The organism is Pseudomonas sp. PGPPP4 (genome assembly GCF_002256045.1).
GTDB classification, from domain to species: Bacteria; Pseudomonadota; Gammaproteobacteria; order Pseudomonadales; family Pseudomonadaceae; genus Chryseomonas; species Chryseomonas oryzihabitans.
In genome coordinates this window covers 278,904-334,842 of sequence record NZ_NKID01000005.1, presented here as the reverse complement: position 1 = coordinate 334,842, position 55,939 = coordinate 278,904, and the positions used below count along the sequence as shown (strand labels likewise).

The 55,939-nt window shown below is 66.1% G+C and carries 51 protein-coding genes, 1 tRNA gene and 4 pseudogenes (2 of these 56 only partly in view); 20 read left to right on the top strand and 36 right to left on the bottom strand.

What is annotated here, in order from left to right; translation table 11 throughout:
- The 14 genes and pseudogenes from CFE50_RS12290 to CFE50_RS12230 form a co-directional block, all read right to left on the bottom strand.
- Positions 1-518, bottom strand: the start of a protein-coding gene (locus CFE50_RS12290; protein WP_286733860.1) for a protein-glutamate methylesterase/protein-glutamine glutaminase. 553 nt of this gene lie to the left of the window's left edge; only the first 518 of its 1,071 coding nucleotides appear in the window; the start codon lies at positions 516-518; its stop codon lies off the left edge, out of view.
- Complete coding sequence (locus CFE50_RS12285; RefSeq protein ID WP_286733858.1) at positions 515-1,024, bottom strand: chemotaxis protein CheD; 510 nt, start codon at positions 1,022-1,024, stop codon at positions 515-517. The genes CFE50_RS12290 and CFE50_RS12285 overlap by 4 nt, the downstream gene beginning before the upstream one ends.
- Before the next feature lie 2 nt (positions 1,025-1,026).
- Positions 1,027-1,830: a CheR family methyltransferase gene (locus CFE50_RS12280; RefSeq protein WP_286733855.1), complete on the bottom strand. Its 804-nt coding sequence runs from the start codon at positions 1,828-1,830 to the stop codon at positions 1,027-1,029.
- A 10-nt stretch (positions 1,831-1,840) separates the two neighbouring features.
- Positions 1,841-2,311: a chemotaxis protein CheW gene (locus CFE50_RS12275; protein ID WP_286733853.1), complete on the bottom strand. Its 471-nt coding sequence runs from the start codon at positions 2,309-2,311 to the stop codon at positions 1,841-1,843.
- A complete protein-coding gene (locus tag CFE50_RS12270) occupies positions 2,311-3,966 on the bottom strand; it encodes a methyl-accepting chemotaxis protein (RefSeq protein ID WP_286733850.1) in 1,656 nt (551 codons plus the stop codon). The genes CFE50_RS12275 and CFE50_RS12270 overlap by 1 nt, the downstream gene beginning before the upstream one ends.
- A gap of 82 nt (positions 3,967-4,048) precedes the next feature.
- Entirely contained in the window at positions 4,049-4,552 is a 504-nt protein-coding gene (locus tag CFE50_RS12265) for a chemotaxis protein CheW (protein WP_286733848.1), read from the bottom strand.
- A 7-nt stretch (positions 4,553-4,559) separates the two neighbouring features.
- Positions 4,560-6,734, bottom strand: a complete 2,175-nt coding sequence (locus tag CFE50_RS12260) for a HAMP domain-containing methyl-accepting chemotaxis protein (protein ID WP_286733844.1) — start codon at positions 6,732-6,734, stop codon at positions 4,560-4,562.
- Between the two features lie 184 nt (positions 6,735-6,918).
- Positions 6,919-7,636: pseudogene (locus CFE50_RS22835) on the bottom strand (methyl-accepting chemotaxis protein); the annotation flags it as partial.
- A gap of 54 nt (positions 7,637-7,690) precedes the next feature.
- Positions 7,691-9,214: pseudogene (locus CFE50_RS22830) on the bottom strand (MCP four helix bundle domain-containing protein); the annotation flags it as partial.
- A 20-nt stretch (positions 9,215-9,234) separates the two neighbouring features.
- Entirely contained in the window at positions 9,235-11,406 is a 2,172-nt protein-coding gene (locus CFE50_RS12250) for a chemotaxis protein CheA (protein WP_286733840.1), read from the bottom strand.
- Positions 11,403-11,708 (bottom strand): STAS domain-containing protein, encoded by a 306-nt coding sequence (locus tag CFE50_RS12245; RefSeq protein ID WP_286733837.1) that lies wholly within the window; start codon positions 11,706-11,708, stop codon positions 11,403-11,405. The genes CFE50_RS12250 and CFE50_RS12245 overlap by 4 nt, the downstream gene beginning before the upstream one ends.
- Before the next feature lie 20 nt (positions 11,709-11,728).
- On the bottom strand, positions 11,729-12,100 hold the full coding sequence (locus CFE50_RS12240; RefSeq protein WP_007162125.1) for a response regulator: 372 nt from the start codon (positions 12,098-12,100) through the stop codon (positions 11,729-11,731).
- 11 nt (positions 12,101-12,111) lie between these two features.
- A complete protein-coding gene (locus CFE50_RS12235; protein WP_241809660.1) occupies positions 12,112-12,861 on the bottom strand; it encodes a methyl-accepting chemotaxis protein in 750 nt (249 codons plus the stop codon).
- A gap of 565 nt (positions 12,862-13,426) precedes the next feature.
- Positions 13,427-14,194: an FCD domain-containing protein gene (locus CFE50_RS12230; protein ID WP_286733829.1), complete on the bottom strand. Its 768-nt coding sequence runs from the start codon at positions 14,192-14,194 to the stop codon at positions 13,427-13,429.
- A gap of 221 nt (positions 14,195-14,415) precedes the next feature.
- Between CFE50_RS12230 and CFE50_RS12225 the strand changes: the two genes are divergently transcribed.
- From CFE50_RS12225 to CFE50_RS12210, 4 genes are all read left to right on the top strand, one after another.
- Positions 14,416-16,113: a lactate permease LctP family transporter gene (locus tag CFE50_RS12225; protein ID WP_286733826.1), complete on the top strand. Its 1,698-nt coding sequence runs from the start codon at positions 14,416-14,418 to the stop codon at positions 16,111-16,113.
- A gap of 71 nt (positions 16,114-16,184) precedes the next feature.
- Positions 16,185-17,009 (top strand): (Fe-S)-binding protein, encoded by an 825-nt coding sequence (locus CFE50_RS12220; RefSeq protein WP_286733824.1) that lies wholly within the window; start codon positions 16,185-16,187, stop codon positions 17,007-17,009.
- Positions 17,006-18,460: a LutB/LldF family L-lactate oxidation iron-sulfur protein gene (locus tag CFE50_RS12215; protein WP_286733823.1), complete on the top strand. Its 1,455-nt coding sequence runs from the start codon at positions 17,006-17,008 to the stop codon at positions 18,458-18,460. Before CFE50_RS12220 ends, CFE50_RS12215 begins: the two co-directional genes overlap by 4 nt.
- Complete coding sequence (locus CFE50_RS12210; protein WP_286733822.1) at positions 18,457-19,125, top strand: LutC/YkgG family protein; 669 nt, start codon at positions 18,457-18,459, stop codon at positions 19,123-19,125. The genes CFE50_RS12215 and CFE50_RS12210 overlap by 4 nt, the downstream gene beginning before the upstream one ends.
- Before the next feature lie 278 nt (positions 19,126-19,403).
- Here the strand turns inward: CFE50_RS12210 and CFE50_RS12205 are convergent, their stop codons facing one another.
- From CFE50_RS12205 to CFE50_RS12195, 3 genes are all read right to left on the bottom strand, one after another.
- The gene (locus tag CFE50_RS12205; protein ID WP_286733820.1) at positions 19,404-19,874 is read right to left on the bottom strand and encodes an MEKHLA domain-containing protein; all 471 of its coding nucleotides are present in this window, start codon (positions 19,872-19,874) and stop codon (positions 19,404-19,406) included.
- A 107-nt stretch (positions 19,875-19,981) separates the two neighbouring features.
- Positions 19,982-21,103, bottom strand: coding sequence for a YncE family protein (locus CFE50_RS12200; RefSeq protein WP_241810060.1), 1,122 nt, complete (start codon positions 21,101-21,103; stop codon positions 19,982-19,984).
- Between the two features lie 102 nt (positions 21,104-21,205).
- A complete protein-coding gene (locus tag CFE50_RS12195; protein WP_286733817.1) occupies positions 21,206-22,210 on the bottom strand; it encodes a ribonuclease Z in 1,005 nt (334 codons plus the stop codon).
- 186 nt (positions 22,211-22,396) lie between these two features.
- Between CFE50_RS12195 and CFE50_RS12190 the strand changes: the two genes are divergently transcribed.
- Positions 22,397-23,641 carry an acyl-CoA dehydrogenase family protein gene (locus CFE50_RS12190; protein ID WP_286733815.1) on the top strand — a complete coding sequence of 415 codons (1,245 nt, stop codon included), beginning with the start codon at positions 22,397-22,399 and terminating at the stop codon, positions 23,639-23,641.
- A 57-nt stretch (positions 23,642-23,698) separates the two neighbouring features.
- Here CFE50_RS12190 and CFE50_RS22825 read toward each other — a convergent pair.
- Positions 23,699-24,094: pseudogene (locus tag CFE50_RS22825) on the bottom strand (methyl-accepting chemotaxis protein); the annotation flags it as partial.
- Between the two features lie 144 nt (positions 24,095-24,238).
- Positions 24,239-24,925: pseudogene (locus CFE50_RS22820) on the bottom strand (PAS domain-containing protein); the annotation flags it as partial.
- Between the two features lie 301 nt (positions 24,926-25,226).
- On the opposite strand from CFE50_RS22820, the gene CFE50_RS12180 reads away from it, so the two are divergent.
- The 4 genes from CFE50_RS12180 to CFE50_RS12165 all read left to right on the top strand — a co-directional run bounded on the left by CFE50_RS12180 (position 25,227) and on the right by CFE50_RS12165 (position 28,828).
- Positions 25,227-26,393: an acyl-CoA dehydrogenase family protein gene (locus tag CFE50_RS12180; protein WP_241810056.1), complete on the top strand. Its 1,167-nt coding sequence runs from the start codon at positions 25,227-25,229 to the stop codon at positions 26,391-26,393.
- A gap of 10 nt (positions 26,394-26,403) precedes the next feature.
- On the top strand, positions 26,404-27,489 hold the full coding sequence (locus CFE50_RS12175; protein WP_286733810.1) for a sigma-54 interaction domain-containing protein: 1,086 nt from the start codon (positions 26,404-26,406) through the stop codon (positions 27,487-27,489).
- A gap of 77 nt (positions 27,490-27,566) precedes the next feature.
- A complete protein-coding gene (locus CFE50_RS12170; RefSeq protein ID WP_286733808.1) occupies positions 27,567-28,427 on the top strand; it encodes a pirin family protein in 861 nt (286 codons plus the stop codon).
- 59 nt (positions 28,428-28,486) lie between these two features.
- The gene (locus tag CFE50_RS12165; RefSeq protein WP_027597627.1) at positions 28,487-28,828 is read left to right on the top strand and encodes an FKBP-type peptidyl-prolyl cis-trans isomerase; all 342 of its coding nucleotides are present in this window, start codon (positions 28,487-28,489) and stop codon (positions 28,826-28,828) included.
- A 13-nt stretch (positions 28,829-28,841) separates the two neighbouring features.
- On the opposite strand, the gene CFE50_RS12160 is transcribed toward CFE50_RS12165, so the two are convergent.
- Complete coding sequence (locus CFE50_RS12160) at positions 28,842-29,030, bottom strand: hypothetical protein (RefSeq protein WP_007162785.1); 189 nt, start codon at positions 29,028-29,030, stop codon at positions 28,842-28,844.
- Positions 29,031-29,254: 224 nt separating this feature from the next.
- A complete protein-coding gene (locus tag CFE50_RS12155) occupies positions 29,255-31,939 on the bottom strand; it encodes a glycoside hydrolase family 5 protein (RefSeq protein ID WP_286733804.1) in 2,685 nt (894 codons plus the stop codon).
- 442 nt (positions 31,940-32,381) lie between these two features.
- Between CFE50_RS12155 and xth the strand changes: the two genes are divergently transcribed.
- Complete coding sequence (gene xth / locus CFE50_RS12150; protein WP_286733802.1) at positions 32,382-33,170, top strand: exodeoxyribonuclease III; 789 nt, start codon at positions 32,382-32,384, stop codon at positions 33,168-33,170.
- 6 nt (positions 33,171-33,176) lie between these two features.
- Here the strand turns inward: xth and CFE50_RS12145 are convergent, their stop codons facing one another.
- The gene (locus tag CFE50_RS12145) at positions 33,177-33,569 is read right to left on the bottom strand and encodes a hypothetical protein (RefSeq protein WP_286733799.1); all 393 of its coding nucleotides are present in this window, start codon (positions 33,567-33,569) and stop codon (positions 33,177-33,179) included.
- A gap of 258 nt (positions 33,570-33,827) precedes the next feature.
- Between CFE50_RS12145 and CFE50_RS12140 the strand changes: the two genes are divergently transcribed.
- Both CFE50_RS12140 and rfbD read left to right on the top strand, forming a co-directional pair.
- Positions 33,828-34,673, top strand: coding sequence for a sigma-54-dependent transcriptional regulator (locus CFE50_RS12140; protein ID WP_286733797.1), 846 nt, complete (start codon positions 33,828-33,830; stop codon positions 34,671-34,673).
- A gap of 249 nt (positions 34,674-34,922) precedes the next feature.
- Positions 34,923-35,807 (top strand): dTDP-4-dehydrorhamnose reductase, encoded by an 885-nt coding sequence (gene rfbD / locus CFE50_RS12135; RefSeq protein ID WP_286733795.1) that lies wholly within the window; start codon positions 34,923-34,925, stop codon positions 35,805-35,807.
- A 71-nt stretch (positions 35,808-35,878) separates the two neighbouring features.
- Here the strand turns inward: rfbD and CFE50_RS12130 are convergent, their stop codons facing one another.
- The gene (locus tag CFE50_RS12130; protein WP_286733794.1) at positions 35,879-37,447 is read right to left on the bottom strand and encodes a catalase; all 1,569 of its coding nucleotides are present in this window, start codon (positions 37,445-37,447) and stop codon (positions 35,879-35,881) included.
- A gap of 260 nt (positions 37,448-37,707) precedes the next feature.
- Between CFE50_RS12130 and CFE50_RS12125 the strand changes: the two genes are divergently transcribed.
- On the top strand, positions 37,708-37,968 hold the full coding sequence (locus CFE50_RS12125) for a hypothetical protein (RefSeq protein WP_286733792.1): 261 nt from the start codon (positions 37,708-37,710) through the stop codon (positions 37,966-37,968).
- An 88-nt stretch (positions 37,969-38,056) separates the two neighbouring features.
- Complete coding sequence (locus tag CFE50_RS12120; protein WP_017640335.1) at positions 38,057-38,263, top strand: carbon storage regulator; 207 nt, start codon at positions 38,057-38,059, stop codon at positions 38,261-38,263.
- 21 nt (positions 38,264-38,284) lie between these two features.
- Here CFE50_RS12120 and CFE50_RS12115 read toward each other — a convergent pair whose 3' ends face one another.
- From CFE50_RS12115 to dapA, 6 genes are all read right to left on the bottom strand, one after another.
- A complete protein-coding gene (locus tag CFE50_RS12115) occupies positions 38,285-38,755 on the bottom strand; it encodes a hypothetical protein (protein ID WP_064307200.1) in 471 nt (156 codons plus the stop codon).
- 870 nt (positions 38,756-39,625) lie between these two features.
- Positions 39,626-39,715: transfer RNA gene (locus tag CFE50_RS12110), tRNA-Ser, on the bottom strand.
- 80 nt (positions 39,716-39,795) lie between these two features.
- Entirely contained in the window at positions 39,796-40,506 is a 711-nt protein-coding gene (purC, locus tag CFE50_RS12105) for a phosphoribosylaminoimidazolesuccinocarboxamide synthase (RefSeq protein ID WP_007162774.1), read from the bottom strand.
- 157 nt (positions 40,507-40,663) lie between these two features.
- Positions 40,664-41,422, bottom strand: coding sequence for an MBL fold metallo-hydrolase (locus tag CFE50_RS12100; RefSeq protein ID WP_017640332.1), 759 nt, complete (start codon positions 41,420-41,422; stop codon positions 40,664-40,666).
- Entirely contained in the window at positions 41,361-42,545 is a 1,185-nt protein-coding gene (gene bamC, locus CFE50_RS12095; RefSeq protein ID WP_286733784.1) for an NlpB/DapX family lipoprotein, read from the bottom strand. The genes CFE50_RS12100 and bamC overlap by 62 nt, the downstream gene beginning before the upstream one ends.
- A gap of 14 nt (positions 42,546-42,559) precedes the next feature.
- Complete coding sequence (dapA, locus tag CFE50_RS12090; protein WP_286733782.1) at positions 42,560-43,438, bottom strand: 4-hydroxy-tetrahydrodipicolinate synthase; 879 nt, start codon at positions 43,436-43,438, stop codon at positions 42,560-42,562.
- A gap of 154 nt (positions 43,439-43,592) precedes the next feature.
- On the opposite strand from dapA, the gene CFE50_RS12085 reads away from it, so the two are divergent.
- Both CFE50_RS12085 and CFE50_RS12080 read left to right on the top strand, forming a co-directional pair.
- Entirely contained in the window at positions 43,593-44,153 is a 561-nt protein-coding gene (locus CFE50_RS12085) for a glycine cleavage system transcriptional repressor (protein WP_007162770.1), read from the top strand.
- Positions 44,154-44,175: 22 nt separating this feature from the next.
- Entirely contained in the window at positions 44,176-44,649 is a 474-nt protein-coding gene (locus tag CFE50_RS12080; RefSeq protein ID WP_286733781.1) for a peroxiredoxin, read from the top strand.
- Here the strand turns inward: CFE50_RS12080 and CFE50_RS12075 are convergent, their stop codons facing one another.
- On the bottom strand, positions 44,650-44,904 hold the full coding sequence (locus CFE50_RS12075; RefSeq protein ID WP_007162768.1) for a sulfurtransferase TusA family protein: 255 nt from the start codon (positions 44,902-44,904) through the stop codon (positions 44,650-44,652).
- Between the two features lie 95 nt (positions 44,905-44,999).
- On the opposite strand from CFE50_RS12075, the gene CFE50_RS12070 reads away from it, so the two are divergent.
- Positions 45,000-46,439 (top strand): M48 family metalloprotease, encoded by a 1,440-nt coding sequence (locus CFE50_RS12070; RefSeq protein ID WP_267407482.1) that lies wholly within the window; start codon positions 45,000-45,002, stop codon positions 46,437-46,439.
- 17 nt (positions 46,440-46,456) lie between these two features.
- Here CFE50_RS12070 and nadA read toward each other — a convergent pair whose 3' ends face one another.
- The gene (gene nadA, locus CFE50_RS12065; RefSeq protein WP_286733883.1) at positions 46,457-47,515 is read right to left on the bottom strand and encodes a quinolinate synthase NadA; all 1,059 of its coding nucleotides are present in this window, start codon (positions 47,513-47,515) and stop codon (positions 46,457-46,459) included.
- 212 nt (positions 47,516-47,727) lie between these two features.
- Between nadA and CFE50_RS12060 the strand changes: the two genes are divergently transcribed.
- Positions 47,728-49,581, top strand: a complete 1,854-nt coding sequence (locus CFE50_RS12060; protein WP_286733776.1) for a pyruvate kinase — start codon at positions 47,728-47,730, stop codon at positions 49,579-49,581.
- Between the two features lie 21 nt (positions 49,582-49,602).
- Here CFE50_RS12060 and CFE50_RS12055 read toward each other — a convergent pair whose 3' ends face one another.
- The 5 genes from CFE50_RS12055 to apbC all read right to left on the bottom strand — a co-directional run bounded on the left by CFE50_RS12055 (position 49,603) and on the right by apbC (position 54,317).
- The gene (locus CFE50_RS12055; protein WP_286733775.1) at positions 49,603-50,493 is read right to left on the bottom strand and encodes a S66 peptidase family protein; all 891 of its coding nucleotides are present in this window, start codon (positions 50,491-50,493) and stop codon (positions 49,603-49,605) included.
- Entirely contained in the window at positions 50,490-51,293 is an 804-nt protein-coding gene (locus CFE50_RS12050) for an MOSC domain-containing protein (protein WP_286733773.1), read from the bottom strand. Before CFE50_RS12050 ends, CFE50_RS12055 begins: the two co-directional genes overlap by 4 nt.
- A gap of 72 nt (positions 51,294-51,365) precedes the next feature.
- Positions 51,366-52,295 (bottom strand): chemotaxis protein CheV, encoded by a 930-nt coding sequence (locus tag CFE50_RS12045; RefSeq protein WP_007162762.1) that lies wholly within the window; start codon positions 52,293-52,295, stop codon positions 51,366-51,368.
- A 116-nt stretch (positions 52,296-52,411) separates the two neighbouring features.
- Positions 52,412-52,978: a dCTP deaminase gene (gene dcd / locus CFE50_RS12040; RefSeq protein WP_007162761.1), complete on the bottom strand. Its 567-nt coding sequence runs from the start codon at positions 52,976-52,978 to the stop codon at positions 52,412-52,414.
- A gap of 244 nt (positions 52,979-53,222) precedes the next feature.
- On the bottom strand, positions 53,223-54,317 hold the full coding sequence (apbC, locus tag CFE50_RS12035) for an iron-sulfur cluster carrier protein ApbC (RefSeq protein ID WP_241809598.1): 1,095 nt from the start codon (positions 54,315-54,317) through the stop codon (positions 53,223-53,225).
- A 121-nt stretch (positions 54,318-54,438) separates the two neighbouring features.
- Between apbC and CFE50_RS12030 the strand changes: the two genes are divergently transcribed.
- Positions 54,439-55,590 carry a M14 family metallopeptidase gene (locus tag CFE50_RS12030; protein ID WP_241809599.1) on the top strand — a complete coding sequence of 384 codons (1,152 nt, stop codon included), beginning with the start codon at positions 54,439-54,441 and terminating at the stop codon, positions 55,588-55,590.
- A 220-nt stretch (positions 55,591-55,810) separates the two neighbouring features.
- Positions 55,811-55,939, top strand: the 5' end (the start) of a protein-coding gene (gene metG / locus CFE50_RS12025; RefSeq protein WP_286733769.1) for a methionine--tRNA ligase. 1,911 nt of this gene lie beyond the right edge of the window; only the first 129 of its 2,040 coding nucleotides appear in the window; its start codon is at positions 55,811-55,813; its stop codon lies beyond the right edge, outside the window.

The following is a 55,939-nucleotide window of genomic DNA, read 5'->3' as shown; positions in this document are numbered from 1 at the left end:
ACGATGCGTTCGGTGGTGCGCGCCATGGCCGGGCTGCCGCCGGCTGGCAGGATGGCGTCGGCGCTGAGCTTGGGCGTCGGCACCACAGGCACACCACGCGGCGCCAGGCGCTTGAGATTGGCCCGGGCGGCGGCCTTGATCGCGCTGGTGAGGTCATCCGAGGCGTCCTTGAGGAATTGCTTGAGGTTGGCCTGGGGCTTGGTGACGATGCTGACCGCCCCGGCGGCCATGGCCTGCAGGGTGGTGGCGGCGCCCTTCTCGGTCAGGGTCGAGCAGATCACCACCGGGGTCGGGCGCTCGGCCATGATCTTCTTGAGAAAGGTGATGCCGTCCATGCGCGGCATCTCCACGTCCAGCACGATGACGTCGGGCCACTGCTTGCGCATCTTGTCCTGGGCGAACACCGGGTCGGCGGCGACCCCCAGCACCTCGATGGCCGGATCCTCCGCGAGACTCTGGGCGAGCACCTGCCGCACCACGGCGGAGTCGTCGACGATAAGGACCTTGATCTTGTTCATGGAGTAAGTCTCGTAAGCGGCGGAACATAGGGTAGCTCCACCTGTTGCATGAGCACCCGGCCGTCGACGAGGTCCAGGGACAGTTTGCGATGGCCGGCGCCGCGGACATGGGTCCGCACCGAGTGGATACCGGCCTGGGCCAGCTGCGCCAGCGCCGCGTCGACATTGACGTCGCCAATGTTGCGGACGCGATCGCGCAGGAGCTGGGGAAACATGTTGCCACCGCCGTAGAGGTGCACCTGGTAGCCAGGCAGATCGCCGCCGTGGCGGGCAATGGCCCCCAGCATCAGCTGCAGGGATTCGTCGACATAGTGGCCATCGGCGGGCGCACCGGGGGCGGGGCGCTGACGCGTGGGCAACAGCGCATGGGTCATGCCGCCGAGGCGCCGCCGCGGGTGCCAGAAGACGAAGGACACGCAGGAGCCCAGGATGGTCCGGATCCGCAACTCGCCCTGGCCGAAATACCATTCGCCAGGACGCAGGAACAGTTCCGGCGCGGCTGCCATGGCTAGAGCGGACGTTGATAGATGGAAGGACTGACCATTTTCAGGGCGTCGGTCACCCCGTTGAGGCTCTCGGAATGGCTGACGAAGAAATAGCCACCGGGCCGCAGATGGCGGATCAGCCGGGCCACCACCTGGCGCTTGGTGGGTACGTCGAAGTAGATCATCACGTTGCGCAGGAAGATGATGTCGAAGGTGCCCAGCTCCGGCAGCGAGTTATTGAGATTGATCTGGCGAAAGGCGATCCGCGCGGTCAGCCGCGGATCCACCAGAAAGGTGCCGTCGTTGTCGCCCACGCCCTTGAAGCAATAGCGTCGCAACAGCGCCGGCGGGATGTTCTCGGCTTCGGCGAGCGGATACTGGGCGTTGCGTGCCTTGGCCAGCACCCGGGTGCTGAGGTCGGAGGCGACGATTTCCCAGGGGCGCTCGCCCAGCCCTTCGGCCAGGGTCATGGCCAGGGTATAGGGCTCTTCCCCCGAGGAGCAGGCGCCGCTCCACAGCCGCAGCGGCTGGCGTCTGTCCCAGTTCGGCAGCACCTGCTCGCGCAGGAAGTCGAAGTGCTTGGGCTCGCGAAAGAAGTAGGTCTCGTTGGTGGTCAAGAGATCGACCGCCATCTGGCATTCCGCCTGGTCGCGCTGGATCAGCTGGAAATAGGCGTCGTAGCTGGGCGTGCCGCGCTGGCGCACGCGCTTGGCCAGGCGCCCGCTCACCAGCGGGCGCTTGGCATCGGACATGCTGATGCCAGCGACCCGGAAGATGAAGCTGCGAAACTGGCGGAATTCGCTGTCGGTCAGCGCGGGAAGTTCCATGGTTCGCGACTCAGGCAGCCGTCATGGCGGCGAGCTGGGCGAGATCGTCTGCGCCCAGGACCCGATCCATGTCGAGCAGGATGACGAAACCGGCGCCCTGCTTGGCCATGCCGAGGATAAAGTCGGTCCGGATCGTGGCGCCGAAGCGCGGCGCCGGCTCGATGCCATCGGCGGCGATCTCCAGCACCTCGCAGACCGCGTCCACCACGATGCCGAACACCTGGGGGCCGCCGTCGACCTGAATCTCCAGCACCACGATGCAGCTGCGGCGGGAGGTCTCGGTCACCTCGTTGCGAAAGCGCACGCCGAGATCCATGACCGGTACGGCGGCGCCGCGCAGGTTGATGACGCCACGGATCGCCGGCGGCAGCATGGGCACCGAGGTGACCGCGCCGTACTCGATGATTTCCCGCACGCAACCGGTGTTCACGCCGTAGAGATCACCGGCGAGCTGAAAGGTCAGAAACTGGCGCAATAGCATCAGGCTTGCTCCTCGAAACGGGCGAAACCGGCCGGCACGCTGCCACGGGCCGCGCGACGGGGTGAGTCGATCAGCGCCGAGGTGCGCTCGGCCAGGCTCGGACCCGAGCGGTTGGCGCCGGGACGAGCGACCTGCTGGGCCACCGGCGAGCCGCTCAGGGTGAAGTACTCCATCAGTTGCTGAAGCTGCTCGGCCTGGCCGCTCATTTCTTCCGCGGTGGCAGCCAGCTCTTCGGATGCCGAAGCGTTCTGCTGGGTAATCTGGCTCAGTTGCAGCATGGCGCCGTTGATCTGCTCGACCCCGGCGCTCTGCTCTTCGGAGGCCGCGGTGATCTCCTGCACCAGGTCGGAGGTCTTGTTGATGGAAGGCACCATCTCGCTCAGGAGGGACCCGGCGCGCTCGGCCAGGGCCACGCTGCTCTTGGCCACGGTGCCGATTTCCTGGGCGGCGACCTGGCTGCGTTCGGCCAGCTTGCGCACCTCGGCGGCCACCACGGCGAAACCCTTGCCGTGCTCGCCGGCGCGGGCCGCTTCGATGGCGGCATTGAGCGCCAGCAGATTGGTCTGGTAGGCGATGTCGTCGACGATACCGATCTTGTCGGCGATGGTCTTCATGGCCACCAGGGTCTCGCGCACGGCCTGGCCGCCCTCGTCCGCTTCCCGCGCGGCCTTGCCGGCCATGCCGTCGGTGACCTTGGCGTTCTCGGTGTTCTGGGCGATGGAGGCCGACATCTCCTCGATGCTGGCGCTGGTTTCCTCGACGGAGGCCGCCTGCTCGGTACTGGCCTGGCTCATGCTCTGGGCGGTGGCCGAGACCTCTTCCGAGGCGCTGGCCAGGCCGTCGGCCGAGCTGCGCACGTCACTGATGATCTGCGCCAGGGTGGTGGTCATGGTGCGCACCGAGGCCAGCATGCTGGTGGTGTCGCCCTCGCGGGTCGTCACCTCGACGCTCAGGTCGCCGCGGGCGACACGCTGCACCACCTCGGCGGCATAGGCCGGTTCGCCACCCAGCTGCCGGGTCAGGCTGCGGGTGATCAGGTAGCCGAGCAGGATGGCGATCAGGGCCGCCACGGCGCCGATCACCAGCATCAGGTTGCGGGCATCCAGATAGGCGTCGGTCGCCGCTTCGCCGGCTTCCTGCATGCGCTGGGCCTGCAGGTCGTTCAGGACGCCAAGGGCGGTGACCAGGTCGGTGTTGTTGGGGGCAAAGACGTTCAGCAGGTAATCCCGGGCCTGGCTGCGGTCAGTATCCAGCAGGCGGAAATACTCGACGTACTTGTCCTGCAAGCGCTGACGTGCGTCCAGGACTGCGGCCAGCTTCTGCTTGCCTTCATCGCTGACGATCTTCTTCTGCAGATCGGCCAGAATTTCGCTATTACTCGCGCGCAGCTTGGCGATGTCTTCCCTGGTCTTGGCCACGGCGCGCTCGTCGTCCAGCAGCAGGAGGTTGCGCAGCAGCCGCCCGTTGTCCAGGGTGTTGCGCACCAGGGTATTGGCCTGGACGGTCATGGGGAAACGGAATTTCGACATGTTGTCGGCCGAGTCCTTCATGGTGCCCATGTTCAGCAGGGCGACGCCCATGACCAGCAAGAGCATCAGGATGGCAGTCCCGAAACCGATCGCCAGCTTGGTAGAGACGCGAAGTGTATTCAGCATGATGAAAGCGCCTCCGGCGCCGGTTACGACTGTATGGTTAAGAAGGCGCCGGTACCAGACGCCCGTGGCAACGCAGGGTCTCTCAGCCGGCGGCCTGAGCCAGGCTCGCCAGCTCCTGTACGTCCAGCACCTGGGCCACGTCGAGCAGGGTCACGAAGCCCTCTTCGGACTTGACCATGCCGGCGATGAAGTGCGGTGCCAGGCGACTGCCAAAGGCCGGCGCCGGACGGATGTCCGCCGCGGCGATTTCCAGCACCTCGCTCACTGCATCCACCACCACGCCCAGCACCTGGGTGTCTTCGTCGGCGCACACTTCCAGGATCACGATGCAGGTCCGCGGGCCGACCCGGGTCGGTCGCCCGCCGAAGCGGGCTTCCAGATCGACCACCGGAACCACGGCGCCGCGCAGATTGATCACCCCGCGAATGCAGGCCGGCATCAGCGGGACCTGGGTCAGTTGGCCGAACTCGATGATCTCGCGCACCGCGAGGGTATCCACCGCATAGGTTTCCCCATCGACCACGAAGGTCAGGTGCTGATGGCCGAGGTGTTCGTGGGCGATGTCGCCAAGGGTCAGGGCAGTCATGAAGCCATTACTCCGGGAAGCGGACGTAACCGTCCGGCAGGCCGCCCGCGGCCATCTGCGGACGACGTGGGGCTGGCTGGGCCGTGCGGCTGGCGGCCGGGCGCGTCTGCTCGATGGCACGTTCCAGGTCCTGGACCGCACGACCGTCGCCGGTGTGGAAGAAGCCCATCAGGCGCTGCAGCTGTTCGGCCTGACCGCTCATTTCTTCGGCGGTCGCGGCCAGCTCTTCCGAGGCCGAGGCGTTCTGTTGCGTGATCTGGTTGAGTTGCAGCATGGCGCTATTGATCTGAGTGACTCCGCTACTCTGTTCTTCGGACGCAGCGGCGATTTCCTGTACCAGATCGGAGGTCTTGCTGATGGACGGTACCATTTCGTCGAGCAGTGACCCGGCGCGCTCGGCCAGGGCCACGCTGCTCTTGGCCACGGTGCCGATTTCCTGGGCGGCGATCTGGCTGCGTTCGGCCAGCTTGCGCACCTCGGCGGCCACCACGGCGAAGCCCTTGCCATGCTCGCCGGCGCGGGCCGCCTCGATGGCCGCGTTGAGCGCCAGCAGGTTGGTCTGGTAGGCGATGTCGTCGACGATGCCAATCTTCTCGGCAATGGTCTTCATGGCCACCAGGGTCTCACCCACCGCTTCGCCGCCTTCGTTGGCCTCACGCGCGGCCTTGCCGGCCATGCCATCGGTGACCTTGGCGTTCTCGGTGTTCTGGGCGATGGAAGCCGACATCTGCTCGACGCTGGCGCTGGTCTCCTCGACCGAAGCCGCCTGTTCGGTACTGGCCTGGCTCATGCTCTGGGCGGTGGCGGAGATCTCTTCCGAGGCGCTGGCCAGGGCATCGGCGGACAGGCGCACGTCGCCGATGATCTGGTTCAGCTTGCCGACGGTGCCGTTGATCGACTCCTTGAGCTCCAGCAACTGGCCCTGGTAGTCACCGCGCACGGTGCGGCTCAGGTCGCCCTGGGCCAGCCCGGCCATAACGCCCATGGCTTCGTTGACCGGGGCGACGATGGCGTCCAGGGTACCGTTGATGCCGGCGACGATGCGGCGGAAGTCGCCCTGGTGGGCACTGGCATCGGCGCGGGTGTCGAGACGACCGGCCATGGCCGCCTGGCTGAGCTGGTTGGCGTCTTCGACCAGGCGCTGGATGTTGCTGCGGACCTGTTCGAGGTTGTCGTTGATCACCGCCTTCTGGCCGGGGAAGCGCTCCAGCGCCACCGACAGATCGCCTTCGCCAAAGCTCTTGACGCAGGCCATGGCCTTGGCGGAATCGCTCAGGTGGCCGGCGACCATGCCGTTGACGCCTTCGGCCATGTTGCGATAGGCGCCCTGGAAACGTTCGGCCGGGATGCGCACCACGGTCTCGCCGCGGTCGTGGGCCGCCGACATGCTGCTCATTTCGCTGATCAGGCCGCGCAGGGTGGTGACCATGTTCTGCATGGCCGCCATCAGGCTGGTCTTGTCGTCGCCGCGCAGCCGGATGTCGTCGGGCAGATCCCCAGCAGCCACGCGGCCAGCCAGGGCCGCCACGGCGGCGGGTTCACCGCCCAGCTGACGCAGCAGATTGCGGGTGATAAAGAAGCCCAGCAGGGCCACCGCCAGCAGGGTCGCTAGGGCGATGGACAGGGCCAGCCAGGTGGCCTCGACCTTGGTCTTCTCAGCGACCTTCACGCCTTGCAGCGCGAGGGTCTGGTTGTAGCTGACGTGCTCGTCGAGGGCCTTGTTGATGGTGGCCATCACCTCGCCACGACTGCGCATCAGGGTCTGGGCCTCGTCGTTGCGATTCTGCCGCGACAGGGCGACGACCTGCTCGCCCAGCGCGAACAGGGCATTGAAGGCGGCCCGATCGGTTGTCAGCAGCGCGCGATCCCGATCATCCGAGACCAGCGCCTCGTACTTGTCGAGGCTTTGACCGATACGCTCTTTGGCGGCAGCGATGTCCTGCTCCACCGTGGTCATGGCTTCGGGACTGGTCGATAGCACATGGCGATAGATGTTCACCACGTAGTCGGAGCGGCTGTCATTGACATCCCCGAGCGCCTTGAGGCTAGGAACGGTGTTGTCGTTGCCGTAGTTGGCCGCCTGGAACACCTGGTCGATCTCGTATTGCCCGGTGCCGGCCAGCACCAGGATGCCCAACAGCGCGGACAGCACCAGCAGCAACATTTTCTTGATGACGGTCATGTCGATGGTCTCAAAAAGGCCACCTGCAGGTGGCCGTTGGATAAGGGTCAGGATTCAAAGGGGACGTAGCCGTCAGGCACGCCCGAGGTACCCGTACGCAGAGCCTTGCCCGGGACCCGCATGGCCCTGGGCGAGGCCTCCAGCGCGCGCTCCAGGTCCTGTACCACCCGGCTTTCGCCGGTATTGAAGAAGCCCATCAGGCGCTGCAGCTGCTCCGCCTGGGTACTCATTTCCTCGGCGGTGCCGGCCAGCTCCTCGGACGCCGAAGCGTTCTGCTGGGTGATCTGGCTCAGTTGCAGCATGGCGCCGTTGATCTGGCTCACCCCGCTGCTCTGCTCTTCGCTGGCCGAGGCGATTTCCTGGACCAGGTCGGAGGTCTTGCTGATGGACGGCACCATCTGCTCCAGCAGGGTGCCGGCGCGCTCGGCCAGGGCCACACTGCTCTTGGCCACGGTGCCGATTTCCTGGGCGGCGACCTGGCTGCGTTCGGCCAACTTGCGCACCTCGGCGGCCACCACGGCGAAACCCTTGCCGTGCTCACCGGCGCGGGCCGCTTCGATGGCCGCGTTGAGCGCCAGCAGGTTGGTCTGGTAAGCAATGTCGTCGACGATGCCGATCTTGTCGGCGATGGTCTTCATGGCCACCAGGGTCTCGCCGACCGCCTGACCGCCCTCCCCGGCTTCCCGCGCGGCCTTGCCGGCCATGCCATCGGTGATCTTGGCGTTCTCGGTGTTCTGGGCGATGGAAGCCGACATCTGTTCCACGCTGGCGCTGGTCTCCTCGACCGAAGCCGCCTGTTCGGTGCTGGCCTGGCTCATGCTCTGGGCGGTGGCGGAGATCTCTTCCGAGGCGCTGGCCAGGGAGTCGGCCGACTGGCGCACGTCGCCGATGATCTGGTTCAGCTTGCCCACGGTGCCGTTGATCGACTCCTTGAGCTCCAGCAGCTGGCCCTGGTAGTCACCACGCACGGTGCGGCTCAGATCGCCCTGGGCCAGCCCGGCCATGACGCCCATGGCTTCGTTGACCGGGGCGACGATGGCGTCCAGGGTGCCATTGATACCGGCGACGATGCGGCGGAAGTCGCCCTGGTGGGCGCTGGCATCGGCGCGGGTGTCGAGACGCCCGGCCATGGCCGCCTGGCTGAGCTGATTGGCGTCTTCGACCAGGCGCTGGATGTTGCCGCGGACCTGTTCGAGGTTGTCGTTGATCACCGCCTTCTGGCCAGGGAAGCGCTCCAGCGCCACCGACAGATCGCCTTCGCCAAAGCGCTTGACGCAGGCCATGGCCTTGGCGGAATCGCTGAGGTGGCCGGCGACCATGGCGTTGACGCCTTCGGCCATGCCACGGAAGGTGCCCTGGAAGCGCTCGACGGGGATGCGGGCATCGGTATCGCCGCGATCATGGGCGGCGGATAGCTGCACCATCTCCGCCACCAGCAGCTGGATGTTGTCGCGAACCTGTTCCAGGTTGTCGTTGATCACCGCCTTCTTGCCGGGGAAACGCTCCAGCGGCGCGGCCAGATCGCCCTCGCCAAAACGCTTGACGCAGGCCATGGCCTTGGCCGAATCGCTGAGGTGGCCGGCGACCATGGCGTTGACGCCTTCGGCGACGTTGCGGAAGGTGCCCTGGAAGCGCTCCAGCGGAATGCGGGCCTCGGTCTCGCCGCGATCGTGCTCGCGGGCCATGGTGCTCATCTCCTGCACCAGGCCGCGCAGGGTCACCACCATGCGCTGCATGGCGGCCATCAGGCTGGAGTCGTCTCCGGCGCGCAGTTGCAGATCGTCAGGCAGGTCGCCTGCGGCGGTGCGGTTGGCGACCTTAGCCACCTCGGCCGGCTCGCCGCCGAGCTGGCGCAGCAGGTTGCGGGTGATGAAGAAGCCGAGCAGGCCGATCAGCAGCAGGGTGGCCAGGGAGATGCCGACCGACAGCAGCGTGGCCTGAGTGAGGGTGCCCTCCGCCAGGTTGGACTGCTCGGCTCCCAGCTTCTGGTTGTAGAGACGATGGGCGTCGAGGACATCCCCGACATGGGTGATGGTCTCCTGGTTTTCGCCCAGCAGCCGCTTGACCTCGTCATCCAGGCTGGCGCGCGACAGCGGGATCACCTTGGCGGCGAGCTGGTTGAGCGCGGCGATCGCCTGCTTGTCGTCTTCCCACAGACGCTTGTCGGTGTCGTCGGAGATCTGCCCCTCGTAGGCCTTGAGCGCCTCGTCGGTCAGCCGCTGGGATTCAGTGAGTTCCTTTTCGGCCTGCCGGGTGGCGGCTTCGCCGTCGGCGGCGAGGTGGCGATAGATATTGGTGATGACGTCGGCGGAATGGGCGTCGATGGCGTCGATGCCCAAAATAGCCGGCACGGTATCGTTGTTGCCGAAATTGGCTCGCTCGAAGACCTGGTGCAATTGATAGTAGGCCAGCCCTGCCAGGAGAATGATCCCCAGCAGCGCGGAGAGGACCAGCAGGGACATGCGTTTGGTAACGGTCATGGATTCTAAATCCTTGTCGGTCAGGTCAGCGCGGGAATGTGAGCCGGCGCAGCGGCGCCGGTGGACGCGGCCTCGCCAACCAGGCCGGGCACGTTGAGGATCAGCGCCACGGCGCCGGTACCCAGGATGGTGAAACCGCCAAGGCTGCGGTTGTGGCCGAACAGCGGACCGAGCGGCTTGATCACGGTCTGGAATTCGCCGAGCAGCTGATCGACCACCAGACCGGCGCGCTGGCCGGCATAGCGCACCACCACCACGTTCTGCCGCCGCGGCGGCGCTTCCTCGATGGCGAAGAGCTGGCGCAGGCGCAGCACCGGCAGCACCTCACCGCGCAGGTCGAGGTAGTCGTTGCCGTTGGCCTGGACACTGGCCGCCTCGGTCAACTCGATGCACTCCTCCACCGCCTCCAGGGGCACCACATAGGTGGCCTTGCCGACGCCGATGAGGAAGCCGTCGATGATCGCCAGGGTCAGCGGCAGGCGGATGGTCACGGTGGTGCCGCGGCCCTCCTCGCTGGTCAGGTCGACGCTGCCGCGCAGGGCGGTGATGTTCTTTTTCACCACGTCCATGCCGACGCCGCGACCGGACAGGTTGCTGATCTGCTCGGCGGTGGAGAAACCCGGTTCGAAGATCAGGTTGAACACGTCCTTGTCGGCCAGCACCTGGCCTTCGGTGATCAGGCCGCGCTCGGTCGCCTTGCGCAGGATGCGCTCGCGCGACAGACCGCCGCCGTCGTCGGTGACCTCGATCACGATGCTGCTCGCCTCGTGGTAGGCGTTCAGCCCCACGGTGCCCTGGGCCGGCTTGCCACGCGCCAGGCGCAACTCGGCGGACTCGATGCCGTGGTCCATGGCGTTGCGGATCAGGTGGGTCAGCGGATCGCCGATCTTTTCCACCACGGTCTTGTCCAGCTCGGTCTCGCCGCCGCTGATGCGCAGGGCGATGTCCTTGCCGATCTCCTTGGAGACGTCGCGGACCACGCGCTGGAAGCGGTTGAAGGTGGTACCGATCTGCACCATGCGCAGGGTCAGGGCGGTGTCGCGCACCTCTTCCACCAGGCGCGACAGCACCCCGGTGGATTCCACCAGAGCCGCCAGGCCACTCTGCTGGGCGATCAGCTGGGTCCCGGCCCCGGCGATGATCAACTCGCCAATGAGGTCGATCAACTGGTCGAGCTTGGTCGCATCGATGCGGATCAGTTGGCCTTCGCCCGCCGGCGCGCGCTGCTCCTTGATCTTGCGCTGCTTGTTCAAGGCCGCATCCACCACCGGCGGATTGACCAGCTGGGCTTCCACCAGGGCTTCGCCGATGGGCTGGCGCGGCGTCGCCGGATCGGCCTGGCGGCGCAGCACCTCTTCCAGTTCGGTAGCGGTCAGGGTGCCGCAGCGCACCAGGATCTCGCCCAGGCGCAGATCTTCTTCGGCCAGGTCGTCGATCAGCTGGCAGTAGTCGCTGCTGCGGCTGTGCGGCGGCAGGATGCGGATCTGACTGTCTTCGCGGACGAATTCGAAAGCGGCCTCGATGGTCTCCTTGTCGGCGTCGCTGTCGAAGGCGACCTCGAAGCCCAGGTAGCAGGTCTCCGGATCCATGTCGGCCGCGGCCGGAATGGCATCGGTCAGGGTGACGATGTTGACGATGCGACCAAAGGTGTTGAGGTAGCGCACGAAGGCCAGCGGATCCATGCCGTTGCGCAGCATGTCCGGACCGAAGCGCAGCGACAGGTGCCAGTGACCGGCGGCCACGCCGTCGACCGGCGCCACCAGGCTACGGGCGGCGGCAGCCGGCTGAGCGGCCTTGGCGCTCGGCTGCAGATAGTGCTCCAGGCGCTGCACCAGCACGGCGCCGGCGGCCTGGAAGTCGGGCTCCGGCTCGCTGCCGGAAGACACCCGGGCAATCAGGCCGTTGAGGTGGTCGCAAACCTCCAGGAAGAGCGCCGACAGGGTCTCGTCGAAAGCCAGCTCATTGCTGCGGATGCGGTCGAGCACGCTTTCAGCGACATGGGTGAAGGCCACCACATGGTCCAGACCGAACAGCCCGGCCGAACCCTTGATGGTGTGGGCGGCGCGAAAGATGGCATTGATCAGCTCGACGTCATCCGGCGCCTGCTCGATCTGCAACAGCGCGGCTTCCATCTGCTGCAGCAATTCCTCGCTCTCGGCGATGAATGTCTTGAGGATCTCGTCCATGTTCATGCGGCAACACCTTCCGCGGCGGCCGCGGTAAAGAAGTCGGTCAGACCTGCCAGCTCGAGCAACTCGGTAACGGCGGGGCTGGGGTCGACCAGTTCGAGGCTACCGCCCAGACGCTGCGCCTCCCGGTGGGCCAGCAGCAGCAGCTGCAGACCGGCGGAGTCGAATTCATCGACCTCGGCCAGCTCCAGCGCCACGGTGACCCCGGCGGTCAGGGGCTCCATCAGCAGCGGCTTGCTGTCGGCCGCGGTGTAGATGGTCAGCGGCCCGGTGAGGGGCAAGCGGGTACGAACGACATCGTTCATGGGGGCAGCCTCCAGGGCCATCAGGGCATGATCAGTTTGGAAACCGCCGCCAGCATCTGCGCGGGCTGGAACGGCTTGACCATCCAGGCCTTGGCGCCGGCGGCCTGGCCGGCGGCCTTCTTGGCGGCATCGGATTCGGTGGTGAGCATGATCACCGGGGTGAACTTGTAAGCCGGCAGCTTTTTCGCCGCGGTGACGAAGGTGATGCCGTCCATGTTGGGCATGTTCACGTCGCTGATGATCAGGTGCACCTTGCGACCGTCCAGCTTGGTCAGGGCATCGCGGCCGTCGCAGCCTTCGATGACGTCGTAGCCCGCGCTTTTCAGGGTCATGGACACCACCTGGCGGATGGAGATGGAGTCGTCGACGATCAGAATGGTCTTGTTGCTCATGACAGCTTTCCTTAAAAGAACGTGATATCGGAGTCGGCGGGGGCGGCGGCCGGTCGCTTGCCGTGGTGCACGGCGACCTGCTCGGCCATGGTGTAGGTGCGGGCCAGATCGGCGAGCCAGCCGCGGGTGTCGAGGGTCGGCAGCGGCTGACCACTGGCGGCCAGGGCGCGACGGTCGATCACCAGGCGCTCGAGGCGGGCCTGGTCGTCACGGATGTGGCCAAGCATCTGGCTGACGCGATCCTGGAATTGCAGGGCGACCAGTACCTCGGCGATGGCGCCACCGACGGCAGTGGCGTTCTCGGCCAGAGCGTCGCTGCGCTCGACCACGTCGCGGGTGGTGCCGCCAAAGGCGCCGATGACCTGTTCGATGGTCTCGCCGGACTGATTCAGGGTGCCGGTGTCGCGTTCGGCATGGAGCTGCGACAGCTCCAGGGTGCGGGCGATGGCGCCGTTCACCGTTTCCACGGTTTCGCCGATCTTCTGCCCGGTATCGCCGGACAGGGTGGAGAGCTTGCGGACCTCATCGGCAACCACCGCGAAACCGCGCCCGGCTTCGCCAGCACGGGCGGCTTCGATGGCGGCGTTGAGCGCCAGCAGGTTGGTCTGACGCGCCACGTCGCCAACGTCCTTGGCCATGCTCTTGAGCTGTTCGGTCAGGCCGGCCAGGCCATTGATCTCGTTGAGCAGCGCGCCCTTGCTCGACAGCGCCTCGCGCAGCGATTGCAGGATGCCATCCAGCTGGTTCTGGCTGCTGGCCATCAGATTGACCAAGCGATCACCACTGCCTTGATCGGAGCCGGCGACGCTATGGATGCGGCCAGCCAGTTCGGCGAAGCGACTGGTCAAACTGACGATTTCCTGCTCGGTATGGGCGCGCGCCGCTTCGATCTGCTCGGACCACACCGGCAGTACCGCCACGCACAGGGCTTCGAGGGCCTCGTCCCGCCCGCTGGCGGGACTCTGGCTCACGGCCTGTCCAGCGGAACGCTCGGCCTGACGCGCCTGGGCACGACGCACCTGCCAGAAACCCAGGCCGGCGGCCAGCACCACCTGAATAGCACTCAGAGTCAAGGTGGTCGACGTCACGCCGCCCGTGTACAGGATCGCACCGGTACCGCAGGCACCGAGCAATGCAGGGGTGAATGTAAGGTCGACGAGCGAGGGCGAAGAAGAGGCGTGTTCCACAGGAATGTACCGGTCTAGACGCCAGCGAAGGCGGGAAGGTGTGACCGGGTTATCAGCTCTAGAACGCTAAACTTTAGCCACGGACAGATAACTTATTGCCATAGCATAGTGCCACTACAGTGTTTTCCGCCAGATTTACCTAGAGCTCATCCCGCCGTTTCGCCCGTGCTAGACGGCCTGCCATGGCGCCGGCCTCCTCCAAAACCTCTCTGACATAGCCCAGATGGCGGCTCGCCGCCTCGCGTGCCTTTTCCGCTTCCCCGGCGACGATCGCCTGGTACAGCGCTCGGTGCTGCTCCAGCAGCCGCTCGCGGGTCTCACCCCGTTGGGCGTGCATTCCGCCGATGTTGGTCACCATGTGATGGCGCAGCAATTCGAACAGGCTGCGGATGCTGTGCAGGTAGACGGCGTTATGACTGGCCTCGGCGATGGCCAGGTGAAAGGCCGCATCGGCCTCGCCCTCCTCTTCCCGGGTCAGGGTCTCGCGCCAGCGGTAGCAGTCCTCCAGGCGCTCCCAGGCCAGGGTCAGCCGCGCCAGGTCCGGCTCCGTGGCGCGCTGGGCGGCGTAGTAGGCACAGGCGCTTTCCAGGGTGTGGCGAAATTCCAGCAGATCGCGGCGGGTTTCCTCGCGGCTTTCCAGCAGCGGCAGCAGGGGATCGGTGAAGGCGCTGTTGAGCGCCTCGGTGACGTAGGTACCGCCGCCCTGCCGGCTCAGCAGCAGACCGCGCGCGATCAGCTTCTGGATGGCTTCGCGCAGCGACGGTCGCGACACCCCGAAGCGCTCGGCCAGCACCCGCTCGGCCGGCAGACGCTCGCCAGGGCGCAGCGAGCCTTCGGCGATCAGCGCTTCCAGGTGCTTGACGATGTCGTCGGACAGACGACGTTGCTTGACCGGTTCGAACCCCATGAAAAACCTCGAAAAATGCTGTGGACAGCAGCGGCCGTCCGCCAGGCGGAAGGGATGGGCCGACGAAAGTCGCACATCGAGGGGTTTGACAGAGGCAAAGACCCCGCTTAACGTGCGTGAAGTCGCTCTTGTAAATTGGTCTTACCAATTTTTGCCACAGGCCGCGACCTTGTGCAACCCCGTCCTGCCGCCTCCCTACAAAAACAATCAAGGAGCACCCGATGGATACCTGGCAACAGATCTATCTCCCCCTTGGCAGCCTGGGCCTTTCGGCCTTCGTCGCCGCTTTGCCCATTCTGTTCTTCTTCGTCGCGCTCGCCGGTCTGAGACTCAAGGGCCATGTGGCGGGCGCCATCACCCTGGCGATCGCCCTGCTCATCGCCCTGTTCGTCTACCGCATGCCGGTGGACAAGGCGCTGGCCTCGGCCGGCTACGGTTTCCTCTACGGTCTCTGGCCCATCGCCTGGATCATCGTCACGGCGGTATTCCTCTACAAGCTGACGGTCAAGAGCGGCCAGTTCGACATCATCCGCAGCTCGGTGCTGTCGATCACCGATGACCAGCGTCTGCAGGTACTGTTGATCGGCTTCTGCTTCGGTGCCTTTCTGGAAGGTGCGGCCGGTTTCGGCGCGCCGGTGGCCATCACCGCCGCGCTGCTGGTGGGCCTGGGGCATAACCCACTTAAAGCGGCGGGCCTGTGCCTGATCGCCAACACCGCACCGGTAGCCTTCGGCGCCCTGGGCATCCCGACCATCGTCGCCGGTCAGGTGACCGGCATCGACGCTTTCAAGATCGGCGCTATGACCGGTCGTCAGCTGCCGCTATTAGCGCTGCTGATACCGCTTTGGCTGATGTTCATGATGGATGGCATGCGTGGCCTGCGGGAAACCTGGAAACCAGCGCTGATCTGCGGTGGCACCTTTGCCGTGGTCCAGTACCTGACCTCCAACTTCCTTGGCCCGGAACTGCCCGACATCACCTCGTCGCTGGCTGCCATGATCGCCCTCACCGGCTACCTCAAGCTGCGCCAGCCGCAGCACGCCACCGCGGGTGCCACAGCGGTAGTCGGTAGCGGTGGCGGCGCCGCCATGCTGGGCGGTGGGACCGGCTTCGGCAGCGGCGGTCGGCTGCCGCCGGAGCATTCCCTGGGCACCGTGATCAAGGCCTGGTCGCCGTTCCTGATCCTGACCGTAATCGTCACCATCTGGACCACCAAGGCCTTCAAGGCACTGTTCGCCAGCGGTGGCGCCCTCTATGCCTTGGTAATCAACGTACCAGTGCCTTATCTGGACAAACTGGTCATCAAGGCGGCGCCCATCGTGGCGACCCCGACCCCCATGCCAGCGGTCTACAAGCTCGATCTGCTGTCGGCCTCCGGCACCGCCATCCTGATCGCGGCGCTGATCTCCATGGCCATCTTCCGCATCAAGCCCTCGACCGCCCTGGGCGTGTTCAAGGAAACCCTGGTGGAATTGCGCAAGCCGATCCTGTCCATCGGACTGGTGCTGGCCTTCGCCTTCGTCGTCAACTACTCGGGCATGTCCACCACCCTGGCCCTGCTGCTGGCCGGCACCGGCGCGCTGTTTCCCTTCTTTTCGCCGCTGCTGGGTTGGCTGGGGGTGTTCCTGACCGGTTCGGATACCTCGTCCAACGCCCTGTTCGGCTCGCTGCAGGCCACCACCGCGCACCAGATCGGCGTTTCCGACACCCTGCTGGTGGCGGCCAACAGCTCCGGCGGCGTGACCGGCAAGATGATCTCGCCGCAATCCATCGCCGTGGCTTGCGCCGCCACCGGCATGGTGGGCAAGGAGTCCGACCTGTTCCGCTTCACCGTGCGCCACAGCATCGGCTTCGCCGTGCTGGTCGGGTTGATCACCCTGGCGCAAGCCTATGTGTTCACCGGCATGCTGGTGCACTGATCGCGCGGTTCCCGGCGGCGGCTCCGGTCGCTGCCGGTCTTCTTTTAACCGGGCCAACCCGGAGTAGCCTGATGAACGACCTCTTCCACAACGCCGCCCCCAACGCCACCCGCACCGCGCCACCGCTGGCGCCGCCGCGGACCTATCCGCAGCAGAAGCCGACCCAGGTCTATCTGTTCGGCACCTGCGTGGTGGACCTCTTCTATCCCGAAGCCGGCATGGACAGCATCCGCCTGCTGGAGCGCGAAGGCCTGCGCGTGCATTTTCCCCAGGCGCAGAGTTGCTGCGGCCAGCCGGCCTACACCTCGGGCTACACCGAGGAGGCCCGCGCCGTGGCCCGCACCCAACTGGCGCTGTTCGCCGAGCCCTGGCCGGTGGTGGTGCCTTCCGGCTCCTGCGCCGGCATGTTGCGTCATCACTATGCCGAGCTGTTCGCCGACGAACCCGAGACCCTGCGTCGGGTGCAGGATCTGGCCGAGCGCACCTACGAACTGGCGGAATTCCTGCTGCACGTCTGCCAGGTCGACTACCAGGATCGCGGCGCCCCGACCAAGGTGGCGCTGCACACCTCCTGCAGCGCCCGCCGCGAAATGCAGACCCATCTGCACGGCCGCGCCCTGCTCGGCCAGCTAAAGGCCGTGGAGCGCGTCGACCATGATCACGAAAGCGAATGCTGCGGTTTTGGCGGCACCTTCTCGGTGCGGATGCCGGACATCTCCGGCGCCATGGTGGCGGACAAGATCCGTGCCCTGCAGGACAGCGGCGCGGCCCAGGTGCTCACCGCCGACTGCGGATGCCTGATGAACATCAACGGCGCCCTGGAAAAGCAGCGCGCCGCCCTGCGTGGCGAACACCTGGCGAGCTTTCTCTGGCGCCGTATCGGAGGTGCCGCATGAACGAGATGCTGAAGATCCCCCTCACCGACCTCAGCGAAGCGCCTCCCTTCAGGACCCGTGCGCGGCAGGCCCTGGGCGACGACCAGCTCAGGCGCAACTTCCGCACGGCCATGGATTCGCTGATGACCAAGCGCCTGGCCAGCATGAGCGATGCCGACGAGCGCGAGCGGCTGCGCGAACTGGGCAATCGCACCCGCGCCCGGGCGCTGTCCAAGCTGCCGGAGCTGCTGGAACGCCTGGAGGCCAACCTGACGCGCAATGGCGTCCAGGTGCACTGGGCCGAGACCACCGCCGAGGCCAACGCCATCGTCCAGCAGATCGCCGAGCGCCATGCGGCCAAACTGCTGATCAAGGGCAAGTCCATGGTCAGCGAAGAGATGGACATGAACCACGTCCTCGGCGCCCAGGGCATCGACTGCCTGGAATCGGACATGGGCGAGTACATCATCCAGCTCGCCGGCGAGAAGCCGTCGCACATCATCATGCCGGCCATCCACCTCAACCGGCAGCAGGTGGGCACCCTCTTCCACGAGCACCTGGCCGAGCCCTACACCACCGACGTCGACGAACTCATCCAGACCGGTCGGCGGGTGCTGCGGCAGAAATTCTTCGAGGCCGACATCGGCATCTCCGGGGTCAACTTCGCCGTGGCCGAGACCGGCACCCTGCTGCTGGTGGAAAACGAGGGCAACGGGCGGATGTCCACCACGGTGCCGCCGGTGCACATCGCCGTGACCGGCATCGAGAAGGTGGTGGAGAATCTGCGCGACGTGGTGCCGCTGCTGTCGCTGCTGACCCGCTCCGCCCTGGGCCAGCCGATCACCACCTACGTCAACATGATCTCCGGTCCGCGCAAGGCCGAGGAACTGGACGGCCCGCGCGAGGTGCACCTGGTGCTGCTGGATAACGGCCGCAGCCAGGCCTTCGCCGACAGCGAATTGCGCCAGACCCTCAACTGCATCCGCTGCGGCGCCTGCATGAACCACTGCCCGGTCTATACCCGCATCGGCGGCCACGCCTATGGCGAGGTCTATCCCGGTCCCATCGGCGCCATCATCACCCCGCACCTGGTCGGTCTGGAGCGCGCGCCCGATCACCCCAGCGCCTCCTCGCTGTGCGGCGCCTGCGGTGAAGTCTGTCCGGTCAAGATCCCGATTCCGGCACTCTTGCGGCGCCTGCGCGAGGAAAACGTCAAGGCTCCCGACGCCGAGCCGCACCTGCTGCGCGGCCAGGGCAGCAAGTTCTCCGCCCGGGAGCGCTGGACCTGGCATGCCTGGCAGAACCTCTACACCTCGCCGCTGCTCTATCGCGGCTTCAGCTACCTGGCCACCCGCTTCGGCCGCTTCACCCCCGGCCAGCTCGGCCCCTGGACAGAGCACCACAGCGCGCCCAGGCCGGCAGCCCGCTCGCTGCACGAACTGGCCCGCGAACACCTGGAGAAACGCCCATGAGCGCCCGCGACAACATCCTCGCCAAGCTGCGCGGCAGTCTGCAGGGCACCCAGCCGCTGGCGGACAATTTCGACGAAGCCCTGGTGACCGAACCCTGGCGCTATCCGCCCGAAGAACGCGTCGCCCGCCTGCGCACCCTGATGGAGACGGTGCACACCGAAACCCACCTGACCACCACGGCGGACTGGCCGGCATTGGTCGAGCGCGTCCTGGCCGAACGGGGCCTGGACCAACTACTGATCGCCCCCGGCACGCCCCACGGCGCGCGCCTGGTGGAGCGCTGGCAGGGCGACGGCTCACCGCGCTGGAAGGCCTATGATCGCCCCGTGGAAGAATGGAAGGCCGAGCTGTTCAACGACACCCCGGCCAGCCTCACCGGCACCCTGGGCGCCCTGGCCGCCACCGGCAGCCTGGTGCTCTGGCCGGATCGCCAGGAGCCGCGCCTGATGAGCCTGGTGCCTCCGCTGCACATCGCCCTGCTCAGGGCCAGCACCGTGGTGGACAACTTCTACGAGTTGCAGCAACGGCACCGCTGGCAGGACGGCATGCCAACCAACGCCCTGCTGATCTCGGGTCCGTCGAAGACGGCCGATATCGAGCAGGTGCTGGCCTATGGCGCCCATGGGCCCAAGGATCTGGTGGTACTGATCGTCGAGGATGAATGAGGCTTTGCGCCCTCACCCCAGCCCTCTCCCCAAGGGGGAGGGGGCGGTCCGGTTCACTGCGTAGGTTGGGTTGAGCGCAGCGAAGCCCAACAGTTGTCGCCGGAGCGCAACGACCCTCACCCCAACCCTCTCCCCAAGGGAGAGGGGGCAGTTAACCACGCGTGGAAAACGCTACGCGGTTTTCCACCCTACGGTGGAGGCATGCGTAGGGTGGACAACGGCGCAGCCTTGTCCACGAATTTGATCTTCCGCGCGCAGCCGAGCCCAACCATCCGGCCTCACGCCAGCTGCCCGATCCGCTGCGGGTCCGGCCAGAACAGCGCCGCCTGTCCCCGCCGCGTACCTTCGGCATCGACCAGATTCCACACCACACCCGCATGGATCTGGAAGGCCTTCCCCGCCTTGTCGACCCGCCAGCCTTCGTAGCCTGAGGCATGGCCCTGGCGCCCTAACGCCTCCATCAGGCGCTGACGCTCGTCCCGGTCCCTAGGCGAGGCGCTGTAACGCGAAGGCAGGCCGATGAATTGGGCGCGGGGATAGCCAAAGCAGCTCAGCGCCTGCCGGTTGGCGTAGCAGAACAGCGGATCGCTTTCGGTACCGTGGGCCAGCAGGGCATAGGGTGCCCGCTCATGCAGCCAGGTGGGGACGTCGGCCTCAGGCAAGCCGGCAGGACGCGGCAGCGGCTGGCCGAGCCAGAGACGGTAGGAGGCGTCCAGCAGTGGCAGCAGGCTGAGATCGGTGGCGGACAAGGCGGCGGCTCCTGGGTGGGGGACTCCCGCATTCAAGAGCAAGCCGGCGGACTTGGGAAGCCCGTGGCCACCGCAGCAGGACGCTGCGGCAGCCCAGGCGGCGCGATTTACTTCACCGCGGAGAGGTCGATGCGCACCACGCTTTCCGGCGCGGTGTTCATGTATTCCTTGTCGAAGGGCGTCTTCACCGTCGCATACAGCGTCTGGCCATCCGGGCTGACCAGCAGGCTGTTGGGATTGGGCTTGAGGTCGTAGGCCTTCTTCTCGGCATAGGTGGTGGCGTCGAGGATCAGCAGCCGACCGGTCTCGCGCTGGGTGATGTACAGCTCGTTACGGGTGGTGTTGAGCTTGATGGCCAGGGCGTCGCCCACCGGCAGGCGCTTGATCACCTTGCCGCTGCGGAGATCGAAGACCAGCACGGTCTTGGCTTCGGAGTTGTCGGTCACGAACAGCTGGTGGTTCGCGCGATCCTCGGCCAGGTTCAGCAAGAGGTACTTGCCGCCATCGCCCGGCGTCCAGCGGTGCTCGATCTTGCGGGTGCGCGGATTGATCACCAGCACTTCGCCGCTGCCGTTGGCCGCATAGAGGCGCCCGGTGTCCTCGGAGTACAGCAGGCCGGTCACCCACTTGCCGGCATTGGGAATGCGCGCCTTGAGAGTCAGGGTCTTGGCGTCCACCACCCAGATCACGCCCGGATCGCCGACCCCGCCGACGTACAGCATGCCGTCGTGGAGGATGACCTGGCGCGGATTGACCGGATGGCCGTCACGGCCCATCTCGTTGAATTTCAGCCGCTTCTCCACCTTGCCGGTGCGCAGGTCGATACGGCTGAGACCGCCGTCCAGGGAATTGGTGACGAACAGCGTCTCGCCGCTGGCATCGGTGGTCAGGGCGAAGTTCTTCAGATCGGTGTGGATCTGGCCGGTGATCGCCAGGGTGGCCGGATCCAGCTGATAGATCACCCCGCCGGTGACGCCCTTGGTCAACTGGGCGGTCGCCGCATAAACCGACTGCTTGGCCGGGCTGTAGGCCAGCTCATAGACGCCATAGCCCAGTTCGATGCGCTTGAGTTCGGCCGGTGCCTGGGGCGCGGCCGGTTGCGCGGCGACGGGCGCCGGCGCGGGTGGCGGTGGCGTCGGTGCCTCCGGGCGATTGGAACAGGCTGCCACTGCCAGGGACAGCAGCGCCATGGCGCCCAGCGTCGAGACCTTGTTGAAAGACACCGCCATTTGCTTCTCCTAGGGACGAGGTGCGAGGGATCGGATCGATCCTGGAATGATAAACGTTCGCACTATGCCCAAGGCGCAAAGGTCAGACAAGACCGAAAGCGTTCAAACTCCTCTCGGGTGCCGGTCGCCAGCCCCTGCCCCACCGCTCTGGTCCAGGGCTTTCAGCCGGCCCTGGGGATCCAGGCGAAAGCGCGCGAAATCCTCGGCCAGCTGCAGGTTGCCGTGGTAACAGGCCGCGGCCTCCTGGCGCAGGTCGTCGATGGACGGCGAACGCCCCGCCTCGGCCTGGTAGCGCGGACTGAAATGCGTGAGCAGCAGGGCCGGTAGCGCCTGCGCCTCGGCGAAACGGGCGACGCCCGCCGCACTGCTGTGGCCCCAGCTCTGCCCGGTCTTGTCGATCTGCGCCTGGGCATAGGTGGCTTCATGGACCAGCAGCTGAGCGTCCCGGCAGGCTTCCGTCAGCAAGGCGGGCGCGTCGTTGTCCCCCGCCACCACCAGCCGTCGTTCGCCATGGGCCGCCTGCAGGAAGTCGGCGCTGCGCAGCAGGCGGCCTTCGTGCAGCACATCCTCGCCGCCATGCAGCCGCCCCCACAACGGGCCACGCGGCACCCCGGCCGCCGCCAGGGCCGCGGGATCGAGGCGCTGCGGTCGGCGGGCCTCGCGGAAGCGAAAGGCGTGACTGGGCACCCGGTGGGAAAGCGCGAAGGCGTCGATATCCCAGGCTCCGACAGAGACGCCGGTGAAGTCTTCCAGGGCGTGGAAGCGCAGCTCGAAGGGCAGGTGCAGCGCGGTCAGGGCCTGGGTAGCGGCGAGCCAGTCCGCTACCGCCCGGGGCGCGATCAGCACCAACGGCTGGCTGCGTCCGGTCATGGCAGCGCTGGCCAACAGGCCCGGCAGGCCATAGCAGTGGTCGCCATGGACATGGGTGATGCAGATGGCGCGCAGATCCGCGGCCGACAAGGGGGTACGCAGCAGCTGGTGCTGGGTCGCCTCGCCGCAATCGACGAGAAACCAGCCCCTGCCCTGGTCCTCGATCAGGGCCAGGGCCGAGACATTCCGCCGCCGAGTGGGCACCCCGGCCGAGGTGCCGAGAAACAGGAGGTCCATGGGGGCTCCGGGCAAAAGCTCAGTCTAGCGCGGCCGCCCCACTGTCGCCCGGGCAACAGTGGCCAGGCACTCCTGCTGCTGGCCAGGCAGCCCGGAGCCCGCAACCCCCGAGAAAACGGCCTTTCAGGCCCTGGCAGCGCTCTTGCAAAGCCTCTGGCGTCGACCTTCCAATCGCCGAGGCTCACCATGAATCTGCCCGCTCGCCATCTGCCGCCCAGCCCTGCGCCCAGCCCCGACTACGAACAACTGGCCGCCCGCTTCCGTCCGCTCTTTGCGCGCATCGCCGAAGGCGCCCTGGAACGCGAACGCAACCGCACCCTGCCCTATGCGCCCGTCGCCTGGCTCAAGGACGCCGGCTTCGGCGCCGTTCGGGTGCCGGTGGAATTCGGCGGCAGCGGTGCCAGCCTGCCGCAACTGGTTCGGCTGCTGATCGAGCTGGCGGCCGCCGACAGCAATCTGCCCCAGGCCCTGCGCGGCCACTTCGCCTTTGTCGAGGACCGCCTCAACGCCCATGCCAGCACCTCCCAGCGGGTCTGGTTCGAGCGCTTCGTCGCCGGCGACCTGGTGGGCAACGCCTGGACCGAGATCGGCACGGTAAAGCTCGGCGAGGTCATCACCCGGGTCAGCCAGCGGGACGGCGAATGGCGCCTCAACGGCACCAAGTACTACAGCACCGGCAGCCTGTTCGCCGACTGGATCGACGTCTATGCCCAGCGCGACGACACCGGCGGCGACGTCATCGCCGCCATCCGCACCGACCAGCCGGGCGTGCGCCAGTCCGACGACTGGGACGGCTTCGGCCAGCGCACCACCGCCAGCGGCACCTCGGTGTTCGAGGACGTGCGGGTGGCGCCCGAGAATCTCATCGACTTCGCCACCCGCTTCAAATACCAGACCGCCTTCTACCAGCTGGTGCTGCTGGCTGTGATCACCGGTAGCGGCCAGGCGGCGGTGCGCGAATTCGCCGGCGAAGTGCGCGGGCGCACGCGGGTCTACAGCCATGGCAATGCCAGCGCGGCCAGTGCCGATCCCCAGGTGCAGCAGGTGGTGGGCAAGGCCTCGGCCTTCGTCTATGCCGCCGAAGCCGCGACCCTGGCCGCCGCCGCGGCGGCCCAGGCCGCCTTCGAGGCCCGCTATGCCGGGGATGCCGCCGCCGAGCACAGGGCCAACGTGGCGGCGGAGCTGGAATCGGCCCAGGCGCAGTCGGCGGTCGCCGAGCTGGTGCTGCGGGCCACCAGCGACCTGTTCAATGCCCTGGGCGCGTCGGCCACCAGCACCCGCAAGGGGCTCGATCGACACTGGCGCAACGCCCGTACCGCCGCCTCGCACAATCCGCTGATCTACAAGGAGCGCATCGTCGGCGCCTGGGAGATCGACGGCAGCGAACCGCCCTTCGTCTGGCAGATCGGCGGCGGCAGCAAGCAGGGCTGACCACCAGAATGCACAACGGCAACCCTGGGGTTGCCGTTGTGCATTCAGCGCGCTGGATCAGTTCGACAGCTGGCGGGCGAAACGCCCCACGGCGCCGACCACTCGCTGGGCGCCGTCCTGGATCTCCACGATCACCTGGCCGGCCTGCCCCGCCAGTTCCAGGCCCTGCTCGGCCTGGCGCCGACCGTTCTCGATCACCGTCACCGCCTCGCCGGCCAGTTGCTGGTTCTGCTGCACCACGCCGACGATCTCCTCGGTCGCCTTGCTGGTGCGCGACGCCAGCTGCCTGACCTCATCGGCCACCACGGCGAAACCACGACCCTGCTCGCCAGCCCGGGCCGCCTCGATGGCCGCGTTGAGCGCCAGCAGGTTGGTCTGTTCGGCGATGCCGCTGATGGTCTTGATGATGGTGCCGATCACCTGGGATTGGTTGTCCAGCGCCTCGATGCCCTTTACCGCCTCCTGCATCTGGGTGGCCAGGGCACGCATCACCTCCACCGTCTGCTGCGCCACCGCCGCGCCCTTGCGGGCCGTGTCGTCGGTGTGCCGGGAGGTCTCGAAGGCCACGCTGGCGGCTTCGGACACAGCCTGCTCCTGCTGGACCTGATCGGTGATCACGGTGGCGAACTTGACCACCTTGTACAGCCGGTCATGGGCATCGATCACCGGGTTGTAGGAGGCTTCCAGCCAGACGTCGCGGCCCTGGGCATCCAGGCGCTTGAAGCGATCCACGACGAATTCGCCACGACGCAGGCGCGCCCAGAATTGCTCGTAGGCCTCGGAATTGGCCTCGGCCGACTCGCAGAACAGCCGGTGGTGCTTGCCCTTGATCTGCGCCAGGGAATAACCCATGGCCTGCAGGAATCTGTCGTTGGCATCAAGCACCTCGCCCTGGAGGTTGAACTCGATGACCGCCGTGGAACGGCGCAGCGCCTTGAGCAGGCTTTCGTGCTCGCGCGAGGTCTCGATGGTTCGCGTCAGGTTGTTGCAGAACAGTCGGAAGCGCGTCACTTGGCCCTGGCTGTCATGGAAGGGGTGCAGGATGCCGCGCAACCAGGCTTCCTGACCGTCGCCACGCAAGAGATGCAGGGCACCGCTATAGGGCTCGCCGCGGCTCAGGGCCTGCTGCAGTCGGCGGCTGTATTCCTGGTTGCGGACGTGCGCCGGAATGAGGTCCGCCAGGGGGCGTCCCAGCAAATCCGCGGCGCGCACGCCCATCTCCTTTTCGAAGTTGGCGTTCACCGCGGAGATGCAGCCGCGGCCATCCAGTTCCAGGCCCAGCATTTCCACGTCGAGCTCGGCCTTCAGCCGCTTAAAGGAGTCCACCTGCTCGCGGAGGCGCTGCAGTTCTTGTTTTAGGCCTTTGTTGAACATGACACGCCCCTGCTTGGGAGATTAGGTTACCGCTGTATCGACCGGGATTAGTCAGGCCTTTAATGCCGTCCGCAGGACAATGACCAGACGTCCGGAATAAAAGATGGATGGCGGCGGGCCATTAACTAATAACAAAAAAATATTTCAACTCAGGGTTTGGCCGGCATTACGTTCTAACGCCTGTCTGCTCTCTCCACCGCAAGAGTCCCCCATGTCCGATTCCCTGCTGGCCCCCCTCACTCCCCTGCTGGAGCGCTTCGCCGCCACCGCGGCGGAACGCGATCGTCAGGGCGGCACGCCCAAGGCCGAGCGCGATGCCCTGCGCCAGAGCGGCCTCCTGGCCCTGAGCATTCCCACGGAACTGGGCGGCCTCGGCGCCTCCTGGGATCAGACGCTGGAGGCGGTGCGGCGACTGGCCCGGGTCGACAGCTCCCTGGCCCACGTCTTCGGCTTCCATCACCTGCTGCTGGCCACCGCCCAGCTGTTCGGCCAGCCCGCGCAGTGGCGACCCTGGCTGGAGGGCACCGCGCGCGATGGCCTGTTCTGGGGCAATGCCCTCAATCCCCTGGATCGCCGTACCCTCGCCCGCCGCAGCGGCGATGCCTGGCAGGTGGATGGCCAGAAGAGCTTTTGCAGTGGCGCCCTGGATTCGGATCTGTTGCTGCTTTCTGCGCTGGAAAACGATGACAGCGGACGCCTGCTGATCGCCGTGGTACCCACCGGCCGTGCCGGCATCCAGTTGTTCGACGACTGGGACAACAACGGCCAGCGTCAGACCGACAGCGGCAGCGCGCGCTTCGACGGGGTACGGGTCGAACACCAGGAATGGCTGCTCGATCCCGGTCCGCTGAGCACCCCCTTCGCCTGCCTGCGGCCGCTGCTGGCCCAGCTGATCTTCGCCAACATCTTTCTCGGCCTGGCCGAAGGCGCCTTCGCCGAGGCGCGCCGCTACACCACCACCCAGGCCCGCCCCTGGTTCAAGTCCACAGCGGCCAGCGCCAGCGAAGACCCCTACATCCTGCGCCACTACGGAGAATTCTGGGTGGCCCTGGAAAGCAGCCGGCTGCTGGTGGAGCGCGCCAACGGCGCCTTCGCCCAGGCCTGGCAGCAGGGCACGGCGCTGACCGCCGCGGCCCGGGGCGAACTGGCCATCGCCATCGCCACGGCCAAGGTCGCCGCCAGTCGTCATGGCCTCGATCTCGCCAGCCGCCTGTTCGAGGTCGGCGGGGCCCGCGCCACTGCCGGTGCCCTGCGCCTGGATCGCTACTGGCGCAACCTGCGCACCCAGACCCTGCACGATCCGGTCGATTACAAGCTGCACGAGCTGGGCGACTGGGCCCTCAACGACACCCTGCCCACCCCCAGTTTCTACTCCTGAGGAGCCCGCGATGACCCTGCTGACCCTGACGCGTACACCCGAGGTGCCCCGCTACCGGGCAACGGCCCAGGTGTTCGCCGACCCCAAGTCGCGCGACCTGCTCGCCCACCTGGAAAAGATCGCCCCGAGCGAGGCCAGCGTGCTGGTGATCGGCGAAACCGGTACCGGCAAGGAACTGATCGCCCAACATATCCATGCGCTGAGTCACCGCCATGCCGGCCCCTTCGTCGCCGTCAATTGCGGCGCCTTCGCCGAGAGCCTGGTCGAGGCGGAGTTGTTCGGTCATGAAAAGGGCGCCTTCACCGGCGCCCTGGCCGCGCGCGCCGGCTGGTTCGAGGAGGCCAACGGCGGCACCCTGTTTCTCGACGAGATCGGCGACCTGCCGCTGTCGGTACAGGTGAAGCTGCTGCGCGTCCTGCAGGAGCGCGAGGTGGTGCGACTGGGCTCTCGCCGCAGCGTGCCGCTGAACGTGCGGATCATCGCCGCCACCAACGTCCCGCTGGAGCGGGCGGTGGCCGAAGGCACCTTTCGCGAAGACCTCTGGTACCGCCTCAATGTGGTCAGCCTGCCGCTGTTGCCGTTGCGCCAGCGCCAGGGCGATATCCTGCCGCTGGCCCGGCACTTCCTCCACGCCTATGCCCAGGCTCCGGTGTCCCTGAGTCCCGCGGCCGAACGGCGCCTGCTGGAGCACCCCTGGCCGGGCAATATCCGCGAACTGGAGAACACCCTGCAGCACGCCCTGCTGCTCAAGCCCCAGGGCCTGCTGGATGCCGGTGACCTGTCGTTCGTCCAGCGTCCCAGCCTGGTCCCGGCGGCGCCGCGCCCGACCGAGGCGGCGCCGGTGGACAGCCTGCTGACCGACGCCTTCGCCCAGTTGTTCGAAGAGCAACCGGAGGCCCTGCACGAGCGCGTCGAAGATGCCCTGGTCCGCGCCGCCTACCGCTTCTGCCATCGCAATCAGGTCCACACCGCCCGCCTGCTGGGGCTGAGCCGCAACGTCACCCGCGCCCACCTGATCCGTATCGGCGAACTGGTGGTCAATCACCGCCGGCCGCTCGCGCCCCGGCCGGAACGCGAGGTCCGCTTCTCCATCTGAGGGGTGGTCCTACCCGGCGGGGTACCGACAGGCCGCGGGGCGCCTTACACTGGGGTTTTGCTCCGCGAGGCCTGCGCATGACCGCCCGTACCCTGCTGCACCGCCATCCCGCCCGGCGTGACGACATCGGCGACCTCCAGACCCGGCGACCGCTACCCGGCCCCGGCCTGCCCCATCTGGACCCCTTCCTGTTCCTCAATCACCACGGTCCCCAGATCTATCCACCGCACAATGGCGGCCTGCCCTTTGGTCCTCATCCCCATCGCGGCTTCGAGACGGTGACCTTCATCCTCTCCGGCTCGCTGGCCCATCGTGATAGCGGCGGCCATGAGAGCGTCATCGAAGCCGGGGGCATCCAGTGGATGACCGCGGGCAGCGGCCTGGTGCATGCCGAACTCTCGCCCGCCGCCTTCAAGCGCGACGGCGGCGACCTGGAGATCCTGCAGCTGTGGGTCAATCTCCCCGCCCGCCTCAAGTTCACCCCGCCGGCCTACCACGGCGTTTCCGCCACGGACATGCCCCTGATCGAGGCCGATAGCGGCCGGGTACGCCTGCACCTGGCATCGGGCAGCCATGAGGGTATCCAGGGCGCCGTGGCCACCCCGACACCCATCACCCTGATGACCGTCGAGATCGCCCCGGGTGGCCGCGTCACCCTGCCCGCCCCCGCGGGTACCACGGTGTTCTGCTATGGCGTGCGCGGCACCGTGCAGATCGCCGGCCAGGACGAAGCGCCGTGGCAGCTGTTCAAATTCGCCGATGACGGCGACCACATCGACATCGGCAGTCGCGACGGCGCCGTGCTGCTCTATGGCCATGCGGCGCCCTTCGCCGAGCCCATCGTCGCCCACGGCCCCTTCGTGATGAACAGCGCCGAGGAGATCCGTCAGGCGATCCGCGACTACCAGGCCGGTCTGTTCGGTGACGTACCGGAGTGAGTCGCCCCGCCAGGACGCCGCGCCCAGACTAGAATCTAGCTTTTGCCTGGAGCTTGGCGATGAGTGACGAATTGCGGATCGAGGATCTGGTGGTGGGCGACGGCAAGGCGGTGGTCAAGGGCGCCCTGATCACCACCCACTACGAAGGCTGGCTGGACGACGGCACCCTGTTCGATTCCTCCCGCGCCAAGGGACGGCCCTTCCAGTGCGTCATCGGCACCGGGCGGGTGATCAAGGGCTGGGATCAAGGCCTGATGGGCATGCGGGTCGGCGGCAAGCGGCGCCTGGAGGTACCGGCGGCGCTCGCCTATGGCGAACGCCAGGTCGGAGCGCTGATCAAGCCACATGCCAACCTGAGGTTTGAAATCGAATTGCTGGAAGTCCTGACACGCGACGATTGAGGCCTGGCCGACTCTAGCTCGGCGTCTTGGTATTGCGGCGCACCAACTCGAGCTGGGCTTCGAGCACGCTCAGCCGGGCGAACTGGCGGGTGTAGATGACGAATTGCTCCTGAAAGCGCTGTCGGCTCCGGGCGAGGTCCTGTCGATGACTGCGGATCTGCTCCTCGAGAGTCTGCAGCCGCTCCTGGGTGGTTTGCGTCATGGCACCTACTCCTTGTGCTTGGGGTGTCAAATGGACTCTAACCGTGCCCTGACAAGTCAAGCTATAGCCGTTCGTCGTCCCTCAAACCGCCGCCACAGAGCCGTTTCGTCTCGCGAATGCGTCCTGGTCAGGCGTGAAAGGCGTGTCTTTCCTCACCGAGCGGTCAAGAAAAAAGGCGACGAACCCGGGCAGGTTCGTCGCCCTCAGGACAGCCGCAGCGAAAACTAGCGCGGGCCTACCGCCGTGCAGCTGTTGCTGGCATCGACATATTTCTTCAGCGTCGGCCACTGCGGACGCTCCACGCCGTTGACCGGCTCCACCGCCAGCGCGGAAGCACCCCAGCCGGGACCTGCCGCCCAGTAGGTCAGCGGCATGCAGTTCTGCTGCAGATAGGCCAGCATATTGTCGGTGGCGGTCAGCCAGCGGCTGTCGCCTGCGGGTACGCCGAACTCGGCGATCATGCCCCGCTTGCCATTGCGCTTGAGCCATTCGACGAAGGGCTTGACCCGATTGACCCCGACCTGCGGATCGATGGTGCTCGGATTCTGGGTGGCATAGGTGCCACTGCCGTCCTCGTCGAGGTAGACGTTGGCCGCGTAGACGATGTTGTTGGCCGGATCCTTCAGATTGAGCAAGGCATTGCTCACCCCGGGCCAGTTGGCCGCGCTACCCCAGGCATTGCCCTGGACGATCACCGGGTGGGTGCGGTCCATGGTGCGGACGCCGTCGATGCCGGACTGGGCCGTCACCGGCCAGCTGCTGTCGGCGCCATTGGGCTTGCCCATGATGTCATAGCCATAGAGCGCGGCATGGTTGCCCCACTGGTAGGCCAGGCGGTACATCAGATCCCAGTAGTTGAAGTTGGTGACGGTACCGGTGCCGATCAGGGTGCCCTTGTAGCGGCCGCCGTTGTCCAGCGCCAGGATCACCTTCATGTTGTACTTCTTGGCCAGCTCCAGCACCTGGGTGACCTGCTGGGTGTAGGCTCCTTCCAGGCTACCGAAGAAGCGGGTCTGCAGGCGCTCCCAGATCACCGGGAAGCGGATGAGCCGCACGCCCTTGGCGCTCCACTGCTGGAAATTCGCCTCGCCCGGCATGATGTAGTTGACGTTGAGAACCCCGGGCAGCGTCTGGGGTGCAAAGGCGGCACCCGAGAAATTCAGCCCCACCAGGTTGAGCTTGGCGCTGTTGGCGGGCGTGCCGGTCGATCCCGTGGGTGTGGTCGTCGAACCGGTGGCGGGCGTGGTGGCACCCGAGGAGCCCGTGCTGCCGCTGCCGGTCGCAGGCTTCACCTCGGCCACTGGCGTCGTCACGGCCGGCGTCGCACTGCCCGAGTTGCTGCCCGAACTGGCGCTGCCGGTGCTGCCGGTGCTGCCCGTAGAGCCCGTCGTGGTCCCCGGCACCGTCGTCGACGTGCCGGAGGTGGTGGTCCCGGTCTTCAGGGTCTTGGGATAGCCGTAGGCATTGCCATCGAGCTGCGGACTCTCGATGAAGACACTCATGTTGCTGCCGACGACCTGGGCATAGGTCACCTTGTAACTCTTGCCATCGGCCGGCGTGATCTGCGCGCCCACCTTGAAGGCGCCCACGTTGGCCGCCGACGCCGGAATGGAGAAGCCGGCCGCCTTGCGATAGACGCCGTGCAGCCAGTCCTCGTTGGTGAAATCGTTGATCGAGGTGGTCACCCCGGTCGTGGTCGAGCCGCCGGTGTTGCCGGTGCCCGCGGAGGCGCCGGTGCCCGAGCTGCCACCGTTGTTCGAGCCGGTATTGCCGCTGGTGGAGCCACCGCTGCTGCCGGTGGAGCCGCTGGAGCCGCCCGTGGCACCGGTACCGCTGGCTGGCGTGCTGCCGGACCCACTGGCCAGCGGGCCGATGGCGGTGCAGCTGCTGTCATCGATGTACTTCTTCAGGGTCGGCCACTGCGGCCGGTCGACGCCATTGATCGGCTCTACCGACAGGAAATAGTTGCCCCAACCCGGGCCGGCGGCCCAGTAGGTGGCGGGAATGCAGTTCTGCTTGAGATAGGCCAGCATGCGGTCCATCAGCGGCAGCCAGCGGGGATCGTTATCCGGCACGCCGAATTCGCCGATCATGCCCTTCTTCTTGTTCTTCTTCAGCCACTCGACGAAGGGACGGACCCGCTCCACGCCATAGTCCTGGCTCAGCTTGCCGACATCGATGCCGGTGTAGTTGCCGCCGGCGCTTTCATCGAAATAGGAATGCGCCTGGAAGATCAGGTTGTCGGACGGATCCTTGAGCGCCAGCAGGGAGTCGTTCCACAGCGGCCAGCGGGTCGCTTCCGACCAGCCGTTGCCTTCGATCATGATCGGCTTGGTCTTGTCGACCGCGCGAACCCCGTTGATCCCGTACTGGGCGGCGATCGGCCACTGGGCCATGGAATCGTGGGGCTCGTTCATGATGTCGTAGGCGTACAGCGAGGGCTGACTGCTCCAGCGCTGGGCGATCCGGGTCATGATCTCCTGGTAGCGGTCATAGGGAACCGCTGCGCTGCCGATCACCGATCCGCGATAGAAGGTGTAGTTGTGCAGATCGAGGATGATGCGCATGCCGTATTTCTGCGCATTGGCGAAGGTCTGGTCCACCAGCGCCGCATAGGTCGGGTCCAGCGGGCCGCCCAGCACTGGTTGCAGGCGCTCCCAGATGATCGGGAAGCGGATCAGCTTGATGCCCTTGCCGCTCCACTGCTTGAAGTAGGCCTCGACGGGAAAGATGTAGTGGGTGCCGTTGACGCCCGGTAGTACCTGGCCAGCGAAACCGGCGCCGGACAGGTTCAGGCCGACCAGATTGACCTGCTCGGCCTTGGCACCGGTAGCCAGGGTCAGGGCGGCAACGAAGGGCAGCACCTGGGCTGCTCTGCGGGAAAACTTCAGGAAGGATGGATTCATCATCACCAACTGCGCTAAATCGACAGCCCGCTCCCTGAACACTGGCCGATATGAAGTGAGAGAAGAGTCGCGCCATGTTGCCAAGCGCGACGTTGCCTCCAGGCATGTCCAGCTATACAAGCCACATGCCAACTTCATAGTGCCTAACTATGGCCACTATTTAGACATCATTGGTAAGTTTAAAAAGCTTTTGATTTTAAAGGCTTTTCTATAACTACCGTTCATCGGCTCCGATGGGTGAATCCATTCACCACTAATCATCAGCGCGCCGATTCAAGTCCGCCGTCAAATTTATTTCCGGAACAACCCGACAACCGACCAAAAGTTCCCGAAGGTGCCAAAAAAAGTAAGTCGCAAATTAACGTGAAACAGATCACAAAAATATGGCTGAGGAACTGCCCTTATCTCGTTCGGGTCATGGCTATAACCGCTTCCGGAGTCCGTCATGACCTCCCTAACCCTCGCGACCTATAACGTCAACGGCATTCGTGCCCGGTTGCCCATCCTCCTGCAGTGGCTGGCGCGGGAGCAGCCCGAAATCGTCTGCCTGCAGGAACTGAAGGCTAAGTCCGCCGACTTCCCGCAGGCGGAACTGGAAGCTGCGGGCTACGGTGCGCTCTGGGACGGCCAGCCCTCCTGGAACGGGGTCGCCATCCTGGCGCGCGATGACCAGCCACTGGAGGTTCGCCGGGGCCTACCGGGAATGACCGACGATCCGCAGCGCCGCTATCTGGAAGCCGCGGTGAAGGGCGTGGTCGTCGCCAGCCTCTATCTACCCAACGGCAATCCCTGGCCGGGCCCCAAGTTCGATTACAAGCTGGCCTGGTTCGAGCGCTTCATCGAGCATGCCCAGGGACTGATGGCGAGTGGGCATCCCGTGGTGCTGGCAGGCGACTACAACGTGGTACCGACCGACCATGACATCTACGACCCGAAATCCTGGCGCAAGGACGCCCTGCTGCAACCCGAGAGTCGCACCTGCTTCCAACGGCTGCTGGACCAGGGCTGGCTGGACGCCTTGCGCGCCTGCCATCCGGATGAGGCGATCTACACCTACTGGGACTATTTCCGCCAACGCTGGCAGCGCAACGCCGGGCTGCGTATCGATCATCTGTTGCTGAGTCCGGCGCTGCAGGAATCCTTGCAGGAAGCCGGGGTGCATCGCTGGGTACGCGACCTGGAAAAGACCAGCGACCATGCGCCGACCTGGATCCGCTTCAAGGCGCCTGGCTGAAGGCGTTCAGGCGTCGCGCAGCAGGTCGTTGGCGTTGAGCAGGGCGAAGAGCACTTCCGGACGCTGATTGAGACCGCGGCGCACCGCCGCCGGTATCGTCTGATGAAGCTTGCGACACAGCCCCGGTCGTGGCTGCAGCTCGATGAGCATGCCGCGCGCGCTGCGTACCTCTCCCGGTCCCGGCTCGATCTCCAGGTGGATGCCGAGTTGCTCCAGCAGGCGCTGTTGCAGGCGCTGCAGATCGGCCACGCTGGCGACGTTTTCCAGGCGCTCCAGCAGCCGCTGTTCCTCTTGGCGATTGAGCAACAGCGCCCGCGCATCGGCAGCCGGATCGGCCAGCACGGCGTCGCGCTTGCAGGTACAGACGCCAGGCGGACAAGGCGCACGCAAGGAAGCCATGTGACGTCTTTTCCTCTCGTTCCGGAGCGGCAGGATAGCGCCAATCGCCTCACCCTGACGACGGCGACGCCGAGTGGACGACATGCCAGAACGCCCGGACAGTCAGCCTCCCAGCCCTTCAAGAGACCTCTTCGCCGGCACCGGGATTCCCCGCTTGCCGAGTGCCAGGGAGTCGCGTTCGCCCCAAAAAACTAATTGATATTAAAAAATAGCTAACGCTTATTTTTAGATATATGAAATAGCCACTAGGATGAGGCTTTGACTGCCCGCGATATCGCCATGCCAACGCTCTCCTCCGACCTCCTGATCGTGCCCGCGGAGCAACAAAGCTCCCTGACCATCCGGGCCAAGGCCCTGGCCTTCGCCGACCCGCGTTCGCGGCAGCTGCTCGAGCATCTGGATGCCCTGGCGCCGCACTCCTCCCCTGTGGTACTGACGGGCGAATGGGGCACCGGACGCGAGTTGCTGGCGCGACGGCTCCACGAGCGCAGCGGCCGCACCGGCCTGTTCAGCAGCCTCGATTGCGCCTCGCTCAGTCGTCGGCATGGTGCGGCCGAACTCTTTGGCTATGTCCCACGCGCCTATGCCGGCACCTCGGGCAGCCGGGTGGGCTGGTTTGGTACCGCCCACGAGGGCAGCCTCTATCTCGACGAGATCGCCGACCTCTCCCGCCCGCTGCAGGAGGAGCTGGTCGAGGTCCTGTCCGACGGAAGCATCCTGCGGCTGGGCAGCAGTCAGCGAACCGCGGTAGACGTCCGCCTGATCGCCGGCTCCAGTATCGATCTGGCGCTGGCCGTCGCAGCCGGCCACTTCGACGAACGCCTCTGGCAACGCCTCGCACCGGGACAGGTGGCGGTACCGCCGCTGCGCGAGCGACCGGCCGACCTGCTCCCCCTTGCCCGGCATTTCCTGAGGCTGCATGCCGAACGTCTCGACCGGACACCTCCGGAATTGACGACCGAGCACGAAGCCGCGCTGATCGCCTATCCCTGGCCGGGAAACATCCGCGAACTTGAACAGGTTCTCCATACCGCACTGTTAACTGCCTCGACGTCAGGACTCCGGCTTGGCAAGCTGCTGCCACTGTCCCTGGTACCCCGCTGAACTCTGCCGACAGACGGCAGTCCTAGCCGCGTACCCTTGCTCGAGTCCCAGCATGACCACCCTGTCCATCCTGTCGATGCCCACTCCGCCATAGCCAGCGGCTGCCATCTTTCCTAGGAAAGATGACCGGAATCCTCGTTTTGTCGCCTCGCGCGGCAGACGTTGACTCGTGTGGGAAAAGCCCAAGGCTTTTCAGGAATCGACCGACAGGACGTACGTCTTCCGCTGAAGACGTTCAGGCATGCTTTCATGAATATTGTGATCACTGGCCGTTCCGGCCAAGTTTCGCGCGCCTTGCAGCGCGAGTTCGGTAACACCCATCAATTGACCGTGCTGGGTCAGGCAGATCTCGATCTGGCCCAAACCGGGCAACTGCGCGCGGCCTTCGACCGGCTGGAACCCGACCTCATCCTCAACGCCGCCGCCTATACCGCCGTGGATCAGGCTGAAGAGGAAATCGAGCGTGCCGAGGCGATCAACGCCCGGGCGCCGCAAATCCTGGCCGAGTTGGCGCGTGAGCGGGATATCCCCTTCGTGCACTATTCATCCGACTACGTCTTCGATGGCCGCGGGCATCAGCCCTATACCGAGGCTTGCGCGCCGGCGCCGCTGAGCGTCTATGGCCGCTCCAAGCTGGCAGGCGAACAGGCGGTACTGGCGGCCGGTGGCCGCGCCCTGGTGCTGCGCACCTCCTGGGTCTACTCCCATGATGGCCAGTGCTTCTTCAACACCATGCGCCAGCTGCTGGCCGAGCGCGACGAACTCCATGTGGTGGAGGATCAGCTCGGCGCCCCCACCTGGGCGCCCACGATCGCCACGGCCACCCGCCAGCTGGTCGAACGTCTGCTGGAACACGGCGATGTCGGCGGTCTCTATCACCTGACCAATGCAGGCCAGACCTCCTGGTACGGCTTCGCCGCCGCCATCGCCGCGCGCCTGGAGCGACGCGGCGAACTGCGCGCCCGCCTCTATCCCACCACGACCGCACACTACCCCACGCCGGCGACGCGACCGCTCTATTCGTGTCTCGATTGCAGCAAGGTCGAAGCGGTCCTGCCGAACGCCCTGCCGGACTGGCAGGCCGACTTCGACCGCTGCTGGGCGCGGTTCGAACGCGATAGAACGCTGAATTGAGCGGGCCGGACCCCGGCGGCGCCTGTCCGCCGGGTCGCCTCGAGTTCAGCCGCAGGCGACGGCGCCCCCCCTCAACGGCTTTCCCGTTCGCCACCCTGGTAGGTGGGTTCAGCCACGTCCTCGTTGGGCGCTGGATGGCCCGGCAGATTCGGTAGCGCCCTGGCCCTTTCCAGGTCGATGCCGGCGCCCTGGGCCACCTGGGTGCCATAGTCCGGATCGCAATGCCAGAAGTGCCAGACCATGCGCAACTGGATGTCTTCGGGACAGGCCTGCATGTCGGCGACCAGGTTGGCGATGAGATCGTCCCTTTCCCAGTCTTCGAAGCTGCGATAGCGCGCGCCGGTCTGCTGGTAGTCGGCAGCCGTCTTGCGGGATTGATAGCGCCCCAGATGGCCTTCGATCCACTGACGATACTCGTGCTGCGGCCGCGGCGCCTCGCTCAGGCCACCCTGGGAGCTGGGCTCGTAATTGACGTGAGGATTGCTCCCGCTGCGATCCACCTGCAGCGCCATCTGGCCATCGCGCTGATTGGTGGCGTAGGGGCATTTGGGCGCGTTGATCGGCAATTGCAGATAGTTGGCGCCGACCCGATAGCGCTGGGTATCGGAATAGGACAGCGTCCGCCCCTGCAGCATCTTGTCGTCGGAAAAGTCGATGCCCTCCACCAGCACCCCCGTGCCGAAGGCGGCCTGCTCGGTTTCGGCGAAGACGTTCGAGGGATTGCGATCCAGCACCAGCCGGCCCACCGGCAGCAGGGGAAACTGGTCTTCCGGCCAGCGCTTGGTGTCGTCCAGGGGATCGAAGGGCAGTTCGTCGTGCGCCTCGTCCGTCATGATCTGCACGCACATCTCCCACTCGGGATAGTCACCCCGCTCGATGGCGTCGTAGAGGTCGCGACTGGCATGGCCCACGTCGTATTTCTGGATCTCGGCCGCCTGCTCGCTGGTGAGATTCCGGATGCCCTGCTTGGGCTCGAAGGAGAACTTGCACAGCACCGCCACGCCCTGGTCGTTGACCAGCTTGTAGGTGTTCACGCTGGAACCCTGCATGTGCCGATAGTCCGCCGGGATGCCCCAGGGGCTCTTTACCCAGGTGACCATGTGCAGCGCTTCCGGGTGATGCTGGACGAAGTCGTAGAAGCGCCAGGGCTCCTGGCGATTGGTGATGGGGTCGGGCTTGAAGGCATGGATCATGTCGGGAAACTTGATGGCGTCGCGAATGAAGAACACCTTCAGGTTGTTGCCCACCAGATCCCAGTTGCCGTCCTCGGTATAGAACTTGATCGCGAAGCCCCGCGGATCGCGCGCGGTCTCGGGCGACTCCTTGGCCCCGATGACAGTGGAAAATCTCAGGAAGACCGGCGTCTTCACCCCGGCTCTGGTCAACACCTTGGCACAGGTATAGCGGCTGGCGGGTTCGTCGCCGATGGTGCCATAGGCCTCGAACCAGCCATGGGCGGCGGTACCCCGGGCATGCACCACCCGCTCGGGCACCCGTTCCCGGTCGAAATGGGTGATCTTCTCGATGAACTGGTAGTTTTCCAGCGTGGCCGGGCCCCGCTCGCCCACGCTGCGCAGGCTCTGATTGTCCCGTACCGGATGACCCTGGCGGGTCGTGAGAGTGATCTTGGCGTCGCTCATGGTGGTCTCCAGGCTAGTCACGTCGAACACTGCAGTGACCGGGCCTGCTCGCGGCAGTTGTCCGCCGTCAGACGAGCTGTCCGGAGACGAAACGGCGCCAGGGCCGCTTGCGCTGACCACCCGGGGCTCTAATCGCTACCTCTCGTCCGTTCGGCGGAAAAAATCGCTGATCGCGCTATCGATCCCATCCAGACTGTTCATCAGCAGTCGATAAGACTCACGGCGATACTCTCCAACAAGAACAGCAGCCGGAGCTTCCCATGCCAGAAGACTACGAAAGCGATCCGCACCCCTGCTCGAAACCGGTGGGGCACTCCGATTTTAACGAAATGGCTGCCGGCGTCGCCGCCGCCATCTCCGTCTGGGCGCTGACCACCCTGATCGCCTTGCTCGCGGGTTATCACGGCAGCGGTCCGACCAATGCCATCAACCTGCTGGTGATCCTCGCGGGCGCTCTGGGGTTCGTTGGACGGCGCTGGCAACTGGGGCGCCGGGGTCGCTCCGTACAGCGCGCCAGATAGCCGGCGGAGTCCAACAATCTGCCTACTGATTCTCACCAGGGACGGAACTGGTTATCATCGCCGCCCTGAAATCATGGCAGGGATGCTCATGTCTTATCTGGTCTTGACCCGTCGCACCGACGAAATCATCAATCTTTCCCTGAAACCGGGGGCCGATGAAGAACAGGTGCTGGATCTGCTGTTCAATGGCGGCATCAACATCCGCATCCTCAAGGTGCAGGGCGACCGCGTGCAGGTAGGCATCCAGGCGCCGACCGACATCAGCGTCATGCGGCAGGAATTGCTGCCCTTCTGAGTCGCCGCCGACCGGCCGGCGCTACCGTAACCAGGGCGAGTGGCGGTTGCGCACGTACTCGAAACGCCCCTCCAGCCCCCGCCATTCAATGCCCTGCCAGAGCTCCGGCGCCAGCGTACCTTCGGCCTGCAGGTCCGCTCGATAGTGGGCGAAGAATGGCTGGCCGTCGCGCAGGACGATGACATTGTGGCGCTCTTCGATCTGGGCGATGAGATCCAGGACGGCTTCAGCCGAGCGGCCGCCGCTCAGGCAATAGCAGCTGCCATATTGATGCAGCATGCTTTCGAAGCGGTAACGATAGAGGGTGCAGCGATCGGTCTCGAGGTGAACGCTCTGCCCTTTGGCATCCTGCAGGGCATGGTGGACGCAATGGTCGCAGTCCTCGAACTCCTGACGCGACTCCACCCATTCACCGAGAAACTGCTTCTTCCACCGCCACACCAACAGCCCACGATCTTCAGGCCGGGAATACACGCTGACCTTGTAGAACATCGCTCGACTCCTCTTATTATTATGCGCCGAAGCCACCGTCCAATGGCTGCCACGTGCCGCTCGGCCATCGGAGGTCGCACGCGCTGAGGCGTGCCTTTCCAGCATCGCTCCATTTGCCTGAGGCGTCCAGCCATTCCCGGGCGCTGGCCCCTACCGCTCGACGGTGCGCAGCTACCGCAAATGGCCCTGGAGGCGTCATGAGGCGCCGCGGCTTCGTCCAACTTCCATACAAGAGGACGCTGGGCCTGCCGGCCGCTTTATCGCCTCGAGATCACGCAAGACCGCCATTCCAGAGCGGGATACAACAAGGGTACAAGTTCTGGTACCGCCCATCAGGCGGGCCGATATTGGCTGCGCAAGATGATTGCGGCGAACTAGTATTCGGCCAAATTTAATCGCCAGGGGGGGGGGTCGAAATCGCAGCTCTGACAAGGACTTGGACGGTCTCGACGCCCAGGCAGCCGCGCCTGGAGCTGCCGTGATTATCCAGGGCAGCGCCTGGACGACGCCCTCATCCACTCAAGGACCTTTTATGACTGGCCTGGATAGCGACTGACAAGAGGCGCTCCGTTACGCCATCAGAAACTGTCCCGCGCGTACGACGGGCAAGCTGGCGGCCATCGACTATGCCGAACGGGCCATCCGCCAGGGCCTGAACGCCCTCTCCCCCCTGGAGCAGAAGACCCAGGCCCTGGAGCTGGGTTTCTGGCTGCCCCATTACCAGCGGATCCAGGAATTCTCCGCTCCTCGCCCAGCCGATGCAGAGACCGCGCAGATGCCTGCGGTGTCCCCTACCCGCAAGGTCGACTAGCCAATCCGCAGGCAATAAAAAACCCCGAGGTGCCTGGCACACTCGGGGTTTTCCGTATTTGGCGGAGAGATAGGGATTTGAACCCTAGGAGCCATTGCTGACTCAACGGATTTCGAATCCGTCCCGTTCGACCACTCCGGCATCTCTCCAACGCGGCGCATGATACCAGTCATGCGGACAAAAGCGAACAAGCAATTGCAAAAAAAGCTCTGGTATCAGCGGCTTGCGTTTAGAGCGGGACGCCCAGGCGCTGGGCGACCTCTTCGTAGGCCTCGATCACGCCGCCCAGACCCTGGCGGAAGCGATCCTTGTCCATCTTCTTGCGGGTTTCCTTGTCCCACAGGCGGCTGCCATCCGGGCTGAATTCGTCGCCCAGCACGACCTTGCCGTGGAACAGGCCGAATTCCAGCTTGAAGTCCACCAGCAGCAGGCCGGCATCGTCGAACAGCTGCTTGAGGATGTCGTTGATGCGGAAGGTCAGCGCCTTCATCTCGGCCAGCTGGTCGAGGGTGGCCCAGCCAAAGGCCTGGACATGGCTTTCGTTGACCATGGGGTCGTGCAGCGCATCGTTCTTCAGGAAGAGTTCGAAGGTCGGCGGCGTCAGCTCCAGGCCCTCCTCCACGCCCAGACGGCGCACCAGGCTGCCGGCGGCGAAGTTGCGCACCACGCATTCCACCGGAATCATCTCGAGCTTCTTGACCAGGCATTCGTTGTCGCCCAGCAGTTGCTCGAACTGGGTGGGGATGCCGGCGGCTTCGAGCTTCTGCATGACGAAGGCATTGAACTTGTTGTTCACCATGCCCTTGCGCTCGAGTTGCTCGATGCGCTCGCCATCGAAGGCAGAGGTGTCGTTGCGGAACAACAGGACCAGGCGATCGGGATCGTCGGTGGTGAATACCGACTTGGCCTTGCCACGGTAGAGTTCTGCGCGTTTTTCCATCTTGGACTCCGGTTCGAAGGGCTTGCAGGCTGTGGACGAACGCAGGTGAGACGACCGGTTCGGGACGAGTACAGCCGGGAAGCGCAGTTTACATAGGATCGTGGATCTTTTGGCCGTGCAGCAGCGCCCGACCGCGAAAGAAAAGCCGGTCAGCGCCTCAGGCGATGGCCTGCCACTCCAGCCCCTGCTGCTGATCGGCGATCTGCAGCCAGTCCGCATCGCAACCCAGCACGTTGGTGAAGCAGGCGCGGGCCAGCCAGGGGTTGTTATTCTTCTCGCTCAGGTGGGCGAGCACCAGATGCTGCAGTCCAGGACAGGCCAGCTCCATCACCAGCTCGGCCGATTGGCGGTTGTTGAGGTGACCACGCACCCCACCGACCCGTGCCTTGAGGTGATAGGGATAAGGGCCCGCGGCGAGCATGTTGCTGTCGTGATTGGCTTCGATCACCAGGGCATCCAGGCCACGGTAATGCGCCAGCACCCCGGGGGTGGCCTCGCCGAGATCGGTGAGCACGCCCAGGCGCTTGCGGCCATCGTCGAAGACGAACTGGGTCGGCTCCAGGGCGTCATGAGACACCTGCACCACGGTCACTTCCAGCGCATCCAGCACCAGCCGTTCGCCGTCCACCAGCAGGCCCTGGGCGGCCACCGGCTTGCGCAGGCCACGCCCGGTGCCGGCGCTGTAATAGACCGGCACCCCGTGCTTGCGCGCCAGGAGCTCGACGCCCTGCACGTGATCGGAGTGTTCGTGGGTGACCAGGACGGCGTCCAGCTGGGCAGGTACCACGCCCAGCCGGGCCAGACGACGTTCGGCTTCCCGCAGGGAGAAGCCGCAGTCGATCAGCACATAGCTGTTATGGCTGTGCACCAGGGTCGAGTTGCCCCGACTGCCGCTGCCCAGGATTGCGAAGCGCATACTGCATGCTCGTCTGAAGCTTTTTCAGCACGCCTTCGGCGATGTCCTGGGGTGCTGCGGTGTTGATGGTCTTGTCCAGGGTGACCTGGACGGTGTTGCCTACCGAGGTGAGGCGCACCTGGAAGCGCCGTGCGCGGGCGTCTTCCTCTTCCTTGGTCTCGCCCTTGCCGAACATGCGGCCGAAGAAGCCCGGCTTGCGCTCTTCGGGCTTCTGCGCGCCTTCGGCGATGTTCACGTAGTAGACGCCCAGGCTGCGATCCATGTCGTCGACGCGGATGTCTGCGCCTTCGATGGCGCGACCCACGCTGGACCAGGCGCGATTCAGATCGCTTTCCAGCACCAGCATGGGCACGCCGCTGCCGTCGACCTCGTAGGTCACGCGCTCGGGGGTGTCGTAGCCACCAGCGGCCAGCAGCGAGACCGAGCCACTGCCCTGCTCGCTGCGGTCCAGGCCGGCCAGCACCTGATTCAGCAGGGCGTCATCGAGCGCCGAGCTGTTCTGGCTGCTGGACCAGGACGGCTCGCTGGAGCTGCCCTGGCTGCGGGTCTGGGTCTGGATGAAGATTTCGCTGCTGCCCGATTGCACGCCCGGCTCGATGCGCAGGCGGGTGCGCAGCTCGTTGCCCGGCTGCAGGCGGCCGTTGGTGCTCAGGCTGCGGGCCAGTGGCGTCGACAACTCGGTGGGCGCCTGCCAGGCGGTGATGATCTCGCCGGTCTGCGGGCGCTCTTCGGCGATGCGGAAGCCGTTGTCGGTCAGGTACTGGCGGGCCACCGGCCAGACGCTGGCGGGGACCTTCTGGGCGGCCAGCCAGCGGGCATTGCCGCTGCGCTGCACGCTGAACTGCTCGTTACCGCTACCCTGGACGGCCAGCGCCTGGGGTTTCGGCACTTCGAAGCCATAGGAGCGATTCTGGGTATCGGCCACGTTGGCCGGGATCGGCAGCAGCGGATCCATCGGCTTGGCCTGGACATCGGTCGGCACCTGCATCAGGCCGGTTTCGCGGGCTTCGAGATAGTCATTGCCGCGATCGCGGAAATAACCATGCTCGCCCCACACCCAGCTGCAGCCACTGGCGGTGGCCACGGCCAGACCCAGCGTCGTCAAACCCAGAACACGTTTCATCGACTGCTTCCTAATCACGCCAGCACTCCCGCCTGACGCAGGGCCTGACGTACCACTTCGTGGCAGCGCGAGCTCAGCCAGGTCAGTGGCAGGCGGATACCGGCGTCGATCATGCCCATTTCATGCAGGGCCCACTTCACCGGGATCGGATTCGATTCGATGAACAGATTCTTGTGCAGCGGCATCAGCTGTTCGTTCAGCGCGCGTGCGGTGTCGGCATCGCCCCGCATGGCGGCGGCGCAGAGTTCGCTCATGGCGCGCGGCGCGACGTTGGCGGTCACCGAGATGTTGCCCTTGCCGCCCAGCAGCATGAGTTCGGCGGCGGTGGCGTCATCGCCCGAGTAGACCAGGAAGTCCTTGCCGACACGGGAAAGAATGTCACGGGCGCGGGTCAGGTCACCGGTGGCTTCCTTGATGCCGATGATGTTCGGCACCTTGGCCAGGCGCTCGACGGTCTCGGCCAGCATGTCGCAGGCGGTGCGGCCCGGCACGTTGTAGAGGATCTGCGGGATGGCGACGGTTTCGGCGATCATGCGGAAGTGCTGGTACAGCCCTTCCTGGGTCGGCTTGTTGTAGTAGGGCACGACCAGCAGACAGGCGTCGGCGCCCGCGTCCTTGGCGGCGCGGGTCAGGTCGATGGCCTCACGGGTGGAATTGCCACCGGTGCCGGCGATGACCGGGATGCGGCCCTTGACCTGCTCGACCACATGACGGATCACGGCAACGTGCTCGTCGACGTCGACCGTGGCGGATTCACCCGAGGTGCCCACCGCGACGATGGCGTCGGTGCCTTCGGCGAGATGGAAGTCCACCAGCTTGGTCAGGTTGTCCCAGTCGATACGCCCCTGGGCGTCCATAGGGGTGACCAGCGCCACCATGCTCCCCGCAATCATGCAACCGCTCCTGCCGGAAAAAGAGAGCGGTAATGGTACTGACGCCTCTGCGCCAGCACAAGCAACGCGCCCCCAACGGGCATTCCCCCCGCGAGCGCTTTTCGCTACCCTTTCGCCTTTGTCAGTCTGTATCTCCCTCCTGCCAGGAACCCTAATGTCCGCTACCCCCCCGATTCGCGAACAATTTCTCGTCATCAGCGCGCTGGGCGCCAACCCCATGGAGCTGACCAACGTGCTCTACCGCAGCTGCATGGACAACCGCTGCGCGGTGGTCAGCAGCCGGCTGAGCCGGCACGGGGAATACAGCGCGTTGATCCTGCAGGTCTCCGGCAACTGGGACGGCCTGGCGCGCCTCGAAGGCGGCCTCGCCGGCCTCGGCAAGCGTCACGGCTTCACCGTCGGCGTCACCCGCAGCGCCGCCCTGGAGAATCGTCCCCAGGCCCTGCCGTACGTCGTCTATGTCAGCGCCGCCTATCGCCCGGACATCCTCAACGAGCTCTGCCAGTTCTTCGCCGACCACAAGATCGAAGTGGAGAACCTGGTCTGCGATTCCTACCAGGCGCCCCAGACCGGCGGCACCATGCTCAACGCCACCATCACCGTGACCCTGCCTGCCGGTACCCAGATCAGCTGGCTGCGCGACCAGTTTCTGGATTTCGCCGACGCCCTCAACCTCGATGCCCTGATCGAGCCCTGGCGGCCGCAGAGCAACTGACGGACCCCCCAAGGAGCTGCCCATGAGCGTGACCCTCGACCAACCGCTTGCGGATTTCCAGGCCCAGGCCACCAGCGGCCTCGAGGTCTCACCGGCCAGCCTGCGCGGTCGCCAGGTGGTGCTGTACTTCTATCCCAAGGACAACACCCCCGGTTGCACCACCCAGGGCCAGGGCTTTCGCGATCTGCACGAGCAGTTCCTCGCGGCCGATACCCAGGTCTTCGGCATCAGCCGTGACAGCCTGCGCACCCACGAGAATTTCCGCACCAAGCAGGGCTTTCCCTTCGAGCTGATCAGCGACAAGGACGAGACCCTCTGCCAGCTGTTCGACGTGATGCGGCAGAAGAAGCTCTATGGCAAGGACTACATCGGCGTGGACCGCAGCACCTTCCTCATCGACCGGGAAGGCGTGGTGCGTCAGATCTGGCGTGGCGTGAAGGTCCCCGGGCACGTCGCCGAGGTCCTGGCCGCCGCCCAGGCGCTGAACAAGGCCTGATCAGGCCTTGCGCAGCCAGTAGCGGAAGGTTTCCCCCGCCACCTCCTCGCCCACCAGGGCGTGCCCCGACAGCTTGGCGAAGGTACGGAAGTCGCGTTGCGACCCGGCGTCGGTCGCCACCACGGCCAGCACCTCGCCGGAAGACAGGCGGTTGAGTTCCAGCTTGGCCTTGAGCAGCGGCATGGGGCAGCTCAGGCCGCTGGCGTCCAGCTGGGCGGTCACCGCACCGGTGTAGGGTTGGCTCAGATCGGCCATGAGATTCTCCATTGGGGCTAGGTCAGTGCCCGGGTTTGCTAGGCACCCAGACGGCGGGCCGCTAAAGTAGCCCTTTTGCGGCCACGAGTCTTGCCATGAACGTCCTGCGCCCCGCCCTGCTGTCCCTGGCGCTGCTCGCCGCGCCCCATCTGGCGCAGGGGGCGAACGATCTGCCGTCACTGGGCGATGCCAGCTCTTCGATCGTCTCGCCCGAGCAGGAGTTTCAGATGGGCCGCGCCTGGCTGAGCATGCTGCGCGGCCAGGTCCCGGCCATCAACGATCCGCAACTCAAGCAATTCGTCGAACAGACCGTCTACAAGCTGGCCGAGACCAGCGACCTGCAGGACCACCGCCTGGTCTTCATCCTGATCAAGGATCCCGAGATCAACGCCTTCGCCGCGCCTGGCGGGGTGATCGGGGTCAATGGCGGGTTGTTCCTCAAGTCGGAGACCGAAGCCGAGTACGCGGCGGTCATGGCCCACGAGCTGGGTCACCTCATCCAGCGCCACTTCGCCCGCGGAGTGGAAAACCAGCAGCGCATGCAGTTGCCGCTGATGGCGGCCCTGCTCGCCGGCATCGTGGCAGCCGCGGCAGGCGGCGGCGATGCGGGAATCGCCGCCATCGCCTCGACCCAGGCGGCGGCCATCCAGAGCCAATTGCGCTTTTCCCGGCTCAACGAGCAGGAAGCGGATCGCGTCGGCATCGTCAATCTGGAGCGCGCCGGCTACGATCCGCGCGCCATGCCGGAGATGTTCGGTCGGCTCGCCCGGCAGTATCGCTATGACCGTACCCCGCCGGAATTCCTGCTGACCCACCCGGTCACCGATAGCCGGATCGCCGATACCCAGGCGCGTGCCGAGCGTTTTCCCAAGGGCGGCGTCGAGGATAGCAAGCGCTTCCAGCTGATGAAGGTGCGGGCTCAGATGTATTTCGAGGAAACCGCCGGCCTGCTGGTGAAGCGCTATAGAGCCCAGCTGCAGGAAAACCCGGACAACGACGCGGTCCGCTACGGCCTGGCCATGGGCCTGACCAAGCAGGGCCAGCTCAACGAGGCGCGGGACACCCTGGCGCCGCTGCTGCGCAAGGCGCCGGACGAGATCAGCTACAACCTCGCCCAGGTCGACCTGGACATCACCGCCAATCGCCTGCCCGACGCCCAGAAACGCGTACAGCGACTGCTGGAGCTCTATCCGGACGATCTGGCGGTGAGCCTGGCCCAGGCGGACCTGCTTGGCCGCACCAAGCAGGCCAAGGCCGCCAGCCAACTGCTCGACAAGCTGCTCAAGCAGCGGCCGATCGATCCGGATCTGTGGAATCAGGCGGCGGACGTCCGCGGTCAGGCCGGCGACCTGGTCGGCGTACACCAGGCACGCGCCGAGTACTTCGCCCTCACCGGTGACTACAACCAGGCCATCCAGCAACTGGGCTTCGCCAAGCAGCGCGCCGCCAGCAACTATCAGCTGGCCGCACGGATCGATGCCCGCCAGCAGGAGATGATCGCCCAGCGCAAGCTGAGCGAAGAGATCCTGCGCTAGCGCCCTGGGCCGCGCCTTCAGGCGTTGCCCTTGACCTTCAGCTGCAGCGCCTGGGTGAAGTCGAGCATGCGCTTGAGCGGCTTGACCGCCCGGGGGATGAGCGCCGGATCGACCAGCACCTCGCCGGAGCCGTCGAGCAGGCAGTTGAGGGTGCGCTCCAGGGTGTTCATCGCCATCCACGGGCAGTGCGCGCAGCTGCGGCAGGCGGCGCCGTTGCCGGCGGTGGGCGCCTCGATGAAGGTCTTGTCCGGGCAGGCCTGCTGCATCTTGTAGAAGATGCCGCGATCGGTGGCGACGATGAACTGGCGATTGGGCAGCGTCTGGGCCGCCTTGATCATCTGGCTGGTGGAACCGACATGGTCGGCCAGTTCGATCACCGCCTCGGGCGACTCCGGATGCACCAGGATGGCCGCTTCCGGATAGAGCCGCTTGAGGTCCTCCAGCTGGCTCGCCTTGAATTCCTCGTGGACGATGCAGGAGCCTTCCCAGAGCAGCATGTCGGCACCGGTCTCGCGCTGGATATAGCGACCCAGGTGGCGATCGGGAGCCCAGAGAATGGTCTCGTCGTTGTCCATCAGGTGCTCGACGATGTCCAGCGCGCAGCCGGAGGTGACCACCCAGTCCGCCCGGGCCTTCACCGCGGCCGAGGTGTTGGCGTAGACCACCACGGTGCGCTCGGGATGCTGGTCGCAGAAGGCGGAGAATTCGTCCACCGGGCAGCCCAGGTCCAGGGAGCAGGTGGCTTCCAGGGTCGGCATCAGCACGCGCTTTTCCGGATTGAGGATCTTGGCCGTCTCGCCCATGAACTTGACCCCAGCCACCACCACGGTGGACGCCGGATGACGATTGCCGAAGCGGGCCATCTCCAGGGAGTCGGCGACGCAACCGCCGGTCTCTTCGGCCAGCGCCTGGATCAGCGGATCGGTGTAGTAGTGGGCGAGCAGCACCGCGTTCTGCGCCTTGAGCTCGCGGGCGATGGCGGTCTTGTAGGCCGCGATCTCGTCCGGCCCGAGCGCCTTGGGCTGCTTGGCGGCCAGATGGGCCTGGACCAGGAGACGTTCGGAAATCTGCACCATGGCGGGTACCTGAAAACGGGGGTCGTCAAGGCCGCGCATCATAGCAGCATCCTCGCCGAGTCCCTATGGGCGCCGGCGGCGGCCTGCGCGCCGAGTGGCCATCTGCCGCTAATGTCTGGCAACACTTGGCTTTTCACTTCTGCGGCGGCCATGGGTCCGAGACAGGAACGCCCGGCGAGCGTCTCGCCAGGCCCCGCTGCTGGAGACCTATCGTGCCGCCCCGTTCGACCTCGCGTTCCCGGACCTCCGATCACGATCTCGCTCCCCTCCTCGCTGAACTGCGCGCCCTCCAGGATGCCCTGCACCAGGCCAGCGCGGATCCGCGCCTGGATCGCCAGGCGCTCAATCCTGCCTATCTCGCCAGCGCCCAGAACCTGCTCGCCTATCTGGCGTTGCGCGAGGGCGACCTGCACGGCCTGCAGCTGCGCCTGTCCGCCCTGGGGCTGTCGTCGCTGGGGCGTTCCGAAGCCGCGGTGCTGCCGACCGTGGCAACCCTTATCAACACCCTGGAGCGACTGCTCGGCGAGAGCCCGGCGGCCCGCCCCATGGCGCGAGCCGCCAACCCGCTGGCGGATCACGCCCGCATGCTGTTCGGCACTCCCGCCGCCGAGCGGGAGGTGCGCATCATGGTCACCCTGCCGCGCGAGGCCGCGGACAACTATTCGCTGGTGCGGGATCTGCTCGCGGCGCATATGGATTGCGTGCGCATCAACTGCGCCCACGACGAACCGGCCAGCTGGAAACGGATGATCGAGCACGTGCGCCGGGCCAGCGCGGAGCTGGACCGGCCCTGCAAGGTGTTCATGGACCTACCGGGCCCCAAGCTGCGTACCGGACCCATCGCCACGGGCGCGGCGGTGCAGAAGGTGAAACCCGAACGCGATGCCCAGGGCCGTGTCTGCCAGCCGGCGCGGATCTGGCTGACCGGCCGTCGCCAGCCGCGACCGGCGCCCTCTCCGGCCGCCGCCAGTCTCCAGGTGGGCGAACGCTGGCTGAAAGATCTGCAGCCGGGCGACCGCATCCGCCTGGTGGACACCCGGCAGGCGCAGCGACGCTGGACGGTGGTCGAGGTCGGCGACCGCGGTTGCTGGGCGGAGGCGAGCAAGACCGCCTACCTCGCGCCCGGATTGCGCCTGAGCGTCGCGCGCGAGGGGCGCAAGAGACACAGCCGCATCGGCGACTTCGCCCCGCAGCCGGGTGCCCTGCGCCTCGCCGAGGACGACCTGCTCATCCTGACCGCCGACCAGACCCCCGGCCGACCCGCCAGCCAGGACAGTGGCGGTCGCCTGCTGACACCCGCCACCCTGGGCTGCACCCTGCCCCAGGTGTTCGCCGACGTGCGCGGTGGCGAGCCGGTCTGGTTCGACGACGGCAAGATCGGCGGGGTGATCGAAGGCGCCGATCAGGATGCGCTGCACATCCGCATCACCCAGGCGCCGGGCGGCGTCAAGCTCAAGGGCGACAAGGGCATCAACTTTCCCCAGAGCAACCTGCGGCTGGCAGCGCTGGGCGAACAGGACCTCGCGGCCCTGGCCTTTGCCGCCGAGCATGCCGACGCCATCGAGATGTCCTTCGTCAACAGCGCCGACGACGTCCGGGCGCTGCTCGCGGAACTCGAGCGCCTGCGGGCCGAGCACCTGGGTGTGGTACTGAAGATCGAGACCCGCCGCGGTTTCGACAACCTTCCCGCACTGCTGCTGGCCGGCATGCGGCGCGGCGGCTTCGGCGTGATGATCGCCCGCGGCGACCTGGCGGTGGAAGGCGGCTTCGAGCGCCTGGCGGCGCTGCAGGAAGACATCCTCTGCCTGTGCGAGGCGGCCCACGTGCCGGTGATCTGGGCGACCCAGGTACTGGAGAATCTGGCCAAGAAGGGTTCGCCTTCACGCGCCGAGATCACCGATGCCGCCACCGGGGTCCGAGCCGAATGCGTGATGCTCAACAAGGGCCCGCACATCCTCAAGGCGGTCGCCACCCTGGATGAATTGCTGGTGCGGATGCAGGGCTACAACAGCAAGAAGCGCCAGATGCTGCGCAAGCTGGAACTGGCCTCGCCCTGGGCGGGCTGATCCGCCCAGGACCGGTCGGGCCTAGAGGACCTGCAGGCGACCCGCTTCCAGGCGCACCCGGGCGCCATAGGGCCAGGCCTGGTTGTCCGGGCCATGGCCGCTGGGCAGGCCGCGATAGAGGGCGATGCCGCGCGGCGCCAGCCATTCGGCGAAGATCTCTTCCAGCGACTGCTCGACGTTACGCGCCGGGCAGTCGGTGAAGGTGCCCAGGCAGACCGCGCCGATGCGGTGCTCGGTGAGGTTGCCGAGCAACTGGCAGAGGCTCCGCTCCAGTCGATAGTAGGGCTCGCCGACGTCTTCCAGCATGAGGATGGCGCCGTCATGGGGACGCAGCGCCGCGGCGGTACCGACCACGCTGGCCAGGGTGGTCAGGTTGCCGCCGATCAGTTCGCCGGCAGGCACCTGCGCCGGACCGGCGAGGCGCTCCAGCTGCCAGGCCGGACGGCCACCGGCGCACAGCTCCAGGACCGATTCCAGCGAACGGGTCCGGGCCGCCTGGGTGGCCGGATCCTCGTCGCGGCGCCCCCAATCCAGGGCGCCAGGACCATGGATGGCGGTGAGACCGCGGCGATGGAAGGCTTCCAGCAGCACCGTCAGGTCGGAATAGCCGATCAGCGGCCGGCCCTTGCTGCTGGACAGGCGCGACCAGTCCAGCCACGGCAACAGCTGCGCGGAGCCGTACCCCCCGCGCAGGCACCAGACCGCATCCACGTCCGCCTGGCTGAAAGCCCAGTGCAGATCCGCGGCCCGCTCCTCGGCGGTGCCGGCGAGATAGCGATGACGCTTGAGCGCCTGTTCGCCCAGGACCGCCTCGATGCCGGCACCCTGCAGCTGCCCGATCGCCGCCGTGACCAGCTCCTGCTTGACCGCACCTGCCGGACTGACCAGCGCCACACGCCGCACGGGATTCATTCCAGCACCTCCACCGGCATGCCAGCCTCGATGACGCCGCGCCCCAGGGGGATGACGTTCATGCCGAACAGCATGCGATTGTCCTGGAAGCGGTATTCGCGCAGGGCGGTCAGTGGCTGCCGATCCGGATCCTTTTCGCCGGTCACCGGATCCTGGGTGATGACGATGCAGCGCGAGCAGGGACAGGCGACGGCGAAATCCACCGTGCCGATGCGCAGGCGCTTCCAGCCGTCCTCGGCATAGGCCGCGGTGCCGTCCACCACCAGATTCGGCCGAAAGCGCAGCATTTCCAGCGGTTTGCCCACCCGCTCAACCAGATCGGCCAGGGAGGCCTCGCTGGTCAGCAGCAGGGGAAAGCCGTCGGCGAAGTGGACCTTCTGCCCCGGCTCGGCGAAATCGGTATTGATCTGGCGTGCATGGCTTTCGGCGATGTGCACCAGGCGGCAGCGGCGCCCGAGGAAGTCGCTCAGCCAGGCATCGGCCTTGGCGGCGACCGGCGCCTGCAGGGTGTCGCGCCAGATGGTCACGCCTAGCTGCTCACCAGTGGCATCGGGCACCGCCACCTCGAGCGGAGTCCGCCCGGGCGCGCTCAGGCGCAGTCGATCGGCGGCCAGCCAGCGCGCCTCGATGTGATTCATCTGCGCCAGCTGGCGCAGGGTCAGGAAGCGACCGGTGTCGGCATCCACCACCATCCAGCGGCGATCCCCCACCAGGCCCAGGGCATCCACCTCGGCCTGGGCGAGGGATTCCACGGCCGTCGACTTGACGGGATAACGATAGAGGGCACTGAGGTGCGACATGGGCGCGGCTTCCTGGCGGCGGACAAAGGCCGCCAGTGTAAGGGAGGCGCCGGAGCGGCGAAACCGCGGGGATCAGCCCTCGGCCAGCGCCAGGCGGCGGCGGACTTCCTCGACCAGCTGATCGGGCTGGAACTTGGAGAGGAAGGCGTTGCAGCCGACCTTCTTCACCATGGCTTCGTTGAAGCTGCCCGACAGCGAGGTGTGCAGCACCACATAGAGGTCGGCGAGGCGCGGATCCTGGCGGATCTCGGTGGTCAGGCGATAGCCGTCCATTTCCGGCATCTCGGCATCGGTCAGCACCATCAGCAGCTTCTCGGTCAGCACCACGCCTTCGTCGGCCCAGGCTTTGAGCTTGCGCAGGGCCTGCAGGCCGTCGGTGGCGACGTGGAATTTCAGATCCAGCTGGACCAGGGTGTCGCGCAGCTGGCCGATGGCGGTGCTGGAGTCGTCCACCAGCAGCACCTCGCGACCGCGGGCCTTGGCCAGCAGCGGATCGGCCAGGCGTTCCTGGGAGACCTTGACGTTGTAGGGGGCGATCTCGGCCAGCACCTTTTCCACGTCGATCACCTCCACCAGGCGGTCTTCGATGCGGGTGATGGCGGTCAGGTAGTGCTGCCGTCCGGCGCCGCCGGGCGGGGCCTGGATGCTGTCCCAGTTGAGGTTGATGATGCGATCGACGCTGCCGACCAGAAAGGCCTGCACCGAGCGGTTGTACTCGGTGACGATGATGGTGCTGTTCTCGTCGGGCGTGATGGGTCGCATGCCGATGGCGGCGGCCAGGTCGATCACCGGCAGGGTCTGGCCACGCAGGTGGACCACGCCGCAGATCATCGGGTGGCGCTTGGGCATCTGGGTCAGGCGCGGCAGCTTGAGGACCTCCTGCACCTTGAACACGTTGATGGCGAACATCTGCCGGCTGGACAGCTGGAACATGAGAATTTCCAGACGATTCTCGCCAACCAGCTGGGTGCGTTGATCGACGGTGTCGAGAATGCCGGCCATGGAAAGTCCACTCCAAAGATAAGTCAGGTCACAGGCTATCGGCGGCTGGCGCCTTTTCTTGAGGCCCGGAAACGGCGAAGCCGCCAGACAGGCGGCTTCGCTCGAATGGCGTCGACTCAGGCGCGTGGCAGGGTCACGCCGCGCTGGCCCTGGTACTTGCCGCCGCGATCCTTGTAGGACACCTCGCAAGCCTCGTCGGATTGCAGGAACAGCATCTGGGCCACGCCCTCGTTGGCGTAGATCTTGGCCGGCAGGGTGGTGGTGTTGGAGAATTCCAGGGTCACGTGCCCTTCCCACTCGGGCTCCAGCGGGGTGACGTTGACGATGATGCCGCAACGGGCATAGGTGCTCTTGCCCAGGCAGATGGTCAGGACGTCACGCGGAATGCGGAAATATTCCACGGTGCGTGCCAGGGCAAAGGAGTTCGGCGGGATGATGCAGACGTCGCTGACCACGTCGACGAAACTCTTGTCGTCGAAGTTCTTGGGATCCACCACCGCCGAATGGATGTTGGTGAACACCTTGAATTCGTTGGCGCAACGCACGTCGTAGCCGTAGCTGGACACCCCGTAGGAGATCACCCGGCTGTCGTCCGCGCCGCGCATCTGGCGCTCGACGAAGGGCTCGATCATGCCGTGCTCCTGGGCCATGCGGCGAATCCACTTGTCCGATTTGATGCTCATGGCAGGTCTGGCTCCGGGGCGAAAAAATTGACCGCGCATTGTAGTGCGGTGTTTCAGAAGTTAACTACACAATTTTGGCGGCGCTTTTTCGACTTGAGCGTCGTTGCCACTCCTCGCCATAGCCTTGCTATGACTCGTCGCGGCGCCTAGCCCAAGCCAAAAAATCACTCGCCAACTCTTGTGCGAACTCCTGAAACACCACACTCGTGGATCGCAGCGCGGTCTCAAAGGCGAACGGACGAAATCAGTCGTCGCTCACGGTGATGGTCGGCATGCCGCCACCGGCCTGACCGCCCTGAGCGATGCGGGCACCGACCTTGCGTGCCAATTCCTGGTAGATCAGCGCGATCTGGCTGTCGGGATCGGCGATGGCGGTGGGCCGTCCAGCGTCGGCCTGCTCGCGGATGGCCATGGCCAGCGGCAGCGAGGCCAGGAGATCTACGCCGTACTGCTCGGCCAGCCGGCTACCGCCGCCTTCGCCGAACAGGTGCTCGGCATGGCCGCAGTTGGAGCAGATGTGCACCGCCATGTTTTCCACCACCCCGAGCACCGGGATGTTGACCTTCTGGAACATCTCCACGCCCTTCTTGGCGTCCAGCAGGGCCAGGTCCTGGGGCGTGGTGACGATCACCGCGCCGGCCACCGGCACCTTCTGCGCCAGGGTCAGCTGGATGTCGCCGGTGCCCGGCGGCATGTCGATCACCAGGTAGTCGAGGTCATTCCAGGCGGTCTGGGTGATCAGCTGGATCAGGGCGCCGGAGACCATGGGGCCGCGCCAGGCCACCGGGGTCTTGTCGTTGGTGAGGAAGGCCATGGACATGACCTCGACGCCATGGGCCTGCAGCGGGATGAACCACTTCTCGTCGCGCACCTCGGGACGGGTGCCCTCGGCGAAGCCGAACATGATGCCCTGGCTGGGACCATAGATGTCGGCGTCCAGCACGCCGACCCGGGCGCCTTCGCGGGCCAGCGCCAGCGCCAGGTTGGCCGCGGTGGTGGACTTGCCCACCCCGCCCTTGCCCGAGGCCACGGCGATGATGTTCTTGACGTTGCCCATGGCTTCCAGCTGCGGCTGGGCGGCGTGGGGCGCGATGATGCAATCGACCTGGATCTCGGCGGTCTCGACCCCGGGGACGTTCTCCAGCGCGGTCTTGAGCACCTGAGCCAGGCCACCCTTGAACAGTCCCGCGGCATAGCCCAGCTCGAAGCGGGCGCGCACCCGGCCACCGTCCAGCGCGAGGTCGCGCAGGGCACCGGCGCTGAGCAGGTCCTGTTCGAGATAGGGATCGTGATACTGGCGCAGCGCGGCCTCGATGGCCTCGCGAGTCGGAGCGGTCATGCAGACTCCCGGAAACAGCGGATAGGAAAGAGAAGCTGCGGCCTATGCTACCCACTGTCCTTGCTAAAGCCTATCCACGCGGCGCTACACTCCTGGCTTTCCCCCACCCGTGGAGCCCTGCGTGAACGCCTCTTCCCTGCACATCAGTTCCACCTTCGACAGCGGCGCCGTCGAGGTGCTGTCCCTGGCCGACCACGCCGACATCCGCCTGCGCATCCGCCCGGACACCGCCTCGCCCTTCACCCAGTGGTTCCATTTCCGTCTCGAGGGCGCCCGCGGCCTGCCCTGCCAGCTGAGCTTCGACAACGCCGGCGAGTGCGCCTATCCCGAAGGTTGGCGCGACTATGGGGTGGTGGCCAGCTATTGCGGCCAGCAGTGGTTCCGCATCCCCAGCCGCTATGACGGCAAGACCCTGAGCTGGACCGTCACCCCGGAGCACGACAGCCTGTTCTTCGCCTATTTCGAGCCCTATCCGGAGAGCCGCCACCTGGCCTTCATGGGCGAAGCCCAGCGGCATCCCGCCGTCCGTCTGGAAACCGTCGGCCGTTCGCTGCTGGGGCGTTCGCTGGACCTGCTGCGCATCGGCACGCCGGGCGCTGGCAAGAAGAACCTCTGGATCATCGCCCGCCAGCACCCCGGCGAGCCCATGGCCGAGTGGTTCGTCGAAGGCCTGCTGCGCCGGCTGCTGGGCCTGGGCGAACACCAGGGCGATCCGGTGGGCGGCAAGCTGCTGGAGCACGCGGTGCTGCACGTGGTGCCGAACATGAATCCCGACGGCTCGGCCCTGGGCAATCTGCGCACCAACGCTGCCGGCGCCAACCTCAACCGGGAATGGCTGGAGCCGGACGAAGGACGCAGTCCCGAGGTGCTGGCGGTACGCCGAGCCATAGCCGCGACCGGCTGCGATCTGTTCCTCGATATCCACGGCGACGAAGCCCTGCCCTATGTCTTCGTCGACGGCTGCAACGGCCTGCCCAATTTCGGCGAGCGCGAGGAAGCCGAGCAACGGGCCTTCCTGCAGCGCTTCCAGCGCGCCAGCCCGGACTTCCAGACCCAGTACGGCTATCCCCGCGGCCACTTCGGCAGCGAGACCCTCAAGCTCGCCACCAAGCACGTCGGTCACACCCATGGCTGCCTGGCGCTGACCCTGGAATTGCCGTTCAAGGACAATGCCAACGATCCCCGTCCGGACGTCGGCTGGAACGGTGCCCGCAGCGCCGCCCTGGGCGCGGCCATGGTCAGTGCCCTGCACTGGCAGCTGGCGGATATCTGAATGCTCGAAGTCTGCTGCGCGTCGGCCAGACGGCGTTGGAAACTGCCTCAGAATGCTCATTTACCCGTCGTAAACTGCGCTTCTTCGGCAATTTCCGCCTTGCCTGGCGCTAGCTCGCAGGACTTCGCGCTTTTCAACGCCCATCCCCACGGATGAAACCGACCGGCCATTTCGCTATGATGGTCGGTCACCTTATCAGCGTCGCGATCCAGCCAAGACCATGACCGAGCCCCGCAAGATTCTCGTCACCAGCGCCCTGCCCTATGCCAACGGCTCCATCCACCTCGGCCACATGGTCGAGTACATCCAGACCGACATCTGGGCGCGCTTCCAGCGGCTGCGCGGCAAC

Coding starts and splice junctions, on each gene's coding strand:
- CFE50_RS12285 (WP_286733858.1), bottom strand. CDS start 1,024: ATGGCAGCCGCGCCGGAACTGTTCCTGCGTCCTGGCGAATGGTATTTC.
- CFE50_RS12280 (WP_286733855.1), bottom strand. CDS start 1,830: ATGGAACTTCCCGCGCTGACCGACAGCGAATTCCGCCAGTTTCGCAGC.
- CFE50_RS12275 (WP_286733853.1), bottom strand. CDS start 2,311: ATGCTATTGCGCCAGTTTCTGACCTTTCAGCTCGCCGGTGATCTCTAC.
- CFE50_RS12270 (WP_286733850.1), bottom strand. CDS start 3,966: ATGCTGAATACACTTCGCGTCTCTACCAAGCTGGCGATCGGTTTCGGG.
- CFE50_RS12265 (WP_286733848.1), bottom strand. CDS start 4,552: ATGACTGCCCTGACCCTTGGCGACATCGCCCACGAACACCTCGGCCAT.
- CFE50_RS12260 (WP_286733844.1), bottom strand. CDS start 6,734: ATGACCGTCATCAAGAAAATGTTGCTGCTGGTGCTGTCCGCGCTGTTG.
- CFE50_RS12250 (WP_286733840.1), bottom strand. CDS start 11,406: ATGAACATGGACGAGATCCTCAAGACATTCATCGCCGAGAGCGAGGAA.
- CFE50_RS12245 (WP_286733837.1), bottom strand. CDS start 11,708: ATGAACGATGTCGTTCGTACCCGCTTGCCCCTCACCGGGCCGCTGACC.
- CFE50_RS12240 (WP_007162125.1), bottom strand. CDS start 12,100: ATGAGCAACAAGACCATTCTGATCGTCGACGACTCCATCTCCATCCGC.
- CFE50_RS12235 (WP_241809660.1), bottom strand. CDS start 12,861: ATGGCCAGCAGCCAGAACCAGCTGGATGGCATCCTGCAATCGCTGCGC.
- CFE50_RS12230 (WP_286733829.1), bottom strand. CDS start 14,194: ATGGGGTTCGAACCGGTCAAGCAACGTCGTCTGTCCGACGACATCGTC.
- CFE50_RS12225 (WP_286733826.1), top strand. CDS start 14,416: ATGGATACCTGGCAACAGATCTATCTCCCCCTTGGCAGCCTGGGCCTT.
- CFE50_RS12220 (WP_286733824.1), top strand. CDS start 16,185: ATGAACGACCTCTTCCACAACGCCGCCCCCAACGCCACCCGCACCGCG.
- CFE50_RS12215 (WP_286733823.1), top strand. CDS start 17,006: ATGAACGAGATGCTGAAGATCCCCCTCACCGACCTCAGCGAAGCGCCT.
- CFE50_RS12210 (WP_286733822.1), top strand. CDS start 18,457: ATGAGCGCCCGCGACAACATCCTCGCCAAGCTGCGCGGCAGTCTGCAG.
- CFE50_RS12200 (WP_241810060.1), bottom strand. CDS start 21,103: ATGGCGGTGTCTTTCAACAAGGTCTCGACGCTGGGCGCCATGGCGCTG.
- CFE50_RS12195 (WP_286733817.1), bottom strand. CDS start 22,210: ATGGACCTCCTGTTTCTCGGCACCTCGGCCGGGGTGCCCACTCGGCGG.
- CFE50_RS12190 (WP_286733815.1), top strand. CDS start 22,397: ATGAATCTGCCCGCTCGCCATCTGCCGCCCAGCCCTGCGCCCAGCCCC.
- CFE50_RS12180 (WP_241810056.1), top strand. CDS start 25,227: ATGTCCGATTCCCTGCTGGCCCCCCTCACTCCCCTGCTGGAGCGCTTC.
- CFE50_RS12175 (WP_286733810.1), top strand. CDS start 26,404: ATGACCCTGCTGACCCTGACGCGTACACCCGAGGTGCCCCGCTACCGG.
- CFE50_RS12170 (WP_286733808.1), top strand. CDS start 27,567: ATGACCGCCCGTACCCTGCTGCACCGCCATCCCGCCCGGCGTGACGAC.
- CFE50_RS12165 (WP_027597627.1), top strand. CDS start 28,487: ATGAGTGACGAATTGCGGATCGAGGATCTGGTGGTGGGCGACGGCAAG.
- CFE50_RS12160 (WP_007162785.1), bottom strand. CDS start 29,030: ATGACGCAAACCACCCAGGAGCGGCTGCAGACTCTCGAGGAGCAGATC.
- CFE50_RS12155 (WP_286733804.1), bottom strand. CDS start 31,939: ATGATGAATCCATCCTTCCTGAAGTTTTCCCGCAGAGCAGCCCAGGTG.
- xth (WP_286733802.1), top strand. CDS start 32,382: ATGACCTCCCTAACCCTCGCGACCTATAACGTCAACGGCATTCGTGCC.
- CFE50_RS12145 (WP_286733799.1), bottom strand. CDS start 33,569: ATGGCTTCCTTGCGTGCGCCTTGTCCGCCTGGCGTCTGTACCTGCAAG.
- rfbD (WP_286733795.1), top strand. CDS start 34,923: ATGAATATTGTGATCACTGGCCGTTCCGGCCAAGTTTCGCGCGCCTTG.
- CFE50_RS12130 (WP_286733794.1), bottom strand. CDS start 37,447: ATGAGCGACGCCAAGATCACTCTCACGACCCGCCAGGGTCATCCGGTA.
- CFE50_RS12125 (WP_286733792.1), top strand. CDS start 37,708: ATGCCAGAAGACTACGAAAGCGATCCGCACCCCTGCTCGAAACCGGTG.
- CFE50_RS12120 (WP_017640335.1), top strand. CDS start 38,057: ATGTCTTATCTGGTCTTGACCCGTCGCACCGACGAAATCATCAATCTT.
- CFE50_RS12115 (WP_064307200.1), bottom strand. CDS start 38,755: ATGTTCTACAAGGTCAGCGTGTATTCCCGGCCTGAAGATCGTGGGCTG.
- purC (WP_007162774.1), bottom strand. CDS start 40,506: ATGGAAAAACGCGCAGAACTCTACCGTGGCAAGGCCAAGTCGGTATTC.
- CFE50_RS12100 (WP_017640332.1), bottom strand. CDS start 41,422: ATGCGCTTCGCAATCCTGGGCAGCGGCAGTCGGGGCAACTCGACCCTG.
- bamC (WP_286733784.1), bottom strand. CDS start 42,545: ATGAAACGTGTTCTGGGTTTGACGACGCTGGGTCTGGCCGTGGCCACC.
- dapA (WP_286733782.1), bottom strand. CDS start 43,438: ATGATTGCGGGGAGCATGGTGGCGCTGGTCACCCCTATGGACGCCCAG.
- CFE50_RS12085 (WP_007162770.1), top strand. CDS start 43,593: ATGTCCGCTACCCCCCCGATTCGCGAACAATTTCTCGTCATCAGCGCG.
- CFE50_RS12080 (WP_286733781.1), top strand. CDS start 44,176: ATGAGCGTGACCCTCGACCAACCGCTTGCGGATTTCCAGGCCCAGGCC.
- CFE50_RS12075 (WP_007162768.1), bottom strand. CDS start 44,904: ATGGCCGATCTGAGCCAACCCTACACCGGTGCGGTGACCGCCCAGCTG.
- CFE50_RS12070 (WP_267407482.1), top strand. CDS start 45,000: ATGAACGTCCTGCGCCCCGCCCTGCTGTCCCTGGCGCTGCTCGCCGCG.
- nadA (WP_286733883.1), bottom strand. CDS start 47,515: ATGGTGCAGATTTCCGAACGTCTCCTGGTCCAGGCCCATCTGGCCGCC.
- CFE50_RS12055 (WP_286733775.1), bottom strand. CDS start 50,493: ATGAATCCCGTGCGGCGTGTGGCGCTGGTCAGTCCGGCAGGTGCGGTC.
- CFE50_RS12050 (WP_286733773.1), bottom strand. CDS start 51,293: ATGTCGCACCTCAGTGCCCTCTATCGTTATCCCGTCAAGTCGACGGCC.
- CFE50_RS12045 (WP_007162762.1), bottom strand. CDS start 52,295: ATGGCCGGCATTCTCGACACCGTCGATCAACGCACCCAGCTGGTTGGC.
- dcd (WP_007162761.1), bottom strand. CDS start 52,978: ATGAGCATCAAATCGGACAAGTGGATTCGCCGCATGGCCCAGGAGCAC.
- apbC (WP_241809598.1), bottom strand. CDS start 54,317: ATGACCGCTCCGACTCGCGAGGCCATCGAGGCCGCGCTGCGCCAGTAT.